This is a genomic window from Ruegeria sp. F12 (genome assembly GCF_056533885.1).
Window position 1 is genome coordinate 1 of record NZ_JBQFOV010000015.1, and the last position, 57,671, is coordinate 57,671.

Here is a 57,671-nt window from a genome sequence, read left to right on the forward strand (position 1 = left end):
CTTGCGGTCGAAACCGCCAACGTGGTCGCACCATCAGATTCGATCGGAGTCGTCACATGGCCGATAGTGTCGTCATCGTTGAGGTCCACATTATAGAATGCTTCGACATCGACCACGTTGCCCACACTTTGACCCGAAACATAAACGCCCTGGTCATCCAGGATCCATTCAAAATACGCATTACCCTGATCGGTTTTCCACAGAAGACGATACCCGCCCGAGCCAGCAGCCTCAGCTTGAATCGCACTCCAACCGTCCAGCGTCTCATCACCGACAACAACGCTGTCCACAGTGATTGCAATTGGGGTATTTCCGCCGCCCAGAAGGTAAATACCATGAGACGCGTGTTGAAGAACCGTGCCTGTGTTCTCGATGTCTAGAATCTGTGTGGCCGATGAAATGCCAGCGTAATTATACGATTGCGATCCGTTCGAGAACTCGAAAAGCTCAACATCGCTGGACACTGTGAAAGAGGTCTGTGTCAGCACGTTGTAGAACGTATAGGTGCTGCCATTGTCTTGGAACAGGTAGGTATTCAACCCGCTAATAAAGCGAACGATGTCAAACCCCGTCCCGCCGGTGAATGAACCGTTATTGTCCTGCACAATGGCAGTGTCGTTTCCTTCACCACCGTCAACCGTATCCTGGCCGGTCCCGTTTGCGACATAGATGGTATCGTGGCCTGTACCGCCGTTGATCATGTTATTGTTGCTGCCGTCCGAGAGCGAGTAAATGATGTCGTTTCCACCATTTCCGTTCAAAGTGTTGACGGCAGCATTGCCAGTAATTGTATCGCTTCCTGATCCGCCAGACGCGTTTTCGATCACCACACCATAAGCGATAGTAAAACCGCCCTGTACGCCATCGACATAGGAAATAGCACCACCACCGAACGGACTATAGTCAAGTGTCGCAGGGCGCAGGTCGATTATGGCGGCGGCGCTACCAGTATGTCGAATTGTGTCTATTCCACCAGTGTCCCAAATGGCCTGGTATCCAACACCGGCGGTATTGAACGACGCCAGATCATAGGTATTGGCACCGGAATTATAGGTGGTATTTGCTCCGTACATGGCTTGAAGTGCTGCAATATCCAGCGCCCCAAGACCGGTCGATCCGCCATACGTCGCATTCACCGGCAATTGGCCGTTCACCTGAGTCCAGCCATCATTGTACGACATCACAGTGAAAACACCCTGATTCAGGTTGCCATCGCCGTACGAAAAGAAGGGCGAAGTCACACCATTCAGAACCGTTGTGCCCAACCCGGTGTCATGCGGGTGGCCTAGGCCCAAGGCGTGACCAAGTTCGTGCAACAAAGTGGTAAAAAAGAAACCACCCGGGTCGCCGTTCCCGCCCAACCCTGTGGTCCAGAAATCTGTATTGAACGCGCCTTCGGACGGAGAGTTAGACGGCGTATAGTGATATCCGAGAGTGCTCGATGAACCGAAAAAACTGCTCGAAGATGGGGCAATGATTTCGTAGATATCCGCTTCTAGCCAAGAAGATACTTCAACAAACTGTACATTTGCCACGGCTTCGATGGCCGCCAGCGCCGCGCGGAAATCTGCCTTGTGGGACTCTGTCCAGGATTGAGAATCCAGGTATTGATCAAAATTATATGTAATGACCGTCGTGGTATTGGGGTTCCCATCGCCGTAGGCAACGTCACCCTGAATAGCACTAAGAGGGGAAGCCGAACTGGGTCCGGGAATAAAAGTGGTCATATCAACAACCTCAAGAATATTTCAGGCCTGCGTTACCAGCGCTGTAATTTCACGCCAAAGTTGTCATTAACAAGGCAACACTCCCGCCATGGCGCAAAACAGCGTCGGGGGCAAATCACAATGCCAGCCCGCACAGACTCCGAACCAAAAGCGTTGTCTAGAGGACACGCGTTCGTGAGCATTCACGCATTTTGCGAGATTGACGTCAGGAATCGCGGGTTCGCTGGCGAGAAAACAGTAAGGGCATAAAGCTACATGTGCAAACAGCGGCAGTCGATATTCACTCAGCCACCTCTGGTTCAGCCGCGCTTTTCTTGAACTGCTGGTCAAACAGACGACGGAAGCTGCCGTTCTGTTTCATCAGCTCGTCCAGATTGCCTTGCTCAACAACGGCTCCATCCTGGACCACCATGATCTTGTCTGCTTCAAGGATCGTGGAAAGACGGTGCGCAATCACAACGACGGTCATATCTGCGGTCAGAGAATCCAAAGCTTGTTTTACGAGAGATTCGGATTCTGCGTCCAACGCGCTGGTGGCTTCGTCCAGCAACAGAATTTCCGCCTTTCGCAGGATCGCACGGGCGATGGCGATGCGCTGTTTCTGGCCTCCGGACAAAAACGTGCCGTTTTCTCCAACTTGCGTGTCATAGCCGTCGGACAGCTCCGTGATGAAGTCGTGGGCGTGTGCAGCCCGCGCCGCCGCAATCACCTCTTCGTCGGTGGCCTCTGGTGCGGAACATCGCAGGTTGTCCATCACCGAGGCCGAAAACAGGAACGTATCCTGCCCAACATAAGAAATCTTGCGCCGCAGAGACGCGTAGCTGGCATGGCGCAGGTCCTGGCCATCAATCTCCACCTGTCCTTCATCGGGGTCATAAAATCGCATGATCAGACCGAAAATCGTAGATTTTCCGCCACCGGATTGACCGACAAGCGCGGTGGTCTTGCCCGCCTGGAAAGTCAGGTTCATGTCCTCGATGACAGGTATCGTACCTTTGTAGCCAAACGTCACATTGCGCAGTGCAATCTCACCGGGGCCGTCCAGCAGATCATGGGCGTCGGGGCTCTCCTGCATCGTGTCTTCCTGGTCCAGCAAGCCAAACAGAAGACCGACACCAACCATGGCAGCTTCAATCTGAACCCGCATCTTGGAGAGGCGCTTAGCCGGCTCATAGGCCATCAACAGGGCCGTGATAAAGGACATCAACTGACCTGCAGTAGGCGGCTCGGACCCCGCGATACCCATCGTGCTGACGATCAGAACACCGGCAACTGCCAAACCGGCCAGAAACTCCATCAGCGGGCTGGCGATGGATTGAAGCCGGGCGATATCGTTTGCACGCTCCTCCACCTTGCGGATCGCGGTGTCCATCCGTGTAATCATGCGGTCTTCCAACGCAAAGACCTTGATTACTTTGATCCCCGCAGATGTCTCTTGCAGTACGCGAATGATCTCGGCCAGTGATTTGAACTCGGCCTGCATGATCGAACGTACGCTTTTCAACAAGCGGCGCACGCCATACAGCGCAACCGGTCCAACGAGGAAAAACATGATCGACAAGACGGGTTGCTGATAAACCATTACGATCACCAGACCCACGAGGGTCAAAGCATCACGCACAAACCCGGTGACCAGGATATCAATCAGTCTCCGCGCCGACTGAGCTCCATTTGTCGTCCTCATCAAAAGGTCCGAGGATTCATTGGCCGAAAAGAAAGACACCCCATGGCGCAGCAGCTTGCGATACACCCGGTCTTGCTGGGCGGCCACAATACGGTTGCCAGCCCGCGCCAGATAGATGGCCTGAACATAGGTAGCGAGCGCTTTGGCAAGAAAAAGACCCACAACGCCAAGCGCAATCAAAGAGGCATAGCTTCTCATTTCCGGGCTGGTCATGGCGTCCACGATGTATTCCATCATGAAAGCCGCCCCTGCGGTCGTAGCAGCAACTGCAATCATCGCAACGATTGCAACGGCATACAGTCTGCCCTGCGCAAAAAAGCTCTCGCTGATGAGACGACCCATATAGCCAGATCGCCATTCATCCCAGGCGCGCTTAATCATTGCATTCTCCAGATCGTGAAACCATGCGCTCGCCCAGATAACCCATATTCCGGTTTGCCAAAAGGGCAGATAATACACCGCGACAGACTAGCCCCGTCCGGGGGCGATCAAGTTCCGCGTCAAAATAGGTGGGGTCTATAGGCGAAACAAGTCTTACAAACTCTCGACAACCTGCCTAAAATTGCCTGACCGTACTCGGAAAGGGCAGCTACCAAGCAGCAAAATGCCCACAGCGCAGATATCGACGGCGGAAGTCTGCGCAATTGTATTTACCCAATTTTGGCGATGTTCAAACTGCGAAATTGTGTTACTCTTGAGCACGTTAATATACGCACTACCATATTCAAAGCGATGATCACGTTGCGCACGCATAAATTGTTTTCTGCATCGCGGTCAGCCAGACTGACCTTCTTGTCGCACCGGCAAATGCAAGCCGCCAATTGCGCTTGTACTAGCCAATTGAGATACGTAGTAACGCGGTAGAGCATTTTTGGAATCCATATTGTGTCGATCCGGACTTTCATTCTTAGTCTACCAAAAGATGTAGAGCGTCGGCGCTTCTGCGAGCGTGAGCTTACGCAACACGGGCTGCATCACGAATTTTGTGACGCGATATCTGGCGATCAGATGGCCGAGGCCGATCTGCGCTGCGTCTACGATGCCGATATGAACCGGATAAAGTTCAAGCGGCCTCTTAGTCGAGGAGAGGTCGCCTGCACATTGGGGCATCGAAAGATCTGGCAAATAATTGCCGAATCCGATCAGTGTGTCAGCTTGGTTCTTGAGGACGACGCCACCTTTATCGTTGACCCACAGCCTTTCCTGAACGCTCTCGAAGATTGCCCCGAGTGTTTTGAGGACGTGATGATCAAACTAGATGGCGTGCCGGGGAATAACCTTCAGGTTCTGACGTCATTTGCAGATCAACACCTTGTTTTATCAGACAGATTACCTCCAAGAACCACCGGCTATGTTCTGGGTCGCCGCGCTGCACAGCGTCTGTTGAAGCCCGAAGCGCCCATCTCGAGACCGATCGATATCGACTTGAAATTTTATTGGGAACATAACGTCCCCATTCTGACCCTGCGCAAGCAAATGATTACGGAACGGCAGAACAGCGAAAGCAATATTGATCCTTGTCGCCGCCGTGCCAAACCCGGCTCACCGTTGAATAGATTTGTCCGTAACCTGGTGTATCAGGCGAAATACACGCACGGACGGTTGAGTCACCCTCTGAACCCGGACATGATCGAAGGACTGGCCCCATTGATGCGGGCAGATAGTCAGGTTCAAAAGCACGCATGAAAAAAAACCTCGTGGTTGTCCGGGCGGGCAACAACTCGTTGCACCACAGATGGCAAGACTTGCCGTTAAAGCAGCGCGACTACGATTTGCTGGTCAGCTATTTCTCGGACGATGCTTTTGCGGCCTTCACCCCGCAGCCGGGCGTTGAGGCTGTTTTGATCAAGGGCGGCAAGTGGGATGGCTTATACAAGACGCTGTCCGACAGGGATCTGGACCACTATGACTTCATATGGTTGCCGGATGACGATCTGGACATCAGCGCGCAGGATGTGAACGCCCTGTTTCAAGCCATGCGCACTCATGGATTGCGCATCGCACAGCCATCACTGACACTCGACAGCTACTATTCGCATTTTGTTTTTAGCCGATGCCCCGGATTTGTGCTGCGCTATATCAACTATATCGAGATCATGGCCCCGTGCCTGCATCGGGATGTTTTGAAAAAGGCCCTGCCCCTGTTTCAAGGTACAATGAGCGGATACGGGCTGGACTACATCTGGTGTCGCTGGGCCGAGGCCGGAGCGTTCCGAACCGCCATTCTGGACGAAATCGCGATGCACCACACCCGTCCGGTAGGAAAGGCTCTAAAATCAGCCATGGCTGAAACCGGCAACCTGAGCTCCGAACAGGAAGAGGCCGTCCTGAAAGAGATGTTCGATCTGACCCGCCGCACCGTGCCCATCGTCTTTGCTGGGATCTTGCAGGGTGGGCAGCCGATCTCGGGGCGGGTGCAGCTTGGCTGGCGCATGTGCAAAAGCTGGATGTCCGTTCTGTCGGAGTTTCGCGACAGAGGATCAGCCCGATCAGGCATCCTCAAGATCGCGCGCCGGCAATTGTCCAAGCCGTTGGACATGACGACCATCACGTCAAAACAGAAAGGACCCTGAATGAGCACGCGGCATTTCCTGATGGTTGGGGCCGGGCTTTCGGGCGCGGTCATCGGCAGGTCGCTGGCAGAACGGGGTCATAAGATCACCATTGTGGACAGCCGCGATCATATCGGCGGCAATTGTCACACCCATCGCGACGCAGAAACAGGCGTTCTGGTTCATGTCTATGGCCCCCATATTTTCCACACCGATGACGAAGAGGTCTGGAATTACGTGAATCGCTTTGCGACATTCCGGCCATACAAGAACCGGGTGAAAACAACATCCCAAGGCCGGGTGTTCTCGCTGCCGGTCAATTTGCACACGATCAACCAGTACTTCGGCACCACCCTGCGCCCGGATGAGGCGCGCGCCTTTATCACCCAAGAACAGGCCGATACTTCGATCACCGACCCACAGAGCTTTGAGGAACAAGCGTTGCGCTATGTCGGTCGCGATCTCTATGAGGCGTTTTTTAGGGGCTACACAATCAAGCAATGGGGCTGCCACCCCTCTGAACTGCCTGCGTCAATCCTCAAACGTCTGCCGGTGCGGTTCAACTACGACGACAATTACTTTTTTCACAGATTTCAAGGAATGCCGGAGGAAGGGTATTCCGACATGATTGCCGGTATCCTCGATCACCCTGCAATCACGGTTCAGCTGGAAACAACATTCAATCGCGAAATGGGCGCCGCGTTTGACCACGTGTTCTATTCCGGCCCGCTGGATGGCTATTTCGACTATGAGCTTGGTCGGCTGGGCTATCGCACTTTGGATTTCGAGCGGTTCACCTATGAAGGCGACTATCAGGGCTGCGCGGTCATGAACTATGGCGACGAGGACGTGCCCTTCACCCGCATTACCGAGCACAAGCATTTTGCCCCGTGGGAAGACCATCAGGGATCGGTTTGCTACCGCGAATACTCGCGCGCAGCTGGCCCCGACGACATCCCGTATTACCCGATCCGGCAGGTGAAGGAAAAAGCCTTGTTGAAGGACTATGCGGATCTGGCCGAGGCGGCACAAAATGTCACCTTTGTGGGTCGACTCGGGACTTACCGCTATCTCGATATGGACGTCACCATTCGCGAGGCGCTGGATACAGCAAACGCCGCACAGGCCGCAGTTTCAAACGGGGAAATCCTGAAGCCGTTCTTTGTTTCGGTTCTGTAAGCGGCGCATCCATACAGTTTGAAACCAAGGGCGCATTTAGCGTTTAGGCATGCGCCTCTTGGCTTTCATCCGTCAGCTTGCCCGAGGTGATTGCCGCCAAAGCGACCATCACCGCTGCTGTTCCCAACACCAAAGGCAATCCACCGATCTGATAGGTCAGTCCGGACAGTACCGTGCCCAGCAACCGGCCTGTGGCGTTGGCCATGTAGTAGAAGCCAACATCCATCGTGACACGCTCGGATTTGGTGAAGGCGAGGATCAGGTAGGAATGCAGCGCCGAATTGACAGCAAACAGCGCCCCGAAGACCAACAAGCCCAAAACCAGTGTGATGGTCAGCCATGTTTGCGGTCCGCCCGAGATCAGAACCGCCACGGTCAGCGCCGACGGGACACAGAACAGGCCTGCGGCCCAGCTTCGGGCAGCGTTTATCAGGTCGCCCTCGGTCCTGTCTTGGGCGCGCAGGATTATGGGTGCGTTGGCCTGAATGACGCCATAGAGGATGATCCAGAACGCCATAAAGGTGCCGATCATGAAAAAGGCCGCGCGATTGCCCTCTTCCGTGCCATCGGACAAAACGGCGTAGAAATAGATTGGGATGCCGACCACAAACCACACGTCACGGGCACCAAACAAGAAGACCCGCGCGGCGGACAGCCAATTGACGTTGGCAGATTTTGAGAAAACCTCGGAGAACTTCGCGCCCTTGCGCCCTTTGGGCAGACCGGGAGGCATAAACCGGACAACCGCGAACAGGATCACCGCCAGAACGATCGCCATCACGATAATAGCCGCCTGAAAGCCCAGTGTAGCCAGCATGGCTGCACCAAGAAGGAAGCCCAGCCCTTTGACAGCGTTCTTTGATCCGGTGAGCAAGGCGACCCAGCGAAACAGCTCACCGCCCTCTGTCGGGGCCAACAGTTTCACTGCGGATTTCGAGGACATCTTGGCCAGATCCTTGGCCACTCCGCTTGCGCCTTGAACAATCATGACAAAGGCCACAGATGCGCCAATCGCCCAGTTAGGGTCTAGTTGCGTCAGCGCCAGCAGCGCCACCACCTGCAACCCAAGCCCGGCATAGAGTGTCGAGGTCAAACCAAACCGAGCCGCGATCCAGCCCGCCGCAAGGTTCGTCACCATCCCTGCGATTTCATAGAGAACAAACAGATAGGCCAACTGCACCGGCGAGAAGCCCAGCGTATGAAAGTGCAGCAGCACCAACATCCGCAGGGCTCCGTCGGTCAGCATAAAGGCCCAATAAGCCGCCGTGACCGCGATATAGGCCGACAGCCCCTCAGGCCGGTCGGTCACAGCGCGTTCCCCACCATCAGTGCCACGTCAACCAAACGGTGCGCATAGCCCATCTCGTTGTCATACCACGCATAGATTTTCACCTGCGTCCCGTTCACCACCATGGTCGAGGGCGCATCGACGATCGAGGAGCGTTCGTCATTGGTGTAGTCGGTGGATACCAGCGGCCGGGTCTCATAGCCCAGAATACCTTTCAGCTCGCCATCGGCGGCGGTTTTGAAGCAGGTGTTGACCTCTTCAACGGTTGTTTCGCGTTCAACCTCGAACACGCAATCGGTCAGCGAGGCGTTCAGCAGGGGCACCCGCACCGCGTGGCCGTTCAGGCGGCCTTTCAATTCGGGGTAAATCAGCGTGATCGCCGTGGCCGAGCCAGTCGTGGTCGGGATCAGCGAGTTCAATGCCGACCGCGCGCGCCGCAGGTCCTTGGCGGGGCGGTCCACGATGGTTTGCGTGTTTGTCACATCGTGGATCGTGGTCATCGAACCGTGGCGAATGCCCAGATTTTCATGGATGACCTTTACGACCGGAGCCAGACAATTGGTGGTGCAGGACGCCGCGGTCACGATGTGGTGGGCTGCGGGGTCATAAGTGCTTTCATTAACGCCCATCACGATATTGGCCGTGGGGCCGTCCTTGACCGGGGCCGAGACGACAACCTTCTTCACCCCTGCCTCGAAATACGGTGCCAGCTTAGCCTCGGTCTTGAACACGCCCGTACAGTCGATCACCACATCCACGCCATCCATAGGCAGGTCGGACAGGTCTTTGGTGCCAATGAACGGCAGGCGCGTGCCATTGATCGTCACGCTGTCGGCGTCATGGGTAAATTCCGCATCCCAGCGGCCATGAACAGTGTCAAATTCCAACAGGTGCGCATGCATCTCGGGGTCGCCAGCGCTATCATTGATCCAGGCGATCTTGGCGCCCTTCTCGAGCAGAGGTTTTAGGGCCAGTTTGCCCATCCGGCCAAGGCCGTTTACCGCGTAAGTCGTCATTGCATGTCCTCAATAGGTGTTCTGGCGATGTCATCCACGGCCGTTTGTAAAGCGATCCGATCCAGGCTTTCGACGGGTAGAGAGGTAAACGCCTCGATCCGTCGCTTCAGCGCGCCATAGGCGTTCTGGAAGGCCAGGCTTTTCTCGGCGTCCGTGCCCATGGCCTTGACCGGGTCAACCATGCCCCAATGGCCACTGATGGGTTGTCCTTCCCAGGCCGGACAATCCTCGTTCGCGGCCTGATTGCAGACGGTGAACACGAAATCCATCTCTGGCGCGCCATCGGCTGCAAATTCAGACATATGCTTGGACCGCAAAGCCGAAGTATCGTGCCCTTTGTCAGCCAGAACCTGCATCGCGAAGGGGTTCAATTCAGAGGTCGGCTTTGTGCCTGCAGAATAAACGTTGAACCGATCCCCACCCAAGCTGCGCAGGATGGATTCGGCAAAGATCGAACGGGCGGAGTTGCCCACACACAGAAAAAGGACGTTGTATTTCCGGTCCGGCATAGTCTTGGCTCCTTGGGTGGAGGGCATACAGATATCGGGCCGACCTTTGCAGCAATCTTTCAGCAGGAAGTCCAGCATGTGCTGCACATTCGTCATCTCGATCGAATAGAGCAGCGATGTCCCCAACCGCTCCTGCCGCACCAGTCCCGCGCGTTGCAGAGCATTCAGGTAGTTCGACAAGGTGCTGGGTTTAATATCCAGCTGCACTGCCAGTTCACCGGCAGGAACAGTGTCAGGAAAGCGTCGCATAAGCATGCGAAACACCATTAACCGCTGCGGATGGCCCAGGGTGGTCAACTGATCTGTCGCTTCAAATTCCATATTTCACGAAATAACGAAATAAGAGATGCGCAACAACCACTGTTCAACGCTGTTACAAAAAATTCACAGTAAGGGTTCTGCACCCAGAGCCTAAGAACTGGGCTTGCGCGCCTGACCCGGACGGTTTAAACGAGCCCTCGCTTGCCTCAATAGCTCAGCTGGTAGAGCAGGTCCTTCGTAAGGACAAGGTCGGGGGTTCGAGTCCCTCTTGAGGCACCAAAAATAGCTGTATTTTACCAATTTTTGAATACTTTTGCGATAAATTGATAAATATCCCCTGATTTGTCCCCCGATTTTTTGTTGATGACTGATGATCCCGGGTTGATTTCAATTCCATGCCCATCGCCCAATTCCTACTGTTAAGAATGGCCATACTATTAAGCACGTCCGCTTTGGCTCAGGAGCGGACCTTTGCCAAAACTGACTGAGCGTCTGCTAAGCGGACAAAGCGGTCTGTGGTTCTCCAATCAAATCGGCCGACCTTGGGTTTGCAGTACACGGTTGTGGAGAGTGAGAAGGATTAGTTGTCTTCACTTCCGGAAGTTTAGTGTCTCAATTGGCACCCTTATTGCATGCTGAGCAGGACGTTATGGCTCACGAGTGTCCAAATACCCTCCGGTTAAGCCCTTTTGAGTGTCAGATGGTATCGTCCCAAAATTAGGTTGTTGGTTGTTCGGGTGCGTCACCTAGAGCCAGCAGCAAAAGAATAGCCAAAAGGGGTGATCCAACCAGACCGATCAGGAACCAGATCAAACCGGATCGGTTGCGCCGCCCTGCCATCGTGATCGGCAGGATATAAAGCCAGATCACGACAACCAGCAAGATGAGCATAAAAATCAACTGGATAACTGGTGCGTCCATGAAATTTTGCCTTTCGTATCTTGACGCCATTTTTAAATCGGCTGATCCGGTTAGATAGACAATGGCCCGAAAGCGTTTTCGGGTATTAATTTAGCCCAACATGGGTCCCGGGCGTCCCAACCCTCTCCCTTTGGGTTCCTTGGCTATCAGACAGTGCCGTCCAAATGTTTGGTGCTTTCCGGGTCACAAGGTAGCAAGGTCGGCAAAACGGATAAAGTGGGTGTTCAAGGAACCTTTTAAAGCGCCTTTTCAATGAACTTTGAAAAAAGCTCACCCTGCGAGTTGATCCTAAGTTTCGCGTAAATGTTGCGTCTGTGGATGCGGACTGTGCCTGGAGAGATGCCGAGAATTGTGCCAACAGCTTCTGCCGAATGGCCCTTCAATGTGAACTCAACGACTTCTCGTTCTCGTGACGTCAGAACGCCATCGCCAAATGCCTGGAATGCTAGATCAACGCGACGACTAACGCCATTCGCTGCGGCGCCGCGGGCCATCGTTGGAAAGTCACTCCAATGTTTGCAACAGGCTGCCCGAACGAGCGGCCATAGAGCTTGCAAATGACGAATTTCCTTGGCGGAAAAAGGCTTCTCTGCTCGCATGAGCGAGACCACAACCATCCCAACGCCTGGGATATCGATAAAGTAGCCAATCTCCTCTGCTAACCCAGTCCTTTTGTAATAGCTGCGATAGTATTCGCCCTGATAGAACCTGTCCGGTGCGATATCGCGCATGCGGTACAGACCCGGTGTTATCGGTTTTGTCGCGGCCAAAAAAAATGGATCAAGTACGTAGGGCCCTGCTTGGTAATCCTCAACAAAAATACGCCGTTTGCTTTTGGGAAAATCGTCGTGAAGGTCTATAGGCGCTTCGGTTCCGACATGGCCAAACACCACCGTAAAATCGAATGGTGCGACCTGCCGCAAGCCATCTGCCAAAGCACATGGAAATTCTGGGGTTCCGATCTTCTCCACGACCCTGCCGGCCTCTTCCATCCAATCGTACACGCGCCGCTCCAGATTTTCGAAAAGCACCTCTATACCCCAATTGTGGTATATACAGTTATTCCGAGTTATTGTTACTTTTTCCTTGTTTGAGTGGTATGCCAACAAATGCCAAAAAATCAAGCAAAAGGAAAACGGCAGTATATGAGCTTTGACATGAGCGTCACCATGCAGACGATTGCGGAACTCCGAGGAGTGACCAAGACCTTCGGGAATGTGGTCGCCGCCAAAGACCTGAATCTTTCCATTGGGAAAGGAGAGTTCCTGTCGTTCTTAGGCCCATCTGGTTGCGGCAAAACCACTGCGCTTAGAATGTTGGCAGGTTTCGAGAAGCCAACCGAAGGTCAGGTGTTGCTCGATGGAGAAGTCGTCAACGACTTGGATGCGCACCATCGCCCAGTCAACATGGTGTTTCAGCACTATGCTCTTTTTCCTCACCTAAGCGTGTTCGACAACATCGCGTACGGCCTGCGCCAACAACGACCACGCGTAGACAAACAAACAATCGCGACAAAGGTTGAGCAAGCGCTGGAAACTGTCCGTCTTGGTGGGTTTGGCCCACGTCGCATCTGGGAGATGTCTGGTGGTCAGCAGCAACGCGTCGCTTTGGCGCGTGCGATCGTAAACGAGCCCAAGCTTTTGCTGCTTGATGAACCAATGGCTGCTCTGGATCGAAAGCTTCGAAAAGAAATGCAGTTTGAACTGCAGAACCTGCAACGACAACTGGGAATAACTTTTGTCCTCGTCACGCACGACCAAGAAGAAGCGCTTTCAATGTCCGACCGAATTTGTGTGATGGAAGGCGGCAGTATTGTGCAGGTTGGCAGCCCACGCGAACTCTATGACATGCCCCGCAGCCGCTACGTGGCTGGATTTGTAGGCACCTCAAATTTCTTTGATGCAACTGTGACTGACTCAGCAGCCGACCAAATCACTGTGCGTTTAGCGAGTGGCCAAAAGGTGCGCGGAACTCCGGAGATTCCAATAGATGCAGGGCAGGAAGTGTGCGTTAGTATCCGTCCTGAACAGATCACGCTGACCCGCGCGCTACCCACAGCTGAAATCGCTCTGCCAGTTACCATTCAAAATCGGATCTTCCTTGGGGAGCACACAGAATACCTTGCGCGCAACGAAGCACTGGGTGATTTCCACGTACTTGTGCCAAGGCAAGCGGAATTGAACGAGGGGACGTTCAATGCAGGAGAGCAGGCCTTTGTTTCATGGGGCGAAGGCGCACTGCTGATCCTGGAAAAATAACAAATCCCGCAATCCAACAACAGAGAGGTTCACAATGACCAAGGATAATGGGACTATTTCCAAGCAAAAGTTCATGGAAGAGCTTCGCCGGTACCAAAAGGGTTCGGTTACACGGCGACATTTCTTAGGCGTGACAGGTCTTGGGATGGCAACGGCCGTTCTGGGCACGGCCATTCCTGGGTTGCGTCCACGCCCGGCATTTGCTGCCGGGGACATTGGCGACCGAGTGATCCTCGCCACATGGCCGAACTACCATGACGAGATGAACTTCGAAGCCTTCACGGAAGCCACTGGCGCCCATGTTCAGGTCAATGTTTTTGGCTCGAACGAAGAGATGTTGGCAAAACTACAGGCTGGAGGGTCTGGCTGGGACGTTTTCGTTCCAACCAACTACACGATCACTACGTATGTGGGTGAAGATCTGATCATCCCGCTCGATACGTCCAAACTGCCAAACTACGACGCAGGTTCATTCGAACAGCGCTTTTCCGATGCCGGTTCTGTCGATGGCCAGCTTTACGCGGTGCCAAAAAACTGGGGCACGACTGGCTTTGCAGTGAACACCAGCAAGCTTGACGGCGCTCCGACTCCAACCACATGGAAAGAGTTCTGGGACCTTACTATGGAAGGTTACTCAGGCCGGACAATGGTGCATGATTACCAACTCACCACCATCGGTAATGCACTGAAATACTTCGGCTACTCCTTCAACTCGGTCGATGAGAAGGAACTGGCGGATGCCGAGAAATTGTTGCTGGATGCCAAACCGCATCTGTTTGCAATCTCGTCGGATTATCAGCCACCGATGCGTAACGGTGACGCCTGGATGACGATGTGCTGGACAGGTGACGGCAAGCAGATGAATGTCGACATGCCTGAAATCGCCTACGTTCTGGGAACTGAGGGCGGTGAACTCTGGTCCGACTACTACGCTATTCCTAAGGGCGCACCCCATATGGATGCCGCTTATGCCTTGATCGACTTCCTGCTGAACCCGGAAGTTAATGCGAAAGAAGTCCTCGCTCACGGCTATCCATCGGCTGATGCTCGCACCAATGCGTTGCTGCCGAAGGAACTACTGGAAGATCCGATCCTTTATCCGGCAGCTGACCTTCTGAATGCACTCGAGTTCGGCGCGGCGGCTACACTAACCGATCCAAACCGTGCCGAGTTGCTCGCCCGCTTCAAGTCGGCCTAAGCGGCAAGGCCGCCAATATCGGAAAAGACGAGGACAAAATGACCGAACGAGGCAGAAAAGCACTGTTGCTGGTTCCAGCAGGAATATGGCTTTTGGTAATGCTAGCCCTTCCTCTGCTGGTCGTCTTCGTCTTTTCCTTTGGCGAACGGGGTGCCGCCGGAGGCTACGTTCCAGCGTTCACGTTGGAACAATATGCCAACCTTCCTGCGCGATGGACGGCGTTTAAGAACACTTTGATCCTTGCACCTCTGGGGACTATCGCTGCGTTGGTAATTGCCTACCCGCTCGCCTACTTTCTTGCGGTGCGTTGTTCACCAAAGTGGAGAACTTCGCTGTTGATCCTAGTGATCGTGCCGTTCTGGACATCGATCCTGATCCGGTCATACGCTTGGATTTTCATCCTTGGGGGGCGTGGCTTGCCCGCTTTACTGGAGTCGATCGGCATCGATGATATCCGCCTGATAAATACGCCGTTCGCTGTGCTTGTCGGGATTGTCTATGGGTATCTACCTCTGATGGTTTTCCCGATTTTTGTAAGCTTAGACAAACTGGATAAACGCCTTCTGGAAGCATCGGCTGATCTCGGCTCTACCCCATGGCGTACGTTCCGTCAGGTGACACTTCCTTTGTCGGTACCTGGTATCGCAACTGGCTGCATGCTGGTCTTCATCTTGCTGATGGGCGAGTTTCTGATCCCAGCGATCTTGGGCGGCGGAAAGGTCTTTTTCGTCGGAAATGCGCTGGTGGACCTGTTCCTGCAGTCTCGGAACTGGGCGTACGGATCGGCGGTCGCAATGACTCTGGTTGTCGTAATGCTTGTCACTGTCTCAATTTACATGAAATTCATCGCGCGCCTGGGTGGCCAGCGCGAAGATGTCTCGCTGATGTGAGGGTCCGATGCGCTTATACGCGATTTGCGTCTACCTTTTTCTCTATATTCCAATCGGCATCATCGCGCTTTTCAGCTTTAATGCCGGACGACACGCAAGCCAGTTCATGGGGTTCTCGACCCAATGGTATGGTAAAGCGCTCAACAACCCATTTGTAATGGACGCGCTCGAGACCAGTCTGCTTGCGGCATTCATAACTGCTTGCCTCGCATCCACTCTCGGAACCATGGCGGCCATCGCTTTACAAGGGGTTAAGGGATGGCTCCGAACTTTGTTTGATGCGATGATTTATATTGCGATAATGATACCCGGTATCGTCATCGGCATCGCGACACTCATCGCCCTGGTCACCGTATTCGGCTGGCTAAACCCGCTTCTTGCAAGCCTATGGCCCGATGGAGCAAATCCCCCGCAACTTTCCATGGGGATGCCCACGCTTGTCGCCGCACACACCATGTTCACAATGGCGCTGGTCATAATCATCGTACGTGCAAGGCTATCGGGTATGGACCGCACGCTCATGGAAGCTTCGGCTGACCTCTTTGCGACGCCCTGGGGCACCTTTCGACAGGTGACCCTGCCGTTGATAGCACCGGCAATTTTGGCAGGCTTCCTGCTCAGCTTCACTTTCTCATTTGATGATTTCATCATCGCGTTCTTCGTAGCTGGCTCAGAAACAACCCTGCCAATCTACATATTCTCATCCATCCGGCGCGGCGTAACACCCGAGATCAATGCCATCGGCACTATGGTTATGGGCGCGTCGCTCTTGTTGCTCGTTGCAGCGCAGCTGCTTTTGCGCCGAGGCGCCTCAAAATCGAATAATTAAATAAAGGAGCCAAGTGACATGCGGCTTGCAGGTAAGGTCGCGCTCGTGACGGGCGCGGGATCAGGAATTGGTCGGGCGGGTTCAATGGCAATGGCACAAGAGGGTGCGCATGTTGTGGTAACCGATCGCGATGCAACACTTGCTGAAGCCACTGTGGCCGCGATCGTGGCGCAGGGAAATCAAGCATCTGCCATACAGCTTGATGTGACCGATGACGATGCCCTTACCAGAACCATAGACGAAGCAGTTAAAAACTTCGGTCGGCTTGACGTGTTGCACTCTCACGCTGGGTTGCAGATCGAAGGAACGCTGGAAGAAGTGGAACCAGATGGAATGGATGCTTCTTGGGCATTGAATGTCCGCGCTCACTTCATTGCCGCGCGTGCAGCCGTCCCCCATATGAAATCACAAGGTGGAGGCAGCGTGATCGTCACAGCCTCCAATTCTGGGGTTCAATATGACCGGGGTATGATCGCCTATGCGACTACAAAGCACGCTGCTGTTGCGATGGTCCGGCAGATGGCAGCCGACTACGCTGTCCATGCAATCCGTTTCAATGCCCTATGTCCAGGATTTGTAGACACCCCTTTCAATGCAGGCTTCGAAAAGCAGATGGGAGGCCGTGCCAAACTGGAAAGCTACATCGAGCAGGCGATCCCCATGAGTCGATGGGCGACAGTTGAAGAGATTGGCCATGGGATCGTCTATTTAGCTTCAGATGAATCCGCTTTTATGACGGGGCAAGCCCTGGTTATCGATGGCGGTGAATGCATTTAGTGGTGGGTTAGACCGCTCAAGAGAATGTCTATCGCCGCAATTCATTTTGGCGAGCACATTTCAGTCCGCTTTGGGCTCGATGCGGCCGTCCGCCTGAATATCGCGAGCGACCACTAAGCGAACAAAGCGGACGCTGGAAGCAGCGCCTTAAGTGCGGCGACCAGATGAAGCTTCAACAACTCTGCCTCTGTTCAGCGTGGTCTAAGGTGTGTTTGGAGTCTATACCGACCATTTTCTTCCTTGATTACATGCTTGCGTGTGGGCAGCATTAAGTCAGTAGGGCGGATTCCAGATCGACGAATTTACTTTGCGCTTGTTTCGCCTGTGTTGGGAGTATCAGTTGTGGTCAAGGCTTCACCTGAGATACTTGCTGTAACAGAACGCTGGTTTGAGGCGATCAGGACCCTCAATACGCATGTTTTGAAGGACTACCTCTCCGACTCGGTCGATCTGCGCTTCATTGGAACTGGCGAGAATGAGTTTTGGAAAGGCCAGGTTGTTCGCGATGGAGTCGGCGAATTCATCGGCGAAATGCCAGAGCCGGATGTGTGGGAAGTTCTCGAAGCCGAAGCCTTCGAGAACGGAGAGACGGGTTGGTCTGCTTTTCTGCACCGGGTTGGGTTTCCAGGGCTTAGAGATGATTACATCGTCCGCACGGTGCTGGTATTCGTCTTAGAGGGTGCGTCGTGGAAGATCATTAATCGTCACGCTTCTCTTCCCTACCCAAATATGGAATTTGTAGGCAGCGAACAGTTGGCCATTCAAACTCTTGTGAAAGCTGCGCTCGAAGAAGGTCCGGAATTGCTTCAAGCAGAAGGTTTGGCCTCGGTGCTGTTTACCGATGTCGAAGGCAGTACGATGCTCGCGGCGGCCATGGGAGATCAGGGTTGGTCGGCGTTGATAGATCAGCATTTTCAGATTGTTGAGAGTATTGTCGCAACACATCGGGGGCAATTCGTGAAGTCGCTAGGAGACGGGACATTGTCCAGTTTCCAATCCGCGACTGAAGCGCTTCTGGCGGCGATCAAAATACAGGAAGCCGTTGCTATGAGCGATGTGGAACCGCGCTTGGGCCTACGGGTTGGCGTTCATACTGGCGACGTTGTTTTGGCGCGTGGCGACTTCTTCGGAACCGTAGTCAACAAAGCGGCTCGCATAACTTCGTCGGCCAATCCGGGTGAAATTCTTGTGTCAGATGTGACGAGAGCCATCGTTGGAGGAAATCACGAGTTCGAATTTGCGACCGCACGATCTTTGGTCCTCAAAGGACTTCCAGATGATCACACAGTTTACCGTTTGCAATGGAAGCGATAGCTGCTCGCTGTGTATGACTTCGAAGACCAGCCCCGTCCCCTAGGGGATTATTCAATCAAATTGCCCTTTTCGCGGAATGCCCTTGCAGAGTGAACACACCCACTCCGCAGTTCCATCAATTGGCCTGCCCTTGCTCTTTAAATCACGGTGGGAAACTACCTGCTGATCGCGGCAAAATGGACAGGTGGCAAGGGCAAAGAAATCTGGAATATGGGTGACTTGCTTAGGGACGGAATTGCAAACCATGTCGCACTCAGCATTGAACCATCCCCCATACGATATCACAGATCGGTGTTTTTTTCCACCAATACGCATTGCCGTTGGTCACCCGACGAAAAGAGAAGACCGCTTATGGATCTGGAACGTCAATCTCGCTCAATGTTTCACCCGCAGCGCTGCTAGGCTGGCTGATACCTAAAATAGTGCTCAGTGTGACGGCCACGTCCACCGTGGAAACGGGACGACTGACGCGAGTTGGCTTGATACCTGGACCAGCGAAAATGATTGGAACATGCGTGTCGTAGCGCCAAGGCGATCCGTGCATTACGGCAATTGGACCTTCCTCGAAGAGAAATGAATAAGGTGTCTGAACAACATAAATGTCGCCAGAACGTGTTGGGTGATAGTTTCGCCGGATCTGCTCCTCAAGGGTATGCCCTCGTTGTTCAGGAAACGGTTCAGTTGGCATCGCAAGCTCAATGCCCGGTGCAGCCATCAAGTTTTCGACGATGCGTCGCTCGATAACACGCCTGTCGGCGCCTGACGCTTCAATGGCGGCATTGTCCAGATATACGTAAGGACGAAAAAAGAACTGTATTGCGGATTCCACTCCGAACTCATCGGCGATGACCGAATTCACATCTATCATCAATGCTTCGGTGGAGTTACGGAATGTCGAAAGCCCGGCTTCGGCCATCTCTTCTGGCGCTTCCGGCATGCCATGATCGGCGGAAAGCACATAAAGCACATTCGCTCGTCCAACCTCTCGATCCATGAACTCAAAGAAATCAGCCAATGTCTCATCCAAACAGCGCACCATTTCTTCATTTTCTAGGCTGGATGGTCCGAAGAAATGGTTGGTTGCGTCTACACCTGAAAAACTGATGCTTAGGTAATCCGGCCATTTATCGTCACCAAGCCCCTCCTCTTTGACAACAGTTTTTGCAAAGTCGGCCGTGATCCGATCCCCATGAGGCGACAATAAAACCTGCGTGTAGTAGAGCCCGTCTTCCGGCTTCCCATAGAAATGAGGGAAAGTGCGACCGAATGTGCCAAGGTTGGTTACAAAGGAGCGTTCCTTTCTTTCCATTAGGTAAGGCGCGTCAGAACACTCCGGCCACCACTCACTTTCGATCTTAGCATCTGCGGCGCGTTTAGAGTTCCAGTCGAGAACCCAATCGGGATACGCGTCATAATAAAAAGCACTTGTTTCAAATGCCCCTGTAGCCGCCGACAGCCATAAAGCTTTTCCAGAATGCCCTGCCATTGCAACCGCCGAACGGTCTTTACCAGATACGGAAAAAACTTTTGATCGACCGGCATTGGCTTTCACCAGTTCGTCTCCAAACGTCGTCGCCAACAAGTTAACGGGAGAACGGCCCGATGTCACAGCAGCGGCTTGTGTCGGGTCGACTTGATCAACGTTTCCACCGAAGCCTGGAACCGGCAACATCGGGTAGTCCGGATCTTCAATATTGTATCCCAATCGCTCTTCAGCCCTGTTGAACCAGGCATTGCCAATCATTCCATGATCAGAGGGATGGGCTCCTGTAGCGAGCGTCGCGTGGCCAACAATGGTTTCGGTGTTGGCGTGACGATGATGAGCGTCGGTGTACCAGACGCCGCTTTCCAAAAGCCTTTTGAAACCAGCTTCGCCGAAGGCGGCCTCATAACGAGAAATCAAGTCTCCGCGCAGTCCATCAATTGTGATTTGAACAACGAGTCGGATGTCTTCCGTTGCACTAGCCGCCGTCGTGGATATTGAAAAAAGGAGTGTTGAGACTAAGGCAAATGATCGCTGCATTTATGACCTCATAGAACTACCCAATCCTCTGAATACCAGCATCTGCGTCCACCGGCTACTGAGGGTCATTAAAGATGCTCTTTTGAACTTCCGATTTGGGCTCAACGCAGTCATCTGAGTGTTTTTCTCAGATGACTGACAAGAGGCGTAAAGCAGCCGTTCAGGACAAAAATTTTAAAGTTCCTACCGTGAATGACTGCTTCTCACATCGAGCGGACGTTGGCTGAAATATCGCGAATGACCGCTATGCGGACGAAGCGAACTTTCGCTGCGGCTGCGCCAATGACTGCCTTCAACTACCACTTGAACACATGACGTAGGACGCGGAGGTTGCCGCTTAGCTTGTTGCCTCCCAGATCCCCGGCAAGCCTTTGCAAGACGTCGCCAAAACCATAGTTCGGGATTGCATCTTGCACGGCCTTAACTTGCGCCCGCGTCAAACCTTTGCGAATTTTACCATCGGTCGCATCGACCCAATCGCCCTTGCGAACGGCTTCTACGATACGCTGGTTTGGGCCGCGGTAAGGGAAAACCTTGTGATGCCAGTGGATCGCATTCCGCAGCAATTGAGGATCAAACCCCCAGCCATATTTCTCGTTGTCTGCCAAGGCATGCTCTTCAGATGGTTCCAGATAAGCAAGCTCGTTCTCTGTCCAGAGGCCAAGGTCGTGGTAAACAAATGCGGTTTCGACCAAAGGTCTTGCTTTTTCGTCGCCATCAAGAAAGTGCATTGCATAGGTGATCACACGATACACGTGACCCCGATATGCCGGGTAATCGTCGCCAATGATGTCGCGGTGAGGGGCAAACAGGCTTTCTACACGATCACTATGATCGATAATATGAATCTCATCGGGCATCTTGCAGCCTCGCTTGGAATTGGTTGGCATAAGTTGTAATCAGGTGATTACAATGATGGGTAAAGATAAGTCAACAGGTGATTACTTGAGTAATGCATTGAACCAGCCAAAGATGTCCAGCGCCAAGCAGCGCAATCCATCCGCAACCAAAAACGCTCTGCTTGATGCAGCGCGAACAGAATTTCAGCGGACGGGGTATAATGCGGCGAGCACACGCAATATCGCGTCGGATGCCGGGTGCAATGCCGCGCTCATCAATCGTTACTTTGGCTCGAAGATCGGCTTATTCGAAGCTGTCATGGAAGAATGTATTGATCTTGCCCCTCTTCACGGCCTGTCACCTAATGAGATGGTTGAGGCATTGGCTGACATCGCCTTGGGCAAAGCTGATCCAACGGGTGGCTTTGACCCTATGGTCGTAGCTATCAAGTCTTCCGGTTCCGAGGAAGCGCATGACGTTATTCGCAACAAGCTCGGTAACCCGATGGTCGAGCAACTTGCTGCTTTGATCGGCGGTAACAACGCTGATCAAAAGGCTGGAATGTTACTCAGCATCGTCTCAGGAATGTTCGTTGGTCGTGTTTCGGTGGATGCTGATGCACTATCTGCAGAACATGACGATGCCTTAAGAGCGTTATTAGGTCACGCGATGACGGCCGTGTTGTTGTCAGGGACGTAGAGTACTTCTGGTCATTTGACATTCTGCTTCGAAGCGGCCATTCGCACATGGCGCAGCATTTGGAAAAATGGGCACGAAGCGGACGTTCAGAGATGTCAAGCCGATGCCTGGCTTGCGGACTAAGCAGACCTTAGGAAATCGAGCGATACATGCATAATCGTTTCCCATGCGTCTGTTCCTGGCAGAGGTACGTGATTTCTACCTTCCACGATTCTCAACTGTGCATCTCGCAGCAAAGAGGCCAGCAAGCTAGATTGGCTTACTGGATTGACGGAGTCTTCAGTTGTGTGAACTACGAGGACCGGCACCCGTACTTGGTCGAGGATGTTTGATACGTCGAAGGTGTCTATCGAACGCCTGAGTTCGATCGCTGTGTCCGGTGATGCAGAGGCCAACTGCATCTTGCACATATCATCAATCTGTACCGCCGATGCTTCGGGCATAAATAACGTCGCATAAGCCTTGCCAAATGCACCGCTTGGCTTGCCCCAACCTTCTGATATGAGGTCAAGAAAGGTATCCGCCTGAACAGAGTTGGGTTCGGGCTCACGGACGGCGCGGCCCTGAACAAAACCACCGTACAGAACCATTCGGCTTACGCGCTCAGGATAGGCGGCCGCGAATGCCAGCGACACAGGCACCCCCTGTGAAGTCGCCCAGATCGGAAAGCGTTCGAGTCCAGCGTCGTCGGCCACAGCAAGCATGTCTTCGACCAGCCGTTTAAGCGTGAAGTCCGTCGCGGAGGCTCCCGAAAGCCCGGTCCCCCTCTGATCGTATCGCGTAAGAGAAAAATGTGCGCCAATGCGATCAAGCGTCGGTCGCCTGACTTCACTCTCCCAATCCATATTCAGATGCGTCAGGAATTGCCCGGCCCTCATCAAAGGTGGACCTTCGCCGCTAGTAGCGTAGGCGATGACAGTGCCATCCGCGGATCGAGCAGCTTTGCTGATCTGGCGATCAGAGCGTGGTTTAGGTGTATCAGGGCTTGTCCGCGCGACGCTGGAGACTTCAACAGAGAACCGATACCCCCGCTTACTCAGCGTTTCGAGCATGCGGTTCGCACGATCGTTGTCGCCGATGGCCCGTCTGACCGCATTGATCCTGGTTGAAATAGTTGAATCTGAGACAATCCTGCCATCCCAGACATTTTCGACAAGATCGTCGCGCGAGACCACTATTTCTGGATTCCGCAAGAAGTATTCCAACACGCCGAAAACCTGCGGCTCAGGACGTACGGATTTACCTGACTTCCAAAACATCTGCCGATCAGTATCGACCGCGCAATCTCCGAAAGTGACCTTCATAGACTAAGCATGACTCAATGTGGGCAATCCGAGAAGGCCTAATTTTTCTCAAGAAAATCTGGATGCTCTCTTCAAGTATTCGCCCGCCTGCGAAGGCACAGTGTTCACGTCACACAAGGAACAAACACATGCCAACCCCTAGTTCTCAAATACCTGACCTTCGCCAAATCGGATCTGATTGTGCATTCGGTCGCAGCCAGCAGTGCGATTACATATTTGCCGCCGTCCGTTCAGTGTTCATTCGACTTCGCCATTTAGCCAAAAAAACCCAAGACAAAAGAACGCAATAATAGGTTAGTATGTCGTTCCCCGCGTTTTGGTTGATGCAGCAATCAAAATTTGAACGAAACGAGGCGACGGAAGCGGACAGTCCCATTCAAAAAGTGCTCGACTTGGCCTACTTATTCTCTGTGATTGACTACTCCGCATGGCCCGGCTTGGACGGGTTTGCAAAATTCATCGGTTTGCATTCTAAAACGCTGCAAAGAGAACTTACAAGACACGACACCACAGGGGCAGAACTCGTAGGCAGCACGAAAATGCGTCAGGCGGAGCAATGGTTGACCGAGGGGCGCCTTTCCATAACAAAGATTGGAAAGAACTTGGGCTACAAAAACCTAAGTGCGTTTACACGAACGTGTCGCCGTTGGTTTGGATCGTCGCCTTGCCGGTTAAGGCACGACCTAGATGGTCGATGATTTGCCCGTGAAGTATGTCCGCTTTGCCAGCAAAACCTGAGAACAACAAATTACGATTTGATTATACAAAATGTTGGAGTATCCTTTTTCGAAGCACCCACATATAGATTGGCTGTTTAGGAGGGGACGGTGAAAGTTCTTAGATCAGCGGTAGCAACTGTACTGACTGCAACGCTGATGACATGCCCCAATTTAGGCGCAGCAGACCAAGTCTCGGAGCAGATAGAAGCGCTGCTACGGTCAAATACGAATGCGAGTGGCACACATTCTAACAGTAAGAGTTTGGACGCAGGAATCCTTGTTCCTCGTTTCTATACAGACAGAGAATTTGCGCCAGCTTGGACAAGTTTTGAATTGGTCGACGAACTATTTCAGGAGTTGGATGGAGCAATTGATCAGGGCTTTACGCCGAGTGATTTCAAGCTAGAAGAGCTTCGATCCGCTTTCAAAGACTCACAGGCTGGCGATGCCTCAAATAAAGCCCTGTTCGACATTTTGGCAACCGACGCCGCAGTAAAACTCGTGCATCATTTGGTTTTTGGAAAAGTCGATCCAAACGCATTGGACGACGATTGGAACTTCTCAAAACCAGTAATTCAACAAGACCCTTCAATTGTATTGAACCAATTTCTTCAAGGTGAAGGCTTCAGCGCTTTGATTGAACGCATCGATATCGACAATGCGCAATATACGATGCTCGTTGATGCATTGCGCAAATACAGAGCTATTGCATCAAAGGGAGGCTGGATCAAAGTCCCCGAAGAAACAGTTCTGAAGCCGGAAATGGTGGATCCTGCCGTCGCCGAACTGCGAAAAAGGCTAGCGACAGAAGGCTACGATGGAACAGATGAATTTCCAGAAATCAGGCAAAACGGCATAGATCCAGCTTGGGTTTATGACGATTACTTGGTGCAACTGGTAAAAACCTTTCAAAATCGTCACGGCCTGGAGGCAGATGGCGTCGTTGGTGGTAAGACTTTCGCGTCTCTCAACAAACCTGTCGAAGATCGCATAAACAAGTTGCGCCTCAGCCTGGAACGAGGCCGTTGGCTCATGCGGGAAATCGACGAAGAGTTCGTGCTGGTAAATATTGCAGGCGCTCGTACTTACTTGGTCACATCTGGCGGGACGCTTTGGACCACCCGATCAATCACAGGTTCAGCCTACCGCAAAACCCCAGTGTTCCGAGATGAGATTGAATACATGGAATTCAATCCGACTTGGACCGTTCCCGCCTCGATTTTTCGGAAAGACAAGCTTTCGCGCATCCGCAAGGATCCTGCCTATCTGGCGCGCAACAACTACTTAGTTCGGAACAAAGACGGTCACACAATTCCTGACAACGCTGTGAACTGGGGGGCAAAGAATCCCGGCGTCACTTTGGTTCAGCAGCCGGGCCCAGACAATGCGTTAGGTTTAGTCAAGTTCATGTTTCCCAATAAATACGCAGTGTACTTGCATGATACCAACGACCGCAGCCTTTTCGACCGAAATGAGCGGAACCTAAGTTCCGGCTGCGTGCGTCTTGAGTATCCGTTCGAATTTGCCAGCCTTTTGATGGAGGGAGAGCCGGGCTGGAGCCGGCAAAAGATGCAATCCATTCTCGATAGCGGGAAGACAACGCGAGTTAACCTACCCGAGCCCATGCCGGTCCTTTTGACCTATTGGACTGCGTGGGTCGAAGATGGGGCCGTACATTTTCGTGAGGACCCATACGAACGAGATGCTCGAATACTTGAAGCTTTGGACCGATGAACACGTCATTCTCAAAGAGATACGCAATTCTGAGTGTGCTAAATTGCCAGTAGGATTGGTGACTTCCAATTGGCGGAAATTCGAAGCAGTGTGAGCTGCAATAGGGGAGCACATGAGGGTTTGGCTCGTAAGAATAGTTGGGCTTGTTGCATTTCTAGCCTTCGCTGCCGTCGCTTTTGTCTGGTTGTTGCTTGCCGCTCCGATGTTCTCGGACACGCGGCGCGGCCTTGTGGAAAGAGTTCTTTCGGAACAAATTGGTCGGCCACTTCTTGTCAACGATGATGTAAGCGTCGCGCTTGGCCGCACGAGTTACATTCACGTCGGTGGCGTGGTTATCCCGAGCCAGACAATGCCGGAGTCACCTCTTGTAGAGTTGAACCTGCTGGAACTGGAGCTGGACATTGTCGCCTTGACCAACGGTCGTCTGTATTTTGACAATCTCGTCGTGGAAGGGCTCCAAGCAAATCTTCTTACAGCCGCAGACGGCACGACAAGTTGGCGAAAAGGCAGGCCAACACCCAGGCCCGTGTCCGAGGAACCTGTATCAGCGGATGATCAAAAAGACGTCGCTAGCGCTGATAGTATCGATGAAAGCGACACCGAAAGCAGTGGGATCTTGAACTTCCTGAGCGACAAGAACGTCAGTTTCACGTCAATCGGGTTAAACATCGACGACAAGGTCTCGGGCTTCTCGTTTGTGTTTGACCTTCAGTCACTCGCGCTCGAACAAGTAGATAATGGACAAAGAACAAAGGTCTCTGGTTCCGGCTCCGTCAACGGTCAGGGTTTCGAAATCGAAGGCGACTACCCCCATGACGCGCCATTTAAGACGGGAGCGAGTTTTGGAGAAATGACCGTGAGCTATGATGGCGAGCCCTTCACGGAAGACGAAGGTGGTGGCTATCGAGCTGTGTTGGAGATGGACACCGGTGAATTCGGTGATTTTCTAGATGTCATTGGGTTGGAACGCGTTTTGGAAGGGAATGGCCAGTTGCAGGCTGAGCTCGTGTCTCAGGACGGCCTGAAGATCGAGGCGTTTACAACTACCGTAAGCCTGGAGGATGGACAAAAACTCGAAGCTGAAGGTTCAATAGATGACCTCTACACCGCTCAGGGCGTTGATCTGCTTTTCAACGCACGGCTTCATCCGGAAGGACAGCCGCCGCCAGCAGCAAAAAGTATCCAAGAACTGAAGTTTACTGGCTTTGAAATGCATATGGTCGGATCCCTGGCTTCCTTCGAATTCGAGAAGTTGCTGTTCCAGACCAATGCGTTCGACCAGGGGTTAGACGTAATCGGCCCAGCCTCAATCGAAAGCATTCGCCGCATGCCAGATGGCCGGCTCGCCATGCTGGGAATCGCGCTACAAGCCGGGCCAATTGACGAGCCTGTCCTGAAAGCCGAAGGTGAAATCCTCGATCTGCTTCAGCTTCAGGACGTGACTTTCGATGGTTTGCTAAACGGGCCCGCCAAGTTGATTTTGCCTAACCTCGATGAAGATTATGTTGACCAGTTCGGCGGCATCAAAGCAGATTTCAACATATCCAATGCGGGCGGGCCGGTTTCACTCAACAGATTTAACGCGACTACTTACGACACTGATCTCTGGGCACTCGATCTCGCACTTTCTGTCAATGAGCTAAAAGGGCTAGCCGGTCTCGATTTCGACGTGAAACTGGATGTCGACGACGGTGCCCAGTTTCTGACCGCGCTCAACTTGCAACCTGTCGAAATCGGAGCGTTAGCTATCGATGCTGAAACCTCCAGGCAGGGTGAAGACTTTGATGCCGCAATCCGGTTCAAAGCCGGGTCTTCCGATCTTCTGGCGGCTTTGGATGCGCGGTTTCCCGAAGGTGCATCCGTCGTCCGTGGCAACATTACGAGCGAGACGCTCGATCTCAACGACCTTAAGAACCTGACCGCCGTGCTGGACCAACTGAAAGGCCTGGTAGGCGAGGCATCAAAAGAACCTGAAGCCGAAGTTCAGCCTTTGGTTTTGCCGAAGGAAACAGACGTTCAGCCCCTGGTGTTGCCAAAGGAGAAAGGGAAACCTGCCGATCTTCTGGATCTGCAACGTGTTCTGCGAGAAGCTGACGTCGAGGTACAGATAGACTTCAAAGAGATTGTAGGCCAGCAAGGCGTAACATCTGTTTCAAGCCAGTTGTCTGCCAAAGACGGAACCGTGGATTTTGGTCCTCTTCAAATGGCCTATGGCGGCGGAAACTTCAGTCTTCGGGCGGTCATGGATCTGATTGACTCACCCGATTGGCTTTCCTTGTCGGGATCGACCTCGGGATGGGAATTCGGTGAGATCCTTGATGAATTGGGAATTGGTATTGATGCTTATGGCCGTTTGAGCGGAGAGTTCAACGTTTCAGGCAGCATCACCTCGGGTAAGGCCTTCATCAACTCCATGCGCGGCAATGCGTCTTTGTCGATGTCGCAGGGCTATATCAGCACCAGCCTATTGGAACTGGCGGGGCTGGGCATTTTCCCCTGGCTGTTTTCAGAAGAGTTCAGACAGGGCTACACCGACATCACTTGCGTGGTCGCCCCGGTTGATATTCAAGCTGGGCGGGTGAGCTCAAACTCCATCGTTATTGAAACGGGATCGGTTCAATTGGTTGCAAAAGGGCAATTGGATTGGCTGAACGATACGATAGCAATAAGAGCGGAGCCGCGGCGCGTTGGCAAACCCCTATCCCGAAGCGCTTGGCCCTTTGATGTGACGGGCCAGCTTACCTCACCAAAGTTCAAGCTGGATGTGGGTGGGTCGAGAAACAAGGCCCCGGAAGGCGCTGATGCCATGCCTGCCGACAGGCAGCCATGTGTACCGGACATCAATCAATTGCAATAATCGGGCGCGCCCTAGTTCTTCAGCGGTTCCGGCTGCTCGGCCTGACACGCCAGAACGGCCTCAATGGCTTTTGCAGATCCGCTGAGATCGAGTTCAACCTCGGCCCCGCTTTCGCCAATGATCGTAACGCTTTGGCGCTTTCCAAACTCGGTTACAAACGCCGGGTTGTCGAAAAAGGCGTAGCCACCGGGAACTCCATTCTTGTAGACACCCACGGCTTCTCCTTCGAATTTCGCATCACCAAAGTCGAACCTTACGATGCCCGTCGCACCGTCTTCGATTTGAACCCAGGCCGGATTAAAGGCAGCAAAGAAGCCGCCAGCCTGATTGGGCGCTGCACCAATTTCAACGGTCATGTCGTTTTCAAAGGGCTTCCACGCGAGACAGCCGTTGCCCTTTTCGGGATCAATCAGGATTGTCCAGTCCCCGGAATTACCCCACCGCTCCATACCAGCGGCATGAAGTAAGCTTGCACAAAACAAAGCCAATGTTGCCAGCACATACCTGTACATTTTTAACCCCAGATTAGTTTTGAAGGTTTACCCATCCTACCGATCAAGGAAGATCAATCAAACGATACAGAAGAAGCTTAATCAGGTCACAAGTTGTTGGTGCGCAACAGTGAAGTCTGCTTCCTGCTCATAGCCGTATACGCTGCTATTGGAAGGAATGCCCGGTTTGAACAGTCTGCTGCACTTTGCAAATTCCGCTTTCTGCGCATTGCTGTCATTGGGACATCGCGCGGCGGCGGTCAAAATGGGCTCGCTGCCGTCGTTAGTTGCGGTTTGCCCAAATGACCGTTTCGCGGATAAAGCGGATAGTCAAATGAAGTGCAGGAATTTCTGCTGTCGACCAGTTGCTGACATCTGGCATTTACCGTCGATGCAGAGATGCGGCCCCCCAAGGCGACATTCGCTGCGGCCGCAACATAAACGCAGTTCATTTGACAAATTCAGACGCGTTTTGACAAAATCAGACATGTCCAGTCCAATCATAACCCAGCATGAAATAATCGCTCTCGTGACTCCACATTTCAATGCGTCGGCGACAACGTCGTTCATTGATCCGTTTCGCGTGGCTAACTACTTGTCAGGGAAAAATAAGTTTTCGTGGACCCTTGTCTCAGAAAACGGCGGCGGGATCGAAGCCAGCAATGGGATGCTGATTGAAACCACCCCCGTTAAAGACGTCAATGAAAGCAACCCTTGGCTCGTTCTTGTTAGTTCAAGCTGGACGCCCGAGCGCTACACGTCGCACGAGCTTCGCAATTTGTTTCAAAAGTGGTGGCGGTCGGGCGCGATCATCGGTGGATTGGACACAGGCGCGATCATACTTGCAAACGCAGGTATGCTGAAGGGAAAGACAGCGACGGTTCATTACGAACATATCGATGCATTCATCGAAATCGCCCCGGATACGGAAGTGTCTGAGAATATGTTCGTGCAAGATGACCGCATATTCACGTGTTGCGGGGGCACGGCGTCTACTGATGCGGGGCTGCGGTTAGTGCATGCGGTGGCCGGCGAGAGCATTGCGAATGCGACGGCGCGGTATCTGTTTCATCACGAGGTTCGAGGCGAAGGGCGTTCGCAGAACCCCAAAGTCGTCGAGCCAATGGGCTATGTCACGTCTGGCGTTGTGCGAGCGGCAATCGACTTAATGGAAGCCCACCTCGAAACGACGCTGTCGATACCTGAGATCGCGGAAAGACTGGATGTCTCACAACGTCAGCTCAGCCGATTGTTCGATCAGTACGTGTACAAATCACCTGTCGCCTATTATCGCGACATTCGCTTGGACCGGGCCCGCGGACTGGTTACCCAAACCGAATTGAAATTCAGTGAGATCGCGGCCGCATCCGGGTTCAACAGTCAGGTTCATTTCAGCCGCGCCTATAATCAACGGTTCGGTTTAACACCAAGCGCAGATCGGATCGAAGGTCGCGTCCCTTTCGAGTTCCGCGCCTGGCCGATGTACAAGCCGGATCTCAAGAGCGATGCGGACGCGTCGCGATCTGCATCGCCGTAAGCATTTTGTCCCGCTTCGCGGATAGCTCCGCCGTGGTTTTGCCCTCGGATGCTTTAGCCATGCCGTCGACCAACAGTTTTACGGTATAGTCGTCTAGTCGTGGATCGCCCAGATCGTCCCACCATCCGTTAAATGTGTCTTTGAAATGGTCGCAAAAACCCTGTAACCCGCCCTCACCGGCACCAAGGTGAAACAGGGTTGTCGGCCCCATGGCAGCCCATCGCAGTCCCGGCCCGGCCCACATGGCTTTGTCGATGTCTTCGACGCTCGCCACGCCTTTGACAACCATGTGTACCGCCTCGCGCCAGATGGCCGCTTGCAGACGGTTGGCAACATGTCCTGGCATCCCCTTGTTGATGCGGATGGTCACCTTGCCGATGTCGACGTAGAAGGCTTCAGTCCGGTCTAACAGTCCCGCCCCTGTTTCTGAGTTAGCCGTAAGTTCGACCAAGGGGATCAGGTGCGGTGGATTGAATGGGTGACCAAGGATTAAAGGGCTTGGGTCTTTCCAACCTTTTTGTAACGCCTCCAACGTCAGACCGGAGGTCGAGCTTGAGACAATCACGCCGGGTTGCAGCAGGGGCTCTATCTCTCGGTAGGTTGCGTGTTTGAGCGTCAGCCGTTCTGGCACGTTTTCCTGCACGAACTGGGCAGTTTGCACCGCTTCACCCGCGCGCGCAACAAAGCGCAATGCGTCAGGCGTGGCGCGCGCGGTTAGCCCTAATTCGTCCAAGGCGGGCCACGCCCTTTCAATGTACTTTCGCACGTTGGTTTCCGCGTTCGGATCAGGATCGAACACCGTCACGCAGCGCCCCGCTGCAAGAAAAAGCGCAGTCCAACTCGCGCCAATGACGCCAGCACCTAAGACGGCTGTATGTACAATCTCGTCCATCAGAAAAGCCCCGGGTAAAGCGGTGACGCAGCGGTCATACCGCCGTCAATTACAAAGAGCTGACCTGTCGCGAATGCAGCTTCGTTCGAGGCCAACCAAACCGCCATGGCGGCAATATCGTCAGGCTTACCGAACCGGCGAACAGCGTGACGGGCCAGTGCGTCCTGCTTCGCTTTTGCAGGGTCGTCAGCAAGATCAAACCCTGCATCGAGCATTCCGGTTTCGATCCAGCCAGGACAAATTGCGTTGCAACGAATGTCTGGTCCGTGATCCACGGCGATGGAACGCGTCAGCCCGTGCACGAAAGCTTTTGACGCATTGTAAAGCGCCATGGACGGGTCCGCGACGTTGCCAGAAATCGAGCCGATGTTAATAATCGATCCGCCTTTGGGCATAAGCGGGACAAACGCGCGGCAGCAGTTAAAAACGCCACGTGCATTTACGCCCATCACCAGTTCCCAGTCGGCATCCGTGGTATCAACCACAGTTTTCTCGACCTGCACACCCGCATTGTTGACCAGAATGTCCGTCGCCTCGGCGATGATGTTCACTGCCGCAGGATCTGACACGTTGAGCTCATGCCAAACGACATCTTCAGGCAGTCCGCCGGGTCGAGGCCCACGTCCGCAAGTCGTAACGGTCGCGCCCTCGCTCAAAAACGCGTCTACGATACCGCGGCCGATGCCTTGCCTGCCGCCCGTCACAAAAGCGCACTTGCCCGCCAACCGCATCAGTGCGCCACCATCACGTGCCGGATCGCGGTATAGGCATCCAAGGCGTAAACTGACATGTCGCTGCCTGTACCCGAGCCTTTCATCGCGGCCCACGGCATTTCGGGCGTGGCAACGCCGTGGGTGTTCACCCATGTGAAACCATAGCGCAGCTTAGAAGTCATATTCATGGCGCGTCCCACATCGCGGGTCCAAACCGAGGATGCCAAACCATAGCTGGCTGAATTTGCGATCTTCAATGCCTCTTCCGCATCCGAGAACCGGGAAACGGTGACAACAGGACCAAAGATTTCATTACAGGCAACCTCCGCGTCGTTGTCTACATTGGCGATGACTGTGGGCTTGTAGAAGAATCCGTCGCCGTCGCCTGCGGCGCCGCCTGAGACGATCTCCGCAGCGTTGCGCGCGCGGTTAACAAAACCAGCGACACGGTCGCGTTGAGAAGCGGACACAAGCGGCCCCATTTCCGTGCCTTTGGCCTTAGGCGCACCGATCTGGATCTGGTCAACCTGATCCTGAATTGCAGCTACGATCTGGTCATAAACACCATCAGCCACCATGATGCGGCAGGGTTGCGCGCAGTCCTGACCGGCGTTGAAATAGCTGCCATATCGAATCGTCTCGGCTACGGCATCAAGATCTGCGTCTTCGAATACTATGACCGGGGCCTTCCCTCCCAGTTCAAGATGCACGTGACGGATTTGCTGAGAAGCCGCGCGCATGGCCGCCATGCCGGTAGCTGGTGACCCCGTGATCGTTATCGCCTCCATCTCTGGGCTGTTGATCAACGCGTCACCAACGGACGGGCCGCGTCCGTGGATCACGTTCAGCACGCCCTTGGGAAGGACATCCTGTAATAGCTCCGCCAGACGCAGCGTAGACAGCGGCGTCAGTTCAGAGGGTTTCAGTACTAAAGGACAGCCTGTCGCAACCGGCGCGGCCAGCTTCCATGACGCCATCATCAACGGATAGTTCCACGGCGCAATTGCAGCCACAGGCCCGACTGGATCACGGCGGATCATGGATGTGTGGCCTGCAACGTACTCGCCGGTCGCAGACCCCGTCATGGTGCGAGCAGCGCCTGCGAAGAAACGAAAGACGTCGATGGTCAGCGGCATCTCGTCATCGTGCGCAGATGGCCACGGTTTGCCGACATCCAAGCTTTCCAGCTCGGCCAGTTCTTGGCTATGCGCTTCGATCACATCAGCGATCTGCAGCAGCAACGCCGCGCGCTCTGCCGGAGGGGTTCTCGCGAATGCGTCAAACGCTTCTGCAGAGCTGCGGGTCGCCGCCTTAATCTGCTCCGGGCTTGCCTCGCGTACCGCCTCGAGCACCTCGCCTGTCGCTGGGTTCAGGACATCGAGTGCCTCGCCTGTGCCTTCGACCAGCTCGCCGTTTATCAGCATTTTCGTTTGCATAGGTCCCTCCCTAGAACCCAACCTGATCGCCGCCCTTTAGCGCCAGACGCGCGCGCGCCTCTTCTGGAGTAGCAACTGTCAGACCTAGATTTTCGATGATGCTGCGGATGCGAATGACCTGCTGCGCATTTGACGTCGCAAGCTCGCCTTTGCCGATAAAGAGGCTGTCCTCCAGCCCGACGCGCAGGTTTCCGCCGCGCATCGCGCTTAGGGTGGCAAAGGGCATCTGATGCCGCCCTGCCGCCAGCACTGACCATTCGTAATTCTCGGGCCCAAACAGTTTGTTAGCGGTGTTGTGCATATGAGCCAGATGATCGGGATCCGCAGCAACTCCGCCCAAGATGCCAAAGACCATCTGAATAAAGAATGGCGGCTTGATAATGCCCTGATCTACGAACCATTTGACGTTGTGTAGGTGGCCCAGGTCATAGCATTCGAACTCGAATTTGGTGCCGTGATCGCCGCCGAGCTTTTCGATCGCATAGCGGATCGTTTTGAACGTGTTGGGAAAGATGAAATCTTCGGTCATCTCAAGAAACGGGCGTTCCCAGTCGAATTGAAATTCGGTGTACTTTTGCAGCATCGGGAAGATGCCAAAATTCATCGACCCCATATTCAAGCTAGCCATCTCCGGGCTGGCAGACGTTGCCGCCAAAAGCCGGTCATCCATCGACATCCCCAGCCCGCCACCTGTCGAGACGTTTATCACAGCGTCAGTAGACTGCTTTATGACCGGCAAAAACTGAGCAAACAGTTCGGGACGAGGATCAGGTTTGCCAGTCTCTGGATGGCGCGCGTGCAGGTGGATGATCGATGCACCGGCTTGGGCGGCTTCAATGCTGGCGGTGGCAATCTCAGCAGGGGTAACCGGCAGGTGCGGCGACATGGAAGGGGTATGGATACCGCCCGTGGGTGCGCAGGTGATGATAACGGACTTTGGCATCAGAGTTTCATCTGCTGAACTTGCGCCGACAGCCCGCCATCGAGCACCCAAAGCTGACCGGAGGCATAGCGCGCTTCATCTGAGGCCAGCCAATTAACCAGATTGGCAATGTCCGTGGGTGTGCCATAGGTGCGCATCGGATGCACGTCTCGCACGGCCTTTTGCAGTGTTTCAATATTGCCGCCACCCCCGCCAGAACCATCACCGTTGAAAAAACTCTGTAGCATCGGTGTATCGATGTAGCCTGGGCAGATCGCATTGACGCGGATGCCTTCGGGACCATGATCGCAAGCCATGGCGCGAGTCAGCGCATGCACCGCGCCCTTCGTGGCGCAATAGGCAGCAAGGCCGGGATCGGCGATGAACCCGTCATACGAACCGAAATTGATCAGGCTAGCGCTGCTGCCCGACTTCGCAGCTTCACGCATCAGCGGCAGTGCGTATTTTGAAGTCAGGAATGTCCCCGTCGAGTTCACAGCAAAGCTCTGATTCCATTCCTCAAGCGTGGTTTCCTCCACGGTCTTTTCGATTTCGATCCCTGCGGCGTTCACCAGAATATCCAGTTTTCCCTGTCCACGTCGCACTGCTTGCATTGCGGCGATAGCATCGGCCTCTTGCGTTACATCAAGTTTCAAAAAGATGCTGCCATCGTCGTCATGGGCATTGAGCGATCCATGGGGTGTGAGATCGGCAGCGTAGACCGTCGCACCTTCCTTTATGAACCGCGCCACGATCGCGCGTCCTATGCCGCCGCGTGCGCCAGTCACCAGCGCGATTTTTCCGTCAAGCTTCATCAATTCTGGTCCTTCAAAGGGGGATAGCGGTAGCGATTTGCGGCTGCGGTCCAATCCATATGGTTTCGCACGTATTGCTGGCTGGCGTCGCTCGGCGGGTTGTAGTCCCAACTTTCGCTTGCGCCTGCTTCCATCGCAGCGTGCAGGGCCCGACGAGATTTTTGCGTTGCGATGATCTGTTTGCGCAGTGCTTTTCCATCCCAACGCGAGGCAACCTCCGCCGCAAAGTGTGACGCCGCATCGGCATATTCCGCATCTGCCGCGACATTGCGCATTTCCAAGGGATCTACGCTGAGATCATAAAGCTGAGCTGGATCACTGTCGCAATGAATGTATTTCAACACCCCGCGCCGGATCATTATCACGGGATAGCCCGTCATCTCTGCGCAGTATTCACCAATTGCTTCGTCAACCGGGTCGTCCTCGCCACGCATCAAGGGGACCAAACTGCGCCCGTCTATCGGTTCACCGAGCATTGACAGGTCGCCGCCGGCAAGTTCGATAAACGTTGGCAAAAGATCCACGAGCGAAACAGCATTACGCGCTGTCCCGACGGCAACGCCCGGCCCGGCCATGACCATGGGCACCCGGGCTGAATGTTCAAAGAAGTTCATCTTGTACCAGAGGCCACGCTCGCCCAGCATATCGCCGTGATCAGCAGTGACTATGACAATAGTGTTGTCCAGTTCTCCAATTTCCTCGAGGGTCTGAACAAGCTCACCTATCTTGCTGTCAAAATAGCTGACGTTGGCGAGATATGCCCGGCGGGCACGGCACACTTCCTCTTCCGTCAAGGGCACATACGAGGCTTCGATCCCGTCCAGCAAACGCCGAGAAAACGGATCTTGATCCTCAAGCTTTGGCACAAACGCCGGCATGTCGATGTTATAATCGGAGTAAAGGTTCCACCATTCGGGACGCGCCACATACGGATCGTGCGGATGGATGAAACTCGCCACCATAGCAAAAGGCGCATCCAGCCCGAGCGCCTTGTCCCTTGCGGCATTGATCAGCCAGCGTTTGGCGGCAAAAGCGACCTCGTCATCAAAATCGATCTGGAATGTCGCATGCGCCAGACCGCTTTCTTTAACGGTCTGCATGTTGTGATACCACTTATCGATCCGCTCGTCAGGAGCTTCCCAATCCGGGGTCCAGGCAAAGTCCGCGGGGTAGATATCGGTGGTCACGCGATCCTCAAACCCGTGCATCTGATCGGGACCGACAAAGTGCATCTTGCCGGACAGGCACGTGCGATAGCTGAGCGATTTCAGATAATGTGCAAAAGTGGGCACTGACGCTTTGAATTCAGACGCGTTGTCATATGCCGCAATCCGGCTGATGTTCTGCCCTGACATAAAGGCAAAGCGCGACGGGGCGCAGAGCGGCGAGTTGCAATAAGCTGCATCAAAGCGCATCCCGCGCGCAGCCAACGCGTCCAAATGCGGAGTCTTGGCGATCTTATGTCCGTATGCCCCGGTGAAATGCGGCGCCAGTTGGTCCGCCATGATCACCAGAATATTCGGCCGCGTCACGCGGCACCTTTTTCGTAGGCGTCCAGAACAAGCCCGTGGAAATGGTGAACCGCGTGTTCCGATTTGCCCGAGCCATCGGGATCATGAACAATCCGCCCTTGCGTGAACGCCGGCGTATTCATCCCACGCTGTACACTTTCCACGAGGTTGATGTCTTCGACCTGAAGCACTTCGTCCAAGTATCGGATCGCATCTAACTCCATCTCGTCAGGCTCAGGCGTTTCAAGGAAAAAGTCGTAGGTTTCCAGTGTCCGATCCGGGTCCACGGGAATGATGTTCAACACAATCATGCTGGAGCGTCCGGGATAACGCATCAGGCACGTTGTCGGGTAAAGCCACCAAACGGCATGAGTCTTAACTGTCGCATTGGAAACGTCATAGGCGCTATTCGCGTTTTGACCCGCGTCCGCCATATGGCTGGAATAAATACCGTGGGTCGTCACCTTATAGGTGTCCATATCCACCAGATCGCAGAAGTCCTTGTGCGCGGTCGGGCAGTGATAGCACTCAAGGAAATTGTCGACGACGTTTTTCCAGTTCGACTTGATATCATAGGTCAGCCGATGGCCGAATGTCAGCTGATCCACATCAGGTGCCCAATGGCGCACCTCCGTTTCAAGGTTCCCGGATTGTTCAGCGAGGGGTCGCGCATTCGGATCGAGGTTAACGAAAACAAAGCCGCAGAATTCTTCGACCTGCACTTCATCAAGGCAAATTTCACCCGGGTTGAAATCAACAAGGCTCTCAGTATGCGGCGCGCGCGCCAACTGCCCGTCCAGCTTGTAGACCCAAGCATGATAGGGACACATGATCCGCGTCGTGTTGCCTTCTCCTGACAGAAGCTCATGCGCGCGGTGCTTGCAGACATTGTAAAAGGCCCGCAGAATTCCTTCCTTGCCGCGTACAATCGCAATCGGATTGCCCGCGATTTCCACGGTGCAATAAGCGCCCGGCTCGCGGGTCTTCTCAACATGACAAACCCATTGCCAAGTCCGAGCGATTACCGATTTCAGATCCGCATCGAACCACGAGTGATCCGTATAGGCCTCTGCCTTCAGGGAGTAGGAACGGGCTGGATCGCTACTGTAACCGCCAGAGATTTCAGCATCGTCGTTCATAACGTCCTCCCTTGCTTTGCAGCAGTGTAGGCAATCCAGCTGAAACGGTTTAAATAAAACCGCCGCAAGTTTAACATTTTTAGGCTTCGCTCGCCTATATTGGTCCCTTCGACTTTTTGGTCGTGTTCGCCTAGTCAAACGTCATTATGTTGGCTGGGAAGGATGCTTCAGGTTATGCCCAACTCGAAATGCGCACCCGCAGAGAACGTCTGCTCTCCGGCCATATCAACCGATGCTGCGTCCACAACTAGCGTCGCCTTTAGTCTTGGTGCGTACCTTCGCTGAAGTTCGTCCCAACTTCCGCTTTGCGCACAAACCAGCATAAATTACAAAAGGACAATTGACACTTAGCAAAACTGTTTCATGCAATGCGTCTCAAGGATTGGTAGGGGCGATAACATAAAGAGCCTTCAATGCTTCGCTGGGCTCGATCCCTGGCAAAGCAATGCGAAAAATCTCTTCCATTGTGCCTTGAGCGTACATCTCTGACAAAATGCGATCTATTAGCAATCGAAAATCATAGTCTCCTTTCGGTATCGCCAATCCTTGCTTTTCTATGGTTAGTATTTCTTGGGACAACTTGAATTTGCCCTTTAGTCCGGCAGCAATGTAGTTGACCAACAAAATCGACTGATCCGCAAAATACGCATCGATTTCGCCGTCTCTTAGCGCCTTGATACCGTCTGGGTGTGAACCGAACCGCACCATATTTGCTTCGATACCCTCCGCTTCAAAGGAATTGAGAACGGATGCTTCTGTTGTCGTGCTGCTTCTCATACCAATCTTCTTCCCCGCCAGCGCACTCATAGTGCCCTCGGCTTCGATTGGTAATAATATGGACGTGCCATCGACATATATTGGAAGCGAGAAATCAACAGCTTCGCGACGGGAAAGTGTTATGGTCGCAGCCCCACAGAGCATATCTATTTCTCCCGAGGCAACTTTGTCGAAACGATCCTTGGAGTCGACCGGAATGAACTGGACGTTCAATTCATTCAATTCCAGTTTCTTCGCAAGACGCTGTGCGACCTGATCGCAAATTAAGGGTGATAAGCCAAACGGCCGACCTTGGTCGTTGACGTAAGATAGTGGCGCAGCATCTATTCGAAAACCAAAGCGGATTTCGTTATTTTTTGTTATCCGTTCGATTGTCTGAGCAACCGCTCCGGTTGTGAATAGAACCATCACAATAAGTACAGAAAGCAAGCGCATGGGTTTTATTTCTTTAATCATTGTCCGTCCCACAGGAGTACAAGGCATCTCATGTCGAGAATAATACACATTGAGGCTCAAAAAAGTCAGATTATTAACGACAAGAGTTTCTGGGCGAGGGAAGAAAACCGCATCTTGGCACCGTAAGTAGCTGACTCAGTTTAGACTAGGGCATAGATTATTGGGCTGGGCTTAAGTTCGATTGTCCAGTATGGAATACATCTATTGGATGTCGCGGTATCAAACTAACACCGAACTGACTTTTTTCATGACAAAAAGTTAAAACATTCCGCTTTGGGCTCAGTGCAGCCAACAGTCACCGTATGGCACTCTATGCGTTTTGTGTGACTTACCGAATTGGGTTCAGCTGATACCATCGCTGCCGCGTTTCTGAAGGTTAGGCCCGAGTAAATGGGCTCAAAGCGGTTATTCGCTTCACTCGGCATGAGCGGCTGCTTTGCGGACAAAGCTGCCATTAGCTAATAAGCAGCAATGGCAGCGGTTCGCGAAAGGGGGACATTTCAGCTCCACACGTAGGTCCGGACGACGGCCTGGACTTTTATCAATCACAGATTGCCCTCCGCACGTTTACCTTTTAACGCAGTTACACTAACTCGAAACACGGCCTTCTGTGCCACCGATATGACAAACGGCAGCGTCGAGGCGACATCGTACTGATAAATTGTCTTGTCAGTTTGCCAAAGTGTACTCGGGTTTCTCTCCGCCACCACTAAACAAATTCGTATTTTTGACTTTGTTTGGTAAGCGCGTACAATTGTGCCAGCTTTAGGCGCAAAATCCGCAAGTTAGGCCACCTTCACAGCGACGAAGTGAGGAACGCGGGCGGCACGGGAGGGGGATATGAAGAGAACTTTTGGTTGGCTATTTGCCTTCGTGTTGCTTACCGGCTGCTGGGAGAAGGAAGAAGATGCGACCCAAACACTTATTCGACCTGTCAGAGCCATCGAGATTTCCGACCTCTCCAGTTTGCATGACCGATATTTTGTCGGAACAGCCAGGGCTGCGCGCGAAGTCTCTTTGGCCTTTCGCGTACCGGGCAATGTTGTTGGCGTCGATGTTCAGGTTGGGGACCTTGTAACGAAGGGCGCCATTATGGCAGCCTTGGATCCAGCTCCATACCAGGCTGAAGTAGACCGGCTTACCGCCGAACTAGCAAGCGCACAGGCAACGTTTGAGAACGCCAAGTTGCAAACAGATCGGCAACGATCGCTGGTCGAAAAGGACGTTGCTGCTCAGGCTACACTCGACCGATTTATCGCTGGCGAGACATCCGCTCAGGCGGCCATCAATTCTGTTCAAGGCGCTCTGGACAGAGCCACTCTGGATTTAACCTATACGAGTTTGGCGGCACCGTTCGATGGTCGTGTTGTCGGCAAATACATTGAAGATTTCGAAGAAGTCGCCGCTCAGACTCCGGTGCTGCGCATTTTGGATGCAGAACGCATCGAAGTGGTGATTGATATCCCCGAACGATACATCGCGCTGATCCCCCACATTGAAGACATCACCGTTACTTTTGACGCACTGGGGGATGTGGTTCTACCGGCGGAAATTAGCGAGATTGGATCAGAGGCTTCGGCGACGACCCGAACCTTCCCCGTCACTTTGATTATGGATCAACCGGAAGACGCACTTGTTCTTCCGGGTATGGCTGGGCGCGTCCGTGGCCAGCCAAAGGAGGGGCACGAACCATTTGATGCGATCATGGTTCCTGCCAGCGCGGTTTTCGTGCCTGAAGGGGAAACAGATCCGCATGTCTGGGTATTCGATGCCGGCTCAGAAACCGTAACGGCAAGGAAGGTTTCGCTTGGCACGCCCCGGTCGCAAGGGGTGGCCGTTAGTGAAGGTCTGGAATTTGGTGATGTGGTCGTCACTGCCGGAGCGAACTCTTTGCGAGAAGGCCAAAAGGTTTCACGACTTTCCGAGGATACAGAGTAATGGGTCTCGCGGCGTTCTCAATCCGCAACGCCAAATTCGTTTGGTTCACGGTTGTCATGCTCACGTTGGGCGGCATTTCGGCTTTCTTTAGTCTGGGGCAGCTAGAAGACCCCGAGTTCACTATCAAGACTGCGGTTGTGACCACCCTCTATCCTGGCGCCAGCCCTGAAGAAGTTGAGCAGGAGGTCACAGAACGGATCGAGCTGAAACTTCAGGAAATAAAGGAGATTGATTACATCTCGAGCGAAAGCAAGGCGGGTGTGTCGACGATTAAAGTCGAAATTCGCCCGAACTATTGGTCGGACCAGCTGCCGCAAATCTGGGACACACTACGTCGGAAAGTCAGAGACGTGGAAACAGACCTGCCCCCTGGCGCGGGTCGTCCTGCCATCAACGATGATTTCGGTGATGTCTTCGGTCTACTGCTGGCGATGACGTCCGATGGGTTCTCCGCTCAGGAGCTTGATGGGTATGCCGAAGATTTCAAGCGAGAGCTCTCGTTAATCGACGGTGTCGGCCGCGTCGATCTTTGGGGCGAACGCGACAGGGTGATTTATCTGGAAACACGGGAAGAAGCCTTGGCCGCATTGGGAGTCTCGGCTCAGACAATTCTCAACACGTTACAGACCCAGAATGCGATCGTGGATGCAGGGCGGGTAAACGTCGGTGACTACCGCATGCGCATTGCGCCCAGCGGAACCTTCACAAGCCCAACTGACATCGCAGATCTAGTCGTCCGACCGAGTGGTCTGGATCAGGCTCAAAGCGGTCAACGTCGTGGGCCAGAGTTGCTAAGGCTGGGCGACATCGTTGAGGTTAAAGAAGGCTACATTGACCCACCGATAACTATGATGCGCTATAATGGCCTTTCATCTATTGGGTTGGCCATATCCTTCCAGTCTGGGGTCAACGTTGTCAGTGTTGGTGAGGCGGTAGATGCGAGAGTATCAGAACTGATCGCTAGCCTGCCGATGGGCATCGAGGTTGAACGGGTTCATTGGCAATCCGATGACGTAAACCTTGCGGTCAGCAGTTTTCTGGTGAGCCTTGCCCAAGCCGTCGCAATTGTCTTGGTCGTTTTAACTTTGGCGATGGGTGTTCGGATGGGGATCATCATCGGCAGCGGGCTGATTCTAACAATCCTTGCCACCTTCATACCCTTGGCAGCACTGGGCATAGATCTTCAGCGCATGTCCTTGGGTGCATTGATCATTGCGCTCGGCATGATGGTAGACAACTCGATCGTCGTAGCGGACGGCGCGATGGTACGGATGTCGCAAGGAATGGACCGAGCAAAGGCTGCGATTGAAGCCGCAACGCGTCCTGCCATGTCGTTGCTTGGGGCCACGTTTGTCGCGGTCATGGCTTTCTACCCGATCTTTGCATCTGTCGAGAGCGCAGGGGAGTACTGCCGAACACTCTTCTCAGTTGTCGGGATCGCGCTGCTGGTCAGTTGGTTGCTGTCGATGACGGTTACGCCACTGCAATGCGTTGCCATGCTACCGGAGCCAAAAGGTGGAGCAAGCGAGACCTTTGACACCGGTTTCTATGCGATTTACCGCCGCTTTCTGGCTGCGGCGATCCGCGTGCGTTATCTGACGATCGGGGTGGCTTTGGGTGCTTTGGTCATTGCCGGGGTTGGTTTTGGCTCTGTCACACAGCTGTTCTTCCCGACCTCGTCGATGACCAAATACATGATCGACTATTACGCTCCCGAGGGAACTCGGATTGAAGCCGTGTCAGAAGCGATCTCACGGATCGAAGAAAAGGTTGAAATGGACGATCGTGTGACCGGCATCGCCAGCTTTATCGGAGCTGGCCCGCCCCGTTTCTACCTGCCAGTCGACCCTGAGGGAACCAACCCGTCCTACGCGCAAGTCATTGTTAATGTCGAGGATTACCGCGACATTCCCGAGATGACCAAAGAGATATCGCTTTGGATATCAGCCAACATGCCTGAGGCGACCTCTTTCACACGTCAATTCGGTGTGGGACCCAGCAACACCTGGGCATTCGAGAACCGCATCATCGGCCCATCGGATGCTGATCCTGAGACTCTGCGCGAAATTGGTGACAGAGCAGTTGCGATACTGGATCAGCATCAATGGACGAAAGTGGCGCGCACCGATTGGCGCAACCGTGTCCTGAAAACTGTCCCAGACTATGACCAGGACCGAGCACGGTGGACCGGTATCACGTATGAAGATCTTGGAAACACGACAAAACGAGCATTTGACGGGCGTTCGGTCGGCCTCTACCGCGAAGGTGACGAGTTGCTGCCAATCATCGTTCGGCCTGGCGCAGAAGATGTGGCAGCCGTCGACAACTTTGAACTGTTGCAACTTCAGTCACCGTTTTCTGTTGAGCCTGTCCCATTGGCACAGGTTGTACGCGGCGTGAATATTCAGCCCGAAGATCCAACGATCAATCGTCGCGACCGGCGCCGTGTTCTGACTGTGCAAGCCAATCCAATCGATAGCGTAACTCTGCCAAGTTATCGCGCCGCAGTTCTTGCCGAATTCGAAGCTCTGGAGGCTGACTTGCCACCGGGCTACAGCATGGAATGGGGTGGAGAGCACGAGGACACAGTGTCTGCGCAAGCGTCTTTGATTCCGGGTATGATCCCCGCGTTTTCGATCATGGCACTGATTGTCGTTGGGCTATTTAACTCATACCGCAGACCGTTGGTCATTTTCCTGACAGTACCTTTTGTGCTGATAGGTATTGTTCCGAGCCTGCTCCTTACAAACACACCGTTTGGATTCGTTGCATTGCTCGGGGGCATGAGCCTGGCGGGCATGATGATAAAAAACGCAATCGTTCTGATCGATCAGATCAACGATAACTTGGCCGAAGGTCAGCCGGGCTACGACGCCGTTTTGAATGCCGGAGCCTCAAGACTGCGCCCTGTCGTACTGGCCGCCGCCACTACAGTTTTGGGTGTGATACCGCTACTGCCAGACGTGTTTTGGGTGGGTCTTGCTGTAACGATCATGGGCGGTTTGACGGTGGGTACGATGCTCACAATGATCCTGATACCGGTCTTGTTCGCCACGCTGAGCGGCATTCGACAGTCACCGAAAGCCGTTTGACGTCATCTATAGCGGTCTTTGGATCGTTTTTTTCGAGCATGTACTTGTTGAGTGTAAACAACTCATTTGGGGGTAAAGATGGACAATACAGTACTCTACTTTCTGGTCGGCATCTTCGTGGTTGGCCTAGTCTCACTGGGATATTTTGCCAAAGGTAGCGGAGCACTGCTTGTGATCGTGATATTGGTTGGTGTGTTGTTAGCGATGATCGCATTTTTTGGGGGTTACTTTGGCGAGACACCGAAGTGAGCTTGTAGTGGTATCATTGAAGACGCCTCGCGAGTTACAGGAAACGTCAGTTGATCCGAGAAGGAGGCTCATTGGATTTGACGCTTGGTGACTACTTTGTTCAGTGCCATCTATAGGCACCATTTTCTGCGAAAACAGAGATCAGGCGCGCTTTTCGCCGATTGTGGCCACGCCCAGAACCGACAGTACTTTGGCCTCGATCTGCTCGGCATTCATACCAGCTACCGCGTACATATCCGCAGGGCTGGCCTGATTGATGAAGATGTCAGGCAGCACCATCGAACGGTATTTCAGACCCGCATCAAACACGCCTTCATCCGCCAACAATTGCGCCACGTGGCTGCCAAAGCCGCCAATCGCCCCTTCTTCAATGGTGATCAGCGCCTCGTGATTGGCGGCCAGATCCAGAATCAGGTCGCGGTCCAGCGGTTTGGCAAAACGCGCATCGGCGATCGTCGGCGTGATACCCTTAGCGGTAAGCGCCTCGGCCGCTTTTTGAACTTCGGCCAGACGGGTGCCGAAGGACAGCAGCGCAACCCGCGCGCCGGTTTGGATGATGCGACCTTTGCCAATTTCCAGAACTTCCCCGCGCTCGGGAAGGTCGACGCCTACACCCTCACCCCGCGGATAGCGGAACGCGATGGGGCCTTCGTTATGCGCAGCGGCGGTGGCGACCATGTGCATCAGCTCGGCCTCATCGGCGGCGGCCATCACCACCATGCCCGGCAGGTTGGACAGATAAGCGATGTCGAACGATCCTGCATGCGTCGCGCCATCGGCCCCCACAAGCCCCGCGCGGTCGATGGCGAACCGGACCGGCAGGCGTTGAATGGCCACGTCATGCACAACCTGATCATAACCGCGCTGCAGGAAAGTCGAATACATCGCGCAGAACGGCTTCATCCCGCCCGCAGCCAGCGCGGCGGCAAAGGTCACGCCGTGCTGTTCAGCAATCGCCACGTCGAAACAACGTGAGGGGTAGCGTTCTGCAAACAGGTTCAACCCAGTGCCATCTGGCATCGCCGCAGTCACAGCCACGATCTTGTCGTCGCGCTCGGCCTCTTCCACCAACGTCTTGCCAAAGACCGAGGTATAGGACGGCGCGTTTGATGGCGCTTTGTGCTGTTTGCCCGTCACTACGTCGAATTTCGCGGTTGCATGCCCCTTGTCGCGGGCTTGCTCGGCGGGGGCATAGCCTTTGCCCTTTTTGGTCAGGATGTGGATCAGGATCGGCCCGGTCGCCCGTGCCTTGACGGTACGCAACACCGGCAGCAACTGGTCGATGTCATGCCCGTCGATGGGACCGATGTACGAGAATCCCAGCTCCTCGAAAAACGTGCCGCCCATGGCCATGCCCTTGAGCATCTCTTTGGCGCGTTTCGCCCCTTCGCGGAAGGGTTCCGGCAGAAGGGACACCGCGCCTTTGGCGGCGGCTTTCAGATCGTGGAACGGGGCTTCGGTATAAATCCGCGACAGATAGCTGGACAGCGCACCAACCGGGGGCGCAATGCTCATCTCATTATCGTTCAGGATTACGATCAGGCGTTTTTTCAGGTGGCCCGCATTGTTCATCGCCTCGAACGCCATGCCTGCGGACATCGACCCATCGCCGATCACAGCAATCGCATCGCCCAACCCTTCGGGTGTGATACCGCCCAAATCGCGCGCGACGGAAAACCCAAGCGCAGCACTGATCGAGGTACTGGAATGTGCAGCCCCGAACGGGTCATAGGGGCTTTCGCTGCGCTTTGTGAACCCGCTCAGCCCGTCTTTCATGCGCAGTGTGCGGATCCGGTCGCGCCGTTCGGTCAGGATTTTATGAGGATAGCACTGGTGCCCCACATCCCAGATGATCTTGTCGCGCGGGGTGTCAAAGACGGCGTGCAGCGCGGTGGTCAGCTCGACGACACCCAAACCTGCGCCCAAATGCCCGCCGGTGACGGAAACGGCCGAGATGGTCTCAGCCCGCAATTCATCCGCGACCTGCCGCAGCTGTGAATCCGTGAACTGCTTGAGGTCCGCAGGGCGGCTCACGAGGTCCAGCAGGGGCGTATTCGGGCGGTCAGACATATGGCGCGTTCCTGGCTTAGCTGTCCCGGGCAATAACGAAGCGGGCGGCGTCCTTCAAGGTTTCAGCAGCAGTTCCATAGCCATCCAGCGCAGCGCAGGCCTGATCCACCAACTCTGCTGCGCGGGTCTTTGCGGCGTCTAGCCCTAGCAGCGAGACAAAGGTGGCCTTGCCCGCCTTTGCATCCTTTTGCAGGCGCTTTCCGGCTTTTTCGGCATCGCCCTCAACATCCAAAATGTCATCCGCGATCTGAAAGGCAAGGCCCAGAGCACGGGCATAGTGGCGCAGCGGGTCCGCGTCCACCTGCGCCAACCTCGCGCCCGCACAGGCCGACCATTCGATCAAAGCCCCGGTTTTGCCCGCCTGCAACCGCGTGATCTGTTCCAGCGTCAGCGGAGCCTCCGCCGTTTCCGCCGCGATATCCAGCGCCTGCCCCAGCACCATACCTTGCGCACCGCTTGCTCTCGCCAGCGTTAGCGTCAAATCTGCGCGAATTGAGGCCTCGCCAACCTGCGTGTTCCCGCAAAGCTCAAACGCCAGCGTCTGCAACGCGTCCCCGGCCAGAACGGCCGTACCCTCATCCCATTTCACATGAACCGTGGGCCGCCCCCGGCGCAGATCATCATCATCCATGCAAGGCAGATCATCATGGACCAGCGAATACGCGTGCAGCGCTTCGATAGCCGTCGCGGGCCAAATGGCTCGTTCAGTCTCAACACCATGCAACCGCGCACTTTCCAATACCAAAAATCCGCGCAGCCTTTTGCCGCCCTTGGTGGCATAGGCCATCGCCTGGGTCACATCCAGATTGTCCAGCGCCCCCAGAACCTTATCAAAATGGTTCTGAATAAGCGCGGCATCCTGCGCCAGTCTGTCTCGAAACATTTACTGACCTTCGACAGGCGTGGTCCCGGTCGGCTGACCTTCGGCATCCAGCGTGATCGCCGCCACTTTTTCCTCGGCCCGCTTCAACTCATCCTCGCAGCGTTTCTTCAGCTGCGCCCCGCGTTCGTACAGAGCAATGGATTGGTCCAATGCAACATCTCCACGCTCAAGCTGACCAACCACGGCCTCCAGCTCTTTCATGGCCTGTTCGAATGTCATCTGGTCAACGGGTGTCTCGGTCATTGGGCTGCCTTCATCAATTCTTCCACATGAGCACGGGTGGCCTCGGCCAAGGCTTTCAGATCATACCCGCCCTCCAGAGTCGAGACGATACGACCCTCACACAGCTCTGCCGCGATCTGGCACAGCTCTGACGTGAGCCAGGCAAAATCCCCGGTGGACCAGTTCAATTCGGCCAGCGGATCATCCTGATGCGCGTCAAACCCGGCCGAGATGACAATTAGCTCAGGTGCAAAGGCACGCAGACGCGGGAAGGCCAACCGTTCATAGGCCGCACGCATCTCGGCCCCACCTGTACCAGGTGCCAGAGGGATATTCAGCACCGTGTCATAAGCACCGGTTTCATCGGGGCGCCCGGACCCCGGCCACAAGGGCATCTGCTGGCTGGTAATAACCAACGCGCGCTTTTCGTCCCACAGCAGATCCTGCGTGCCATTGCCGTGATGCACGTCGAAATCCACAACGGCCACGCGGCTCAGCCCGTGATGGTCCAGTGCATGTTTCGCCGCCAGAGCCGCGTTGCCGAATAAGCAAAACCCCATGGCAGTGTCCGTCTCAGCATGATGCCCCGGAGGCCGCACCGCGCAAAACGCATTCGGCGCCTCACCACCCAGCACCAAATCCACCGCCCGAACAGCCGCCCCCGCCGCGCGATATCCCGCGCTCACCGACCCCGGCGACATGAATGTATCGCCGTCGATCTGCCGAAACCCGTCCACAGGCGCGCTGCGCCGAATGTCTTCAATATAGCTGTCCGGGTGAATACGCCGCAGATCATCATCTGCTGCTAAAGGCGCAGTCTTGCGATCCAAATCCAGCGGCTCCAAGGCATGCAGAATATGTTCCAATCGCGCGACCCGCTCAGGGTGGCCGTCCGGCGTCACATGTCCAAGACAATCCGCATGAGTCAAAAGCGCAGTCTTCATCAGGATCCCATCTTCATCTGGCTAAAAATATCCTCGCCGAAGGCAAAAAATCGCCGCGCAGCGGCCCTTAGTCCGGGGCCAACATGTACCCTGCACCGCGCACAGTTTGCAAATACCGCGGCTGCTTGGGGTCCTGTTCGATCTTGCGCCGCAAACGGGTGATCTGCACGTCCACCGCGCGCTCCTGCGCCTGGCCTTTGTCGCGGCCCAAATCTTCAACCAGCTTCGACCGGCTGATCGGCTCACCCGGTTGGGCTGAGAAAATCTTCATCAACTGACTTTCCGTAGCCGTCAGACGCACGGGTTCTTCGCCCTGCCACATCTCGCCCTTCTCAACATCATAGCGGATGGGTCCGAGGTTCAGGATCTTGCTAACCGTCTCTTGCGCAGGTGTCTCGGGCATCCGACGCAGGATCGCGTTGATCCGTAGCAACAATTCCTTGGGTTCGAACGGCTTGGCCAAATAGTCATCGGCCCCAGCCTCAAGCCCCGCGATCCGATGCTCGGTCTCGCCGCGCGCGGTAAGCAACAGGATCGGCGTCGAATGGGTTTCGCGCAACGCCTTCGTTAGGCTGACACCATCTTCGCCCGGCATCATCACATCCAGCACGATCATGTCGAAATCCAACCCCGACAACACCCGCCGCGCGTGGGCTGCATCACGGGCCGACGTCACCAGAAACCCGTTCCGCATCAGAAACTTCTTGAGCAGATCCCGAATGCGTTCGTCATCGTCAACGATCAGCAGATGCGCGTCCATATCGCTCATGAGGTGGTATCCCGCAATTTCCTGTATGCATGACGCATATCAGCATCCATCATCGCTTCAAGCACTTTACGAAACCCTGAAACGGCCTCGGGGCCCGCTTCCTTGTACGCCGCCCGCATCCGAACGCGCTGCGCCTCGGACAATGTAGTCTCCAATTCTCGGCCTCTCTCTGTCAGAAATAGGTGCCTTTCACGTTTGTCCACCGTTCCCACCCGACTTTCGACCAACCCGTCGTCAATCAAGGTTCGCAACACCCGGTTCAGAGACTGTTTCGTCACGCCCAATATGGCCAGCAGATTGTTCACCGTGGTTCCCGGAGCCCGGTTGATGAAATGAATGGCCCGGTGATGCGCGCGACCATAGGCCAGTTCGGACAGGATACGATCAGGGTCCGCCGTAAACCCGCGATACGCGAAAAACATCGCCTCAATCCCTTGCCGTAACTGCTCATCCGTCAGAAACAGCAGGCTTTCTCCGCCAAAGACCTGGGCGGGACGGGTGTCGGACATCTTGTGCCTCATTCGTTACTTGGGTCGAGTTTATGTCAGCGTTATTGACATTCCAAGGGCAGACAGGTATCGAATCGCAGTTTTTGCGCAACATTATGTCCGCTTCGGACTTAAATAACGCAACAATCGGAAATTTCAGCCCGGTTCAGGAGGTTTCGCATGTCGGGATATGATGATCGTGATGGTGTCATCTGGTTGGATGGCAAACTGGTGCCCTGGCGCGAGGCCAATGTACACATCCTGACCCATGCGATGCACTATGCGTCTTCGGTCTTTGAGGGCGAACGCGCCTATGGCGGCAAAATCTTCAAAAGCCGCGAACATTCCGAGCGTCTGATCGCCTCGGCCGAGGCTCTGGACATGCCAATGCCGTATTCGGTGGACGATATCGAGGCCGCCAAGGAAGAAACCCTGAAAGCCAGCGGACTGCAGGACGCCTATGTGCGCGTTCTGGTCTGGCGCGGCTCGGGTGAGGATATGGGCGTCGCATCAGCCAAGAACCCGGTGCGGATGGCCGTGGCTGTCTGGCCTTGGGGCGCATATTACGGCGACGCCAAGATGCAGGGTGCGAAGCTGGATATCGCAGAATGGAAACGCCCCAGCCCCGAAACCATCCCGGTTCACGCAAAAGCGGCGGGTCTCTACATGATCTGCACCATCTCCAAGCACAAAGCCGAGGCCAAGGGATGCTCGGATGCCTTGTTCATGGACTACAACGGCTATGTGGCCGAGGCTACCGGCGCCAATGTCTTCTTCGTCAAAGATGGTGAGGTTCACACCCCTCTAGCCGACTGCTTTTTGAACGGCATCACCCGCCAGACCGTCATTCAGATGCTGAAAGACAAGGGCATCACTGTCCACGAACGCCGCATCAAGCCCGAGGAAATGGCCGAATTCGAACAATGCTGGCTGACCGGTACAGCGGCCGAGGTCACTCCGGTCGGGCAAATTGGCGATTATACTTTCGAGGTAGGCGACCTCACCCGCGAGATCGCCTCGGACTATGAGGCGTTGGTCCGCGCCTGATCCCAAACAACCAATTCTAACGAACCCCCACGGATCCGCGGGGGTTTTCTTTTGCCAAACGTGCGGGATTTATTGCAGATCGTTCGAACCCATGGATGTATGTGCATAATCGTTTAGGTTAAGCATATGTTAGACCTGCTCAGCGATATCCTCACTCGCCTGTCCCTAAAAGGCACGTTCTACTTCCGCACATCGTTCACGCCGCCCTTTGGCGTCCAGGTGCCAGCCTTCGAAAACGTGGCCCGGTTTCACTTTGTACAGCGGGGCGAGCTGAAGGTGCATGTCTCGACCACCGGCGAAACACTGCGGCTACGGCAAGGCGACCTGATCCTGATTCCGCACGGGTCGGCGCATGCTCTGCTCTGCAATGAGGTTAAACCGCTGGACGCTTTGCCTTTGGAAGAGGTGCTGGAAAAATCCGGCTATCAGGGTGACGGCGTTCTGGTCTATGGCGGCGAGGACAAAAGCCGGGATACGCAGCTGATCTGCGGGCATTTCTCGTTCACCGGCCCGCCGGGGCGACAGGGCACGGGGCATATGCTGATCGACCGGCTACCGCCCTATATCCTAATCGAGAATTATGGCGAAGAGGCCGGAGCCTGGATCGAGTCGACTCTGCGCATGATCGGGTCCGAAGTCAGCGGCGCCCGCATTGGCGGCGATTTGATCGCGCTGAAACTATCCGAAGTGCTGTTTGCCCAAGCCATCCGCGCCCACTTGGAACATCAAAGCCCCAGCGAATCTGCCTTGGCCGGGTTTGCAGACCCCCGCGTTTCACGCGCGCTGACGGCGTTCCACCAGTCCCCGGCGCAGGATTGGAGCGTTGAGTTGCTGGCGCGCGAGGCCGGGATGTCACGCACGGCCTTTGCTCAATTATTCGCCGAAAAGATGGGTACGACTCCGATGCAATACCTGACCGACTGGCGCATGCAGATCGCCTGCCACGGTCTGACAGAAAGCCGCTGGAACGTCGCGGATGCAGCTGCAGAAGTGGGCTATGCGTCCGAAGCCGCATTCTCGCGCGTGTTCAAGAAGCAGGTCGGTCTGTCCCCGGCGGCTTATCGAGCCATGCACTGAAGCGACGTAATTTTGGACGATCTGCAATATCACGCGAACGATCCGGACTGATACGTTCGGGATTACTGATCTAACTTGGACTCATACCAAGCTAAGGAAAGGAACCTTCCATGTCTGCCCGTTTCGTGACCCGCAACATTCACGCCTATCTGGATTACCCCGTTGCCATTGCGCTGATGACCTTGCCATTCATACTGGGTCTAGGCCAATCCAACCCGCTGGCGCTGTGGCTGTCGGTCGTGACCGGCGTCGCCGCATTTGTGCTGACCGTGCTGACAGATCACCATCTGGGGATTTGGCGTGTGCTGCCCTATAAACTGCACCTGACAGTCGATCTTCTGGTCGGGTTGACCTTCCTTGCTGCGCCCAGCCTGCTTGGATTTTCCGGCCTGGATGCGGTATTCTACTGGGTGAACGGTGCGGCAGTTGTTGTGGTGATCGCACTCAGCGCGCCGGAACAGGACGTCACGGCCTAAGCACCTTGTCCACAAGTGTCACAATATCATCGTGATACTTTCAAAAAACTGAGCCGCTTGTTTTACAAACAGGCGGCTCACTGCCGCTCACCAATCGCGTGGTCCCTAAGGACCACCAGACAGGAGAGCCCAAATGACCCGAATCCTACGCCCCAATCGCCGAGCCTTTCTGGCTGGCAGCACCGCCTTCGCCGCATCACTGTCTATGCCAGCCATCAGCCGCGCATCCTCGCGCCCGGTTTTCACCCACGGCGTTCAGTCGGGTGATGTTGACACCACCTCGGGTATGATCTGGACTCGCACCGATCGACCGGCTCGCGTGATGATGGAGGTCTCGACCACCGAGAGCTTTACCGATGCGCGCAAACTGACCCCTATGGATGCAATCCCCAACAGCGACTTGGCCATCAAGCGGTTGGTCGACGGGTTGCCGTCGGATCAGGACATCTTCTATCGGTTTACCGCAGCGGATCTACACGACATTAGCGCCATATCAGAGCCTATTATTGGCCAATTTCGCACTGCACCGACCTCACGCCGGAATATCCGCTTTGCCTGGTCGGGCGATACCGCTGGGCAGGGTTGGGGCATCGACGACGAAGGGATGCGCACCTACGCCACCATGGCGCAGCACAAGCCCGATTTCTTCATCCACTCGGGCGACACGATTTATGCCGATGGTCCGATGCAGGATGAGGTCGTCAAGGGCGATCAACTGATCTGGAAAAACACAACCCTGATCGACGAGAAACGCAAAGTGGCTGAAACGCTGGACGAATTCCGTGGTCAGTGGAAATACAACATGATGGACGAGCATGTGCGCTCTATGAACGCCGTCTGCCCGACCTTCTTTCAGTGGGATGACCATGAGGTCGTGAACAACTGGTCGGATGCGAAAGACCTGATCTCGGACGACCGCTATTCTGAGAAATCGGTGCACGTGCTGCAATCCCGCGCTGCCCGTGCCTTCCACGAAATGACACCGCTGCGCATCACCCCGGCCGAGCCGGGGCGGGTGTATCGCAAGATCGCATATGGTCCAATGCTGGACGTGTTCTTTTTGGACCTACGCAGCTATCGCGGGCCGAACGGGGCCTCGATGGAGGATGAGATCACTGATCAGTCCCGCATTCTGGGGGCCGAGCAACTGGCTTGGCTGAAACGCGAACTGGCCGCGTCCGAGGCGACGTGGAAGGTTATCGCATCCGACATGCCAATCGGTCTGATCGTCTGGGACAACTGGCGGGAACAAGCCGGGGCCGAAGCCATCGCAAACGGTGATAGCGGCCCCGCCAAAGGGCGCGAGTTGGAGATTGCCGAATTGCTGCAATTTATCAAAACCGCCGGGATCACCAATACGGTCTGGTTCACCGCTGACGTTCACTATACTGCCGCGCACTATTACGACCCTAACAAAGCGCAATTCCAGGATTTTGAGCCATTCTGGGAATTCGTCTCGGGCCCGCTGCATGCCGGAACTTTTGGGCCGAACGCCTTGGATGGGACCTTCGGCCCCGAGGTCAAATTCGTCAAAGCCCCGGCCGAGGGACAAGGTGTCAATCTACCCCCCAGCGCCGGTCTGCAGTTCTTTGGATTGGTGGATATCGACGGAGCCACCGAGCAGATGACAGTGCGTCTGATGGACCGCGCCGATACCGAACTGTGGTCGATCACGCTGGACCCAAAGTCTCGCGCAATTTAATGGGATCAGAGCGCCCCAGACTTATGATCAGGGGCGCTCTGTCATTCCAACACTTAAAAATCCACGCCGCGCTGGGCTTTGATACCAGCTTGGAACGGGTGTTTCTCTTCCGTCATTTCGGTGACAAGATCTGCATAGTCACGCAGCGCCTGCGGCGCGTCGCGGCCCGTAAGAAACACGCTGGTTTTGTCCGAGCGTGCATTCAGCCCATCAATGACCTGCTCGACCGACAGATACTCGTACCGAAGGGCAATGTTGATCTCGTCCAAAACCACCAGGTCATAGTGCCCGCTGGCCATCAGGTCACACGCCTTGCCAAAGGCGGCGTTGGCCGCGGCGATGTCACGCTCTCGGTCCTGCGTGTCCCAGGTAAAGCCCTCGCCCATTGTGTGCCATGTGACCAGATCGCGTTCTTCAAAGAAACGCCGCTCACCCGTTTTCCACTTACCCTTGATGAACTGCACAACGGCAACTTCCTGGCCCCAGCCCAGCGCCCGAATGACCACACCAAACGCAGCCGAGGATTTACCCTTGCCCTTGCCGGTATTGATCAGGACCAGCCCGCGCTCGGGGTCTACGGCCTCGGAGACTTTCTTGCGGTGCTGGGCCTGCACCTTCTGCATCTTTTCCTTGTGATCCTGCGCATCACTCATGGTGGGAACCTTTCCTTGTGTTGCGCCCAACCTAGGTGAAGTTCGCGAAAGGTAAAGATCAGCCCTTGGGATCCGTGACTGAACGCGCTTTTGCACGCTCCAGCCCCAGTTGCCGTTCGCGCAGGATCACCACCACATTTCCCGCGATAACCAACGCTGCCCCACCCAGCATGACCAAAGTCGGCAGCTCGTCGAACCAGACATAGCCGATGACCACCGCAAACAGCATCGTGGTATAGTCATAAGGTGCCAGCATCGAGGCTTGCGCGAACTTGTAGGACGTCGTGACCAATATCTGTGCAACCCCTCCTGTCAGCCCCACAAGAGCCAATATTAGGGTCTGTTCAAGCGTGGGCGCGGTCCATCCCCAAAATGCCGTCAAGGCGGACAGCAGCGTTGCCGTGACAGAAAAGTAAAAGGCCACGGCGGCGGGGTGATCGACCTGAACCAGTTGTCGGATATGGATTTGCACGAATCCTCGCGCCATCGTGGCAACCAGAACGCATAGCGCGCCGAGGCTTGCCGTGCTTTCCATGTTGTTGCCGCCCAGCCGAGGCCAGATCATGATCAGAACGCCCAGCAGCCCCAGACTGACCGCGCCGATACGGATCATGCGAATGCGCTCACCCAGAATGACGGCCGCCAGAATCAGCGTGAAGATCGGCGTGGCGTAGCCAATGGCCGTGACCTCGGGCAGAGGCAGCAGGGCCAGCCCCGTAAAGGTCAGCCCCATGGCCGAAGTTCCCAGAACACCGCGCCAGACGTGGCCCATCGGCTTTCGGGTGTTCAACCCCTGCGCCAGCTCTCCACGCCAGAGCAGCCAGCCAATGATCACAGGGATGGCAAAGAGCGAGCGGAAAAAGACCATCTCGCCCGGCGGGAACGTATCCGACAGCGCTTTGACCAATGCGGCCATAGCCGTGAACAGGAACAATGCGCCCAGCTTCAGACCCACCGCCAGGGCGGGTCGATGCGATGTTAAGGATTTTGCCATGGGCCGGACCCTGCGCCTTTAACGGGCAAAGATCAACCGGTCGCGTCGCCGTTTATCCACGTGCGCGGCAGGTCACTGCCGATTTCCTCGGCGAACTCGTGCAGAAAACGGATCATACGCGCGGTCCTTGCTTTTGCGATCTGCCGCCCGGTTTCAGTCAGCATGTCATCAGACAAGCTCAGCAGTTTCACTTTCCAATGGTCGAGCGAATAGTGCAGATCATCCAGCGCGCGATCAGCCGCAAACGGATCGGCTGCATCGTAGAGCGTGCGCCCCAATGCGCCCGAGACCGAAAAGTTCCGTGCAATCCCGATGGCACCCAGCGCATCCAGCCTGTCTGCATCGCGCAGGATGCGTGCCTCGGGCGTCTCGGGCGGGATATTGGCCGAGAAGCTATGTGCCTCAATGGCATGTTTGGTGGCGTAAACCTGGGCGCGGCTAAAGCCGAAACTCGTCAGAATAGGCTCTGATTCCGATGCGGACTTGCGCGAGGCCAGATGGCGATCCGGGTCATCTTTTGGCAAGTTGACCAGATCGTGCAGATAGCTGGCGGCAAGCAGGACAGTCATGTCAGTCTGGTCATCGGAAATGGCCCGAGCGTTTACCCAGACACGGTCCAGATGGGCCAGATCATGGGCCGGGTCCGTTTCCATGCGTTGCGCCACGACAGCGCGCAGGCGGCTGCGCAGATCAGCCGATATGTCCACGGTTTTCTCCGATCTGACCGCGATGCAGCAGCAGGTGGTCCAGAATCACGCAGGCCATCATCGCCTCACCCACTGGGACGGCACGGATGCCAACGCAGGGGTCGTGGCGGCCTTTGGTGATGATCTCGGTTTCCTCACCCGATTTGGTGATCGTCTTGCGCGTGGTCAGGATCGACGAAGTAGGCTTTACCGCAAACCGCACCACGATGTCCTGCCCGGTCGAGATGCCGCCCAGAATACCGCCCGCGTGGTTGGAGCTGTATTGCGGGCCATTCTGACCCATGAAAATCTCATCGGCATTGGCCTCACCTGTCAGTTCGGCAGCGGCCATCCCTTCGCCGATCTCGACCCCTTTGACGGCGTTGATCGACATCATCGCGGCGGCCAGATCAGTGTCTAACTTGGCATAAATCGGCGCGCCCAGCCCGGCGGGGACGCCGCGCGCCACGACTTCGACCACAGCGCCAACCGAGTTGCCGGATTTGCGCAGGTCATCCAGATAGGCGGCCCAGTCGTCGGCGGCTTGGGCGTCAGGTGTCCAGAACGGGTTCTGTTCGATCTGCGACAAGTCGAAATTGGCGCGGTCGATTTTGTGTGGGCCGATTTGGGTCATGTAGCCTGTGATCTGCACGTTGGGCGCGATCTGCTTGATCGCTTCACGTGCCAGCCCTCCGGCCGCGACGCGCGACGCGGTTTCACGGGCCGAGCTGCGCCCACCGCCGCGATAGTCGCGGATGCCGTATTTCTGCCAGTAGGTGATATCGGCATGTCCCGGACGGAACTTGTCGATGATGTCGCCGTAGTCTTTCGAACGTTGATCGGTGTTCTCAATCATCAGCTGAACCGGGGTGCCTGTAGTCTGACCTTCGAACACGCCTGAAAGGATTTTAACCTGATCGGGCTCACGGCGCTGGGTCGTGAACTTGTTCTGCCCGGGTTTGCGCTTGTCCAGCCAGTGCTGGATCATGGCTTCGTTTATGGCGACACCCGGAGGGCAACCATCCACCGTGGCGCCCAAGGCGGGGCCATGACTTTCACCCCAAGTGGTGACGCGGAAGAGGTGTCCAAAGCTGTTCATCGACATGGGGCGTG

The 57,671-nt window shown here is 54.8% G+C and carries 50 protein-coding genes and 1 tRNA gene; 22 read left to right on the top strand and 29 right to left on the bottom strand.

All coding sequences use genetic code 11. The features are described from left to right. Both ACR0CA_RS17380 and ACR0CA_RS17385 read right to left on the bottom strand, forming a co-directional pair. Window positions 1-1,727: matrixin family metalloprotease (locus tag ACR0CA_RS17380; RefSeq protein ID WP_480900378.1), on the bottom strand; the 1,727-nt coding region annotated here is incomplete at its 3' end. Between the two features lie 280 nt (window positions 1,728-2,007). Beyond that, window positions 2,008-3,792, bottom strand: coding sequence for an ABC transporter ATP-binding protein (locus tag ACR0CA_RS17385; RefSeq protein ID WP_170770664.1), 1,785 nt, complete (start codon window positions 3,790-3,792; stop codon window positions 2,008-2,010). A gap of 504 nt (window positions 3,793-4,296) precedes the next feature. Between ACR0CA_RS17385 and ACR0CA_RS17390 the strand changes: the two genes are divergently transcribed. From ACR0CA_RS17390 to glf, 3 genes are read left to right on the top strand one after another with little or no spacing between them, the layout of a single operon-like run. Further along, on the top strand, window positions 4,297-5,097 hold the full coding sequence (locus ACR0CA_RS17390) for a glycosyltransferase family 25 protein (protein ID WP_170791597.1): 801 nt from the start codon (window positions 4,297-4,299) through the stop codon (window positions 5,095-5,097). After that, window positions 5,094-5,984, top strand: a complete 891-nt coding sequence (locus tag ACR0CA_RS17395) for a hypothetical protein (RefSeq protein WP_170791596.1) — start codon at window positions 5,094-5,096, stop codon at window positions 5,982-5,984. The genes ACR0CA_RS17390 and ACR0CA_RS17395 overlap by 4 nt, the downstream gene beginning before the upstream one ends. Continuing rightward, window positions 5,985-7,142, top strand: a complete 1,158-nt coding sequence (gene glf, locus ACR0CA_RS17400; protein ID WP_480877826.1) for a UDP-galactopyranose mutase — start codon at window positions 5,985-5,987, stop codon at window positions 7,140-7,142. Window positions 7,143-7,185: 43 nt separating this feature from the next. On the opposite strand, the gene arsJ is transcribed toward glf, so the two are convergent. From arsJ to ACR0CA_RS17415, 3 genes are read right to left on the bottom strand one after another with little or no spacing between them, the layout of a single operon-like run. Beyond that, window positions 7,186-8,451 carry an organoarsenical effux MFS transporter ArsJ gene (arsJ, locus tag ACR0CA_RS17405; protein WP_480900382.1) on the bottom strand — a complete coding sequence of 422 codons (1,266 nt, stop codon included), beginning with the start codon at window positions 8,449-8,451 and terminating at the stop codon, window positions 7,186-7,188. Then, window positions 8,448-9,446: an ArsJ-associated glyceraldehyde-3-phosphate dehydrogenase gene (locus ACR0CA_RS17410; protein ID WP_480900385.1), complete on the bottom strand. Its 999-nt coding sequence runs from the start codon at window positions 9,444-9,446 to the stop codon at window positions 8,448-8,450. The genes arsJ and ACR0CA_RS17410 overlap by 4 nt, the downstream gene beginning before the upstream one ends. Continuing rightward, on the bottom strand, window positions 9,443-10,276 hold the full coding sequence (locus ACR0CA_RS17415) for an arsenate reductase/protein-tyrosine-phosphatase family protein (protein WP_480900387.1): 834 nt from the start codon (window positions 10,274-10,276) through the stop codon (window positions 9,443-9,445). The genes ACR0CA_RS17410 and ACR0CA_RS17415 overlap by 4 nt, the downstream gene beginning before the upstream one ends. Before the next feature lie 143 nt (window positions 10,277-10,419). Between ACR0CA_RS17415 and ACR0CA_RS17420 the strand changes: the two genes are divergently transcribed. Further along, window positions 10,420-10,495, top strand: a tRNA-Thr gene (locus tag ACR0CA_RS17420). 438 nt (window positions 10,496-10,933) lie between these two features. Here ACR0CA_RS17420 and ACR0CA_RS17425 read toward each other — a convergent pair. Next, window positions 10,934-11,137, bottom strand: a complete 204-nt coding sequence (locus ACR0CA_RS17425; protein WP_058283652.1) for a hypothetical protein — start codon at window positions 11,135-11,137, stop codon at window positions 10,934-10,936. 236 nt (window positions 11,138-11,373) lie between these two features. Then, window positions 11,374-12,129, bottom strand: coding sequence for a helix-turn-helix transcriptional regulator (locus tag ACR0CA_RS17430; protein ID WP_480900472.1), 756 nt, complete (start codon window positions 12,127-12,129; stop codon window positions 11,374-11,376). Window positions 12,130-12,294: 165 nt separating this feature from the next. Here ACR0CA_RS17430 and ACR0CA_RS17435 point away from each other — a divergent pair, with 165 nt between their 5' ends. From ACR0CA_RS17435 to ACR0CA_RS17460, 6 genes are all read left to right on the top strand, one after another. Beyond that, complete coding sequence (locus ACR0CA_RS17435) at window positions 12,295-13,395, top strand: ABC transporter ATP-binding protein (protein ID WP_245218179.1); 1,101 nt, start codon at window positions 12,295-12,297, stop codon at window positions 13,393-13,395. A 34-nt stretch (window positions 13,396-13,429) separates the two neighbouring features. Next, on the top strand, window positions 13,430-14,593 hold the full coding sequence (locus tag ACR0CA_RS17440; protein WP_093962198.1) for an ABC transporter substrate-binding protein: 1,164 nt from the start codon (window positions 13,430-13,432) through the stop codon (window positions 14,591-14,593). Between the two features lie 38 nt (window positions 14,594-14,631). Next, window positions 14,632-15,483, top strand: a complete 852-nt coding sequence (locus tag ACR0CA_RS17445; RefSeq protein WP_480900390.1) for an ABC transporter permease — start codon at window positions 14,632-14,634, stop codon at window positions 15,481-15,483. 7 nt (window positions 15,484-15,490) lie between these two features. Beyond that, entirely contained in the window at window positions 15,491-16,312 is an 822-nt protein-coding gene (locus ACR0CA_RS17450) for an ABC transporter permease (protein ID WP_480900392.1), read from the top strand. Window positions 16,313-16,330: 18 nt separating this feature from the next. After that, the gene (locus ACR0CA_RS17455) at window positions 16,331-17,089 is read left to right on the top strand and encodes an SDR family NAD(P)-dependent oxidoreductase (RefSeq protein WP_170443914.1); all 759 of its coding nucleotides are present in this window, start codon (window positions 16,331-16,333) and stop codon (window positions 17,087-17,089) included. Window positions 17,090-17,431: 342 nt separating this feature from the next. Further along, entirely contained in the window at window positions 17,432-18,403 is a 972-nt protein-coding gene (locus ACR0CA_RS17460) for an adenylate/guanylate cyclase domain-containing protein (RefSeq protein ID WP_480900394.1), read from the top strand. A gap of 349 nt (window positions 18,404-18,752) precedes the next feature. Here ACR0CA_RS17460 and ACR0CA_RS17465 read toward each other — a convergent pair whose 3' ends face one another. Further along, window positions 18,753-20,426: an alkaline phosphatase family protein gene (locus ACR0CA_RS17465; protein WP_480900396.1), complete on the bottom strand. Its 1,674-nt coding sequence runs from the start codon at window positions 20,424-20,426 to the stop codon at window positions 18,753-18,755. Between the two features lie 296 nt (window positions 20,427-20,722). After that, a complete protein-coding gene (locus ACR0CA_RS17470; protein ID WP_480900398.1) occupies window positions 20,723-21,286 on the bottom strand; it encodes a hypothetical protein in 564 nt (187 codons plus the stop codon). Between the two features lie 52 nt (window positions 21,287-21,338). Between ACR0CA_RS17470 and ACR0CA_RS17475 the strand changes: the two genes are divergently transcribed. Then, window positions 21,339-21,965 (top strand): TetR/AcrR family transcriptional regulator, encoded by a 627-nt coding sequence (locus tag ACR0CA_RS17475; RefSeq protein WP_480552583.1) that lies wholly within the window; start codon window positions 21,339-21,341, stop codon window positions 21,963-21,965. A gap of 119 nt (window positions 21,966-22,084) precedes the next feature. On the opposite strand, the gene ACR0CA_RS17480 is transcribed toward ACR0CA_RS17475, so the two are convergent. Further along, window positions 22,085-23,269: an alpha/beta hydrolase gene (locus ACR0CA_RS17480; protein WP_480900400.1), complete on the bottom strand. Its 1,185-nt coding sequence runs from the start codon at window positions 23,267-23,269 to the stop codon at window positions 22,085-22,087. A 323-nt stretch (window positions 23,270-23,592) separates the two neighbouring features. On the opposite strand from ACR0CA_RS17480, the gene ACR0CA_RS17485 reads away from it, so the two are divergent. The 3 genes from ACR0CA_RS17485 (at window position 23,593) to ACR0CA_RS17495 (ending at window position 28,579) form a co-directional block, all read left to right on the top strand. Further along, window positions 23,593-23,967: a helix-turn-helix domain-containing protein gene (locus ACR0CA_RS17485; protein ID WP_480900474.1), complete on the top strand. Its 375-nt coding sequence runs from the start codon at window positions 23,593-23,595 to the stop codon at window positions 23,965-23,967. A gap of 129 nt (window positions 23,968-24,096) precedes the next feature. After that, the gene (locus ACR0CA_RS17490; RefSeq protein WP_480900402.1) at window positions 24,097-25,722 is read left to right on the top strand and encodes a L,D-transpeptidase family protein; all 1,626 of its coding nucleotides are present in this window, start codon (window positions 24,097-24,099) and stop codon (window positions 25,720-25,722) included. Window positions 25,723-25,834: 112 nt separating this feature from the next. Then, the gene (locus ACR0CA_RS17495; protein WP_480900404.1) at window positions 25,835-28,579 is read left to right on the top strand and encodes an AsmA family protein; all 2,745 of its coding nucleotides are present in this window, start codon (window positions 25,835-25,837) and stop codon (window positions 28,577-28,579) included. An 11-nt stretch (window positions 28,580-28,590) separates the two neighbouring features. Here the strand turns inward: ACR0CA_RS17495 and ACR0CA_RS17500 are convergent, their stop codons facing one another. After that, window positions 28,591-28,935, bottom strand: coding sequence for a hypothetical protein (locus ACR0CA_RS17500; RefSeq protein WP_237218079.1), 345 nt, complete (start codon window positions 28,933-28,935; stop codon window positions 28,591-28,593). A 622-nt stretch (window positions 28,936-29,557) separates the two neighbouring features. On the opposite strand from ACR0CA_RS17500, the gene ACR0CA_RS17505 reads away from it, so the two are divergent. Continuing rightward, on the top strand, window positions 29,558-30,607 hold the full coding sequence (locus ACR0CA_RS17505; protein ID WP_480900406.1) for a GlxA family transcriptional regulator: 1,050 nt from the start codon (window positions 29,558-29,560) through the stop codon (window positions 30,605-30,607). Here ACR0CA_RS17505 and ACR0CA_RS17510 read toward each other — a convergent pair. From ACR0CA_RS17510 to ACR0CA_RS17545, 8 genes are all read right to left on the bottom strand, one after another. Next, entirely contained in the window at window positions 30,567-31,499 is a 933-nt protein-coding gene (locus ACR0CA_RS17510) for a 3-hydroxyacyl-CoA dehydrogenase NAD-binding domain-containing protein (RefSeq protein ID WP_480900408.1), read from the bottom strand. The two genes, ACR0CA_RS17505 and ACR0CA_RS17510, sit on opposite strands and share 41 nt — an antisense overlap. After that, a complete protein-coding gene (locus tag ACR0CA_RS17515) occupies window positions 31,499-32,230 on the bottom strand; it encodes an SDR family NAD(P)-dependent oxidoreductase (protein WP_170770728.1) in 732 nt (243 codons plus the stop codon). The genes ACR0CA_RS17510 and ACR0CA_RS17515 overlap by 1 nt, the downstream gene beginning before the upstream one ends. Continuing rightward, complete coding sequence (locus tag ACR0CA_RS17520) at window positions 32,230-33,648, bottom strand: aminobutyraldehyde dehydrogenase (RefSeq protein ID WP_170785376.1); 1,419 nt, start codon at window positions 33,646-33,648, stop codon at window positions 32,230-32,232. Before ACR0CA_RS17520 ends, ACR0CA_RS17515 begins: the two co-directional genes overlap by 1 nt. A gap of 10 nt (window positions 33,649-33,658) precedes the next feature. Continuing rightward, window positions 33,659-34,591 (bottom strand): 3,5-dioxohexanoate:acetyl-CoA acetone transferase, encoded by a 933-nt coding sequence (gene kce / locus ACR0CA_RS17525; protein WP_480900411.1) that lies wholly within the window; start codon window positions 34,589-34,591, stop codon window positions 33,659-33,661. Next, on the bottom strand, window positions 34,591-35,385 hold the full coding sequence (locus ACR0CA_RS17530) for an SDR family NAD(P)-dependent oxidoreductase (protein WP_170785380.1): 795 nt from the start codon (window positions 35,383-35,385) through the stop codon (window positions 34,591-34,593). Before ACR0CA_RS17530 ends, kce begins: the two co-directional genes overlap by 1 nt. Next, complete coding sequence (betC, locus tag ACR0CA_RS17535) at window positions 35,385-36,917, bottom strand: choline-sulfatase (RefSeq protein ID WP_480900414.1); 1,533 nt, start codon at window positions 36,915-36,917, stop codon at window positions 35,385-35,387. The genes ACR0CA_RS17530 and betC overlap by 1 nt, the downstream gene beginning before the upstream one ends. Continuing rightward, complete coding sequence (locus ACR0CA_RS17540) at window positions 36,914-38,035, bottom strand: aromatic ring-hydroxylating oxygenase subunit alpha (protein ID WP_170770738.1); 1,122 nt, start codon at window positions 38,033-38,035, stop codon at window positions 36,914-36,916. Before ACR0CA_RS17540 ends, betC begins: the two co-directional genes overlap by 4 nt. 375 nt (window positions 38,036-38,410) lie before the next feature. After that, window positions 38,411-39,268 carry an amino acid ABC transporter substrate-binding protein gene (locus ACR0CA_RS17545; protein ID WP_170791581.1) on the bottom strand — a complete coding sequence of 286 codons (858 nt, stop codon included), beginning with the start codon at window positions 39,266-39,268 and terminating at the stop codon, window positions 38,411-38,413. An 840-nt stretch (window positions 39,269-40,108) separates the two neighbouring features. Here ACR0CA_RS17545 and ACR0CA_RS17550 point away from each other — a divergent pair. The 3 genes from ACR0CA_RS17550 to ACR0CA_RS17560 all read left to right on the top strand — a co-directional run bounded on the left by ACR0CA_RS17550 (window position 40,109) and on the right by ACR0CA_RS17560 (window position 44,547). After that, window positions 40,109-41,206, top strand: a complete 1,098-nt coding sequence (locus ACR0CA_RS17550) for an efflux RND transporter periplasmic adaptor subunit (RefSeq protein ID WP_170791580.1) — start codon at window positions 40,109-40,111, stop codon at window positions 41,204-41,206. Beyond that, complete coding sequence (locus tag ACR0CA_RS17555) at window positions 41,206-44,298, top strand: efflux RND transporter permease subunit (RefSeq protein ID WP_480900417.1); 3,093 nt, start codon at window positions 41,206-41,208, stop codon at window positions 44,296-44,298. Before ACR0CA_RS17550 ends, ACR0CA_RS17555 begins: the two co-directional genes overlap by 1 nt. Before the next feature lie 78 nt (window positions 44,299-44,376). Next, on the top strand, window positions 44,377-44,547 hold the full coding sequence (locus ACR0CA_RS17560) for a hypothetical protein (RefSeq protein WP_170425586.1): 171 nt from the start codon (window positions 44,377-44,379) through the stop codon (window positions 44,545-44,547). Between the two features lie 141 nt (window positions 44,548-44,688). On the opposite strand, the gene dxs is transcribed toward ACR0CA_RS17560, so the two are convergent. From dxs to ACR0CA_RS17590, 6 genes are all read right to left on the bottom strand, one after another. Further along, a complete protein-coding gene (dxs, locus tag ACR0CA_RS17565; protein ID WP_480900418.1) occupies window positions 44,689-46,617 on the bottom strand; it encodes a 1-deoxy-D-xylulose-5-phosphate synthase in 1,929 nt (642 codons plus the stop codon). A 16-nt stretch (window positions 46,618-46,633) separates the two neighbouring features. After that, on the bottom strand, window positions 46,634-47,500 hold the full coding sequence (locus tag ACR0CA_RS17570) for a polyprenyl synthetase family protein (RefSeq protein ID WP_480900419.1): 867 nt from the start codon (window positions 47,498-47,500) through the stop codon (window positions 46,634-46,636). Next, window positions 47,501-47,743 carry an exodeoxyribonuclease VII small subunit gene (locus ACR0CA_RS17575; RefSeq protein WP_480503546.1) on the bottom strand — a complete coding sequence of 81 codons (243 nt, stop codon included), beginning with the start codon at window positions 47,741-47,743 and terminating at the stop codon, window positions 47,501-47,503. Further along, on the bottom strand, window positions 47,740-48,666 hold the full coding sequence (locus tag ACR0CA_RS17580; RefSeq protein ID WP_480900422.1) for a histone deacetylase family protein: 927 nt from the start codon (window positions 48,664-48,666) through the stop codon (window positions 47,740-47,742). Before ACR0CA_RS17580 ends, ACR0CA_RS17575 begins: the two co-directional genes overlap by 4 nt. Before the next feature lie 67 nt (window positions 48,667-48,733). Then, on the bottom strand, window positions 48,734-49,435 hold the full coding sequence (locus ACR0CA_RS17585) for a response regulator (protein ID WP_170770751.1): 702 nt from the start codon (window positions 49,433-49,435) through the stop codon (window positions 48,734-48,736). Then, window positions 49,432-49,944, bottom strand: coding sequence for a MarR family winged helix-turn-helix transcriptional regulator (locus tag ACR0CA_RS17590; protein WP_170770752.1), 513 nt, complete (start codon window positions 49,942-49,944; stop codon window positions 49,432-49,434). The genes ACR0CA_RS17585 and ACR0CA_RS17590 overlap by 4 nt, the downstream gene beginning before the upstream one ends. Window positions 49,945-50,103: 159 nt before the next feature. On the opposite strand from ACR0CA_RS17590, the gene ACR0CA_RS17595 reads away from it, so the two are divergent. The 4 genes from ACR0CA_RS17595 (at window position 50,104) to ACR0CA_RS17610 (ending at window position 54,225) form a co-directional block, all read left to right on the top strand. Then, the gene (locus ACR0CA_RS17595) at window positions 50,104-50,970 is read left to right on the top strand and encodes a branched-chain amino acid aminotransferase (RefSeq protein ID WP_170785402.1); all 867 of its coding nucleotides are present in this window, start codon (window positions 50,104-50,106) and stop codon (window positions 50,968-50,970) included. 126 nt (window positions 50,971-51,096) lie between these two features. After that, a complete protein-coding gene (locus ACR0CA_RS17600) occupies window positions 51,097-52,047 on the top strand; it encodes an AraC family transcriptional regulator (RefSeq protein WP_170785404.1) in 951 nt (316 codons plus the stop codon). 110 nt (window positions 52,048-52,157) lie between these two features. Beyond that, on the top strand, window positions 52,158-52,523 hold the full coding sequence (locus tag ACR0CA_RS17605; RefSeq protein WP_170770758.1) for an SPW repeat domain-containing protein: 366 nt from the start codon (window positions 52,158-52,160) through the stop codon (window positions 52,521-52,523). Window positions 52,524-52,656: 133 nt separating this feature from the next. Then, window positions 52,657-54,225: an alkaline phosphatase D family protein gene (locus ACR0CA_RS17610; protein WP_480900425.1), complete on the top strand. Its 1,569-nt coding sequence runs from the start codon at window positions 52,657-52,659 to the stop codon at window positions 54,223-54,225. A gap of 53 nt (window positions 54,226-54,278) precedes the next feature. On the opposite strand, the gene cobO is transcribed toward ACR0CA_RS17610, so the two are convergent. The 4 genes from cobO to aroC are packed head-to-tail and all read right to left on the bottom strand — an operon-like array spanning window position 54,279 to window position 57,663. Further along, a complete protein-coding gene (gene cobO, locus ACR0CA_RS17615) occupies window positions 54,279-54,878 on the bottom strand; it encodes a cob(I)yrinic acid a,c-diamide adenosyltransferase (RefSeq protein WP_480900427.1) in 600 nt (199 codons plus the stop codon). A gap of 58 nt (window positions 54,879-54,936) precedes the next feature. Beyond that, window positions 54,937-55,872 (bottom strand): DMT family transporter, encoded by a 936-nt coding sequence (locus tag ACR0CA_RS17620; RefSeq protein ID WP_480900429.1) that lies wholly within the window; start codon window positions 55,870-55,872, stop codon window positions 54,937-54,939. Window positions 55,873-55,904: 32 nt separating this feature from the next. Then, window positions 55,905-56,579 carry an HD domain-containing protein gene (locus ACR0CA_RS17625; RefSeq protein WP_480900431.1) on the bottom strand — a complete coding sequence of 225 codons (675 nt, stop codon included), beginning with the start codon at window positions 56,577-56,579 and terminating at the stop codon, window positions 55,905-55,907. After that, the gene (gene aroC, locus ACR0CA_RS17630) at window positions 56,563-57,663 is read right to left on the bottom strand and encodes a chorismate synthase (RefSeq protein ID WP_170791569.1); all 1,101 of its coding nucleotides are present in this window, start codon (window positions 57,661-57,663) and stop codon (window positions 56,563-56,565) included. Before aroC ends, ACR0CA_RS17625 begins: the two co-directional genes overlap by 17 nt. Window positions 57,664-57,671: the final 8 nt, after the last annotated feature.

Bases quoted from the DNA above. Each gene is read 5' to 3' on its own strand.
- ACR0CA_RS17550 (WP_170791580.1), top strand. From the start codon at position 40,109: ATGAAGAGAACTTTTGGTTGGCTATTTGCCTTCGTGTTGCTTACCGGC.
- ACR0CA_RS17555 (WP_480900417.1), top strand. From the start codon at position 41,206: ATGGGTCTCGCGGCGTTCTCAATCCGCAACGCCAAATTCGTTTGGTTC.
- kce (WP_480900411.1), bottom strand. From the start codon at position 34,591: ATGCCAAAGTCCGTTATCATCACCTGCGCACCCACGGGCGGTATCCAT.
- ACR0CA_RS17450 (WP_480900392.1), top strand. From the start codon at position 15,491: ATGCGCTTATACGCGATTTGCGTCTACCTTTTTCTCTATATTCCAATC.
- ACR0CA_RS17590 (WP_170770752.1), bottom strand. From the start codon at position 49,944: ATGTCCGACACCCGTCCCGCCCAGGTCTTTGGCGGAGAAAGCCTGCTG.
- ACR0CA_RS17600 (WP_170785404.1), top strand. From the start codon at position 51,097: ATGTTAGACCTGCTCAGCGATATCCTCACTCGCCTGTCCCTAAAAGGC.
- ACR0CA_RS17410 (WP_480900385.1), bottom strand. From the start codon at position 9,446: ATGACGACTTACGCGGTAAACGGCCTTGGCCGGATGGGCAAACTGGCC.
- ACR0CA_RS17560 (WP_170425586.1), top strand. From the start codon at position 44,377: ATGGACAATACAGTACTCTACTTTCTGGTCGGCATCTTCGTGGTTGGC.
- ACR0CA_RS17430 (WP_480900472.1), bottom strand. From the start codon at position 12,129: ATGGAAGAGGCCGGCAGGGTCGTGGAGAAGATCGGAACCCCAGAATTT.
- ACR0CA_RS17515 (WP_170770728.1), bottom strand. From the start codon at position 32,230: ATGCGGTTGGCGGGCAAGTGCGCTTTTGTGACGGGCGGCAGGCAAGGC.
- ACR0CA_RS17385 (WP_170770664.1), bottom strand. From the start codon at position 3,792: ATGATTAAGCGCGCCTGGGATGAATGGCGATCTGGCTATATGGGTCGT.
- ACR0CA_RS17540 (WP_170770738.1), bottom strand. From the start codon at position 38,035: ATGAACGACGATGCTGAAATCTCTGGCGGTTACAGTAGCGATCCAGCC.
- ACR0CA_RS17495 (WP_480900404.1), top strand. From the start codon at position 25,835: ATGAGGGTTTGGCTCGTAAGAATAGTTGGGCTTGTTGCATTTCTAGCC.
- ACR0CA_RS17595 (WP_170785402.1), top strand. From the start codon at position 50,104: ATGTCGGGATATGATGATCGTGATGGTGTCATCTGGTTGGATGGCAAA.
- ACR0CA_RS17605 (WP_170770758.1), top strand. From the start codon at position 52,158: ATGTCTGCCCGTTTCGTGACCCGCAACATTCACGCCTATCTGGATTAC.
- ACR0CA_RS17620 (WP_480900429.1), bottom strand. From the start codon at position 55,872: ATGGCAAAATCCTTAACATCGCATCGACCCGCCCTGGCGGTGGGTCTG.
- ACR0CA_RS17500 (WP_237218079.1), bottom strand. From the start codon at position 28,935: ATGACCGTTGAAATTGGTGCAGCGCCCAATCAGGCTGGCGGCTTCTTT.
- ACR0CA_RS17415 (WP_480900387.1), bottom strand. From the start codon at position 10,276: ATGGAATTTGAAGCGACAGATCAGTTGACCACCCTGGGCCATCCGCAG.
- ACR0CA_RS17445 (WP_480900390.1), top strand. From the start codon at position 14,632: ATGACCGAACGAGGCAGAAAAGCACTGTTGCTGGTTCCAGCAGGAATA.
- ACR0CA_RS17455 (WP_170443914.1), top strand. From the start codon at position 16,331: ATGCGGCTTGCAGGTAAGGTCGCGCTCGTGACGGGCGCGGGATCAGGA.
- aroC (WP_170791569.1), bottom strand. From the start codon at position 57,663: ATGTCGATGAACAGCTTTGGACACCTCTTCCGCGTCACCACTTGGGGT.
- ACR0CA_RS17470 (WP_480900398.1), bottom strand. From the start codon at position 21,286: ATGCCCGATGAGATTCATATTATCGATCATAGTGATCGTGTAGAAAGC.
- glf (WP_480877826.1), top strand. From the start codon at position 5,985: ATGAGCACGCGGCATTTCCTGATGGTTGGGGCCGGGCTTTCGGGCGCG.
- ACR0CA_RS17395 (WP_170791596.1), top strand. From the start codon at position 5,094: ATGAAAAAAAACCTCGTGGTTGTCCGGGCGGGCAACAACTCGTTGCAC.
- ACR0CA_RS17425 (WP_058283652.1), bottom strand. From the start codon at position 11,137: ATGGACGCACCAGTTATCCAGTTGATTTTTATGCTCATCTTGCTGGTT.
- ACR0CA_RS17505 (WP_480900406.1), top strand. From the start codon at position 29,558: ATGTCCAGTCCAATCATAACCCAGCATGAAATAATCGCTCTCGTGACT.
- ACR0CA_RS17475 (WP_480552583.1), top strand. From the start codon at position 21,339: ATGATGGGTAAAGATAAGTCAACAGGTGATTACTTGAGTAATGCATTG.
- ACR0CA_RS17520 (WP_170785376.1), bottom strand. From the start codon at position 33,648: ATGCAAACGAAAATGCTGATAAACGGCGAGCTGGTCGAAGGCACAGGC.
- ACR0CA_RS17440 (WP_093962198.1), top strand. From the start codon at position 13,430: ATGACCAAGGATAATGGGACTATTTCCAAGCAAAAGTTCATGGAAGAG.
- cobO (WP_480900427.1), bottom strand. From the start codon at position 54,878: ATGAGTGATGCGCAGGATCACAAGGAAAAGATGCAGAAGGTGCAGGCC.
- ACR0CA_RS17570 (WP_480900419.1), bottom strand. From the start codon at position 47,500: ATGTTTCGAGACAGACTGGCGCAGGATGCCGCGCTTATTCAGAACCAT.
- ACR0CA_RS17530 (WP_170785380.1), bottom strand. From the start codon at position 35,385: ATGAAGCTTGACGGAAAAATCGCGCTGGTGACTGGCGCACGCGGCGGC.
- ACR0CA_RS17510 (WP_480900408.1), bottom strand. From the start codon at position 31,499: ATGGACGAGATTGTACATACAGCCGTCTTAGGTGCTGGCGTCATTGGC.
- ACR0CA_RS17545 (WP_170791581.1), bottom strand. From the start codon at position 39,268: ATGATTAAAGAAATAAAACCCATGCGCTTGCTTTCTGTACTTATTGTG.
- ACR0CA_RS17575 (WP_480503546.1), bottom strand. From the start codon at position 47,743: ATGACCGAGACACCCGTTGACCAGATGACATTCGAACAGGCCATGAAA.
- ACR0CA_RS17610 (WP_480900425.1), top strand. From the start codon at position 52,657: ATGACCCGAATCCTACGCCCCAATCGCCGAGCCTTTCTGGCTGGCAGC.
- ACR0CA_RS17485 (WP_480900474.1), top strand. From the start codon at position 23,593: ATGCAGCAATCAAAATTTGAACGAAACGAGGCGACGGAAGCGGACAGT.
- ACR0CA_RS17435 (WP_245218179.1), top strand. From the start codon at position 12,295: ATGAGCGTCACCATGCAGACGATTGCGGAACTCCGAGGAGTGACCAAG.
- ACR0CA_RS17480 (WP_480900400.1), bottom strand. From the start codon at position 23,269: ATGAAGGTCACTTTCGGAGATTGCGCGGTCGATACTGATCGGCAGATG.
- dxs (WP_480900418.1), bottom strand. From the start codon at position 46,617: ATGTCTGACCGCCCGAATACGCCCCTGCTGGACCTCGTGAGCCGCCCT.
- ACR0CA_RS17465 (WP_480900396.1), bottom strand. From the start codon at position 20,426: ATGCAGCGATCATTTGCCTTAGTCTCAACACTCCTTTTTTCAATATCC.
- ACR0CA_RS17585 (WP_170770751.1), bottom strand. From the start codon at position 49,435: ATGAGCGATATGGACGCGCATCTGCTGATCGTTGACGATGACGAACGC.
- ACR0CA_RS17580 (WP_480900422.1), bottom strand. From the start codon at position 48,666: ATGAAGACTGCGCTTTTGACTCATGCGGATTGTCTTGGACATGTGACG.